Origin of the sequence: Dongia sp. (genome assembly GCF_041918875.1) — a bacterium.
In the GTDB taxonomy this organism is placed as follows: domain Bacteria; phylum Pseudomonadota; class Alphaproteobacteria; order Dongiales; family Dongiaceae; genus Dongia.
This window is the reverse complement of the sequence record NZ_JAYRUV010000012.1, coordinates 111,201-166,801: the sequence shown is the minus strand read 5'-3', so window position 1 is coordinate 166,801 and position 55,601 is coordinate 111,201. Positions and strand designations below refer to the sequence as shown.

The window sequence follows — 55,601 nt, the reverse complement described above, 5'->3', positions numbered from 1 at the left end:
CCCGTCACGGCCGAAACGAACGGCCGGCACGACTGCCCGAGCGATTCCAGATGGGGAGCGAAGAGATCGAGTTGGTGAGAATTTTCAGTCGCAGCCCCCTCTCCCTAACCCTCCCCCACGTTGGGGGGAGGGAATTCCAGCCAGCTTGCACGCAAACGCTGCAGCGAACTCGGTGAGCTCCCTCCCCCCAATGTGGGGGAGGGTCGGGGAGAGGGGGTAAGTGACGGGTAGGGCCGCCGCCGCGCGACAATTATTCGGAAATGAGTCTCCGCAACCGATAAAGCTCCTCCAGCGCCGCGCGGGGGCTGAGTTCGTCGGGGTTGACGGCTTTCAGCCGTTCCTCGACCGCGCTCGATATCAATGCCGGCGCTGGCGGTGCCTGCACCGAGAAGAGCGGCAGATCGTCGGCGAGGCGCGACAGCGCTCCCGCCTGCTCGCCCTTCTCCAGGATGCCGAGCACTTCCTCGGCGCGGCGCAGGGCGGCGGCCGGGAGGCCCGCGAGCTTGGCGACATGGATGCCGTAGGAGCGGTCGGCGGCGCCCGGCCCGATCTCGTGCAGGAACTTCACCTCGCCCTGCCATTCCATGACGCGCATGGTGTGGGGCTTCAGCGCCGAAAGGGTTCCGGAGAGATGCGTCAGCTCATGATAGTGCGTGGCAAAGAGCGCGCGGCAGCCATTCACCTCGTGAATATGCTCCAGGCACGCCCAGGCGATGGAAAGACCGTCGAAGGTCGCTGTCCCCCGGCCGATCTCGTCAAGGATCACCAGCGAGCGCGGCGTCGCCCGGTTGAGGATCGCCGCCGTCTCCACCATCTCGACCATGAAGGTCGAGCGCCCGCGCGCCAGATCGTCGGCGGCACCGACACGGCTGAAGAGCCGGTCGACGATGCCGATATGCGCGGCCCGCGCCGGCACGAAACTCCCCATCTGCGCCAGGATGGCGATGAGCGCGTTCTGCCTGAGAAACGTCGATTTGCCGGCCATGTTGGGGCCGGTCACCAGCCACAGCCGGCGTTCGGGCGAAAGATCGCAATCGTTGGCGACGAAGCTGCCGCCTTGCGCGCGCAGCAGGGCCGCCTCCACCACCGGATGCCGCCCGGCGCTGATGACGAACTCGGCGCCCTCATCGATCTCGGGCCGCACCCAATCGCCCTCGCGGGCGAGTTCCGCGAGTGCCGCGCCGACATCGATCAGCGCCAGCGCGGCGGCGGCCTTGGCGATCGGCTCCTGCCGGCCGACGGCCTCGGCCACCAGATCGTCGAACAGGCGCTGCTCAAGTGCGATGGCGCGGTCGCCGGCATGGACGATCTTGCTTTCGAGTTCGGCCAGTTCCCCGGTCGAAAAGCGCATCGCGTTGGCCATGCTCTGGCGGTGGATGTAGCGCGCATCGCCTTTCAGTTTGTCGGCATGAACGGGCGTCACCTCGATGTAATAGCCGATGACATTGTTGTGCCGGATCTTGAGTGCTGGAATACCGGTCTCGTTTTTGAGCTGCGCTTCCAGCTCCAGAATGAGGGTGCGCGAATCCTCGCGCAGGGACCGGTACGTGTCGAGCTCGGCATGATAACCCTTGGCGATGAAGCCGCCGTCGCGGGTCAGCAGCGGCAGATCTTCCGCCAGCGCCCGCGCCAGCCGATCGACCAGATCCGCATGATGGCCGAGATCGGCATTGGCGCCCTGCAGCATCGCCGGCACGGGCGCCAGATTCTTGGCGGCAATGAGGGTGCGGAAATCCGCCGTGGCCTTGAGGCCGTCGCGGATGGCGGCAAGGTCGCGTGGGCCTCCTCGCCCTGCGGTAAGGCGCGAGAGCGCGCGTTCGAGATCGGGCACCCGCCGCAGCGCCTCGCGCAATTGCTCGCGCAAGGCATCCTCGCCGACCAGATATTGAACCACATCGAGCCGCGCCTGGATCGCCGCCACATCGGTCAAGGGCGCCGACAGCCAATCGCCGAGCAACCGCCCGCCGGCACCGGTGAGGCTGCGGTCGATGACGGCCAGCAGCGATCCCTGCCTTTCGCCGGTGAGGGTGCGGATGAGTTCGAGATTGCGCCTGGTCGCGGCGTCGATCTCCATCAGCGCGCCGTCGATCACCTGGCGGGGTGCCGACAAACGCGGGATCTTGCCCTGCTGGGTCAGTTCCACATAGTCGAGCACCGCGCCGGCCGCCGCCACTTCGGCGCGGGTGAAGCTGCCGAAGGCATCGAGCGTCGCCGTGCCGAGGAAGTCGGTCAGGCGCTTCCTGGCATTGTCGCTGTCGAATCGCGCGCTGGGGAGCGGCGACAGGCGGCGTTTATAGTCGGCAAGGAACTCAAAGAGATCGGGGCGGGCCAGCAGCCGGTCGGCGATCAGAATCTCGGTGGGATCGAGCCGCGCCATGGCGGCCGCGAGATCCCGCTCCGAGACCTTCTGCACGAAGAAGCTGCCGGTCGAAATATCGACCCAGGCAAGGCCCAGTTCGCCGCCGGCTTCGGTCACCGCGGCCAGAAAATTGTGCCGCCGCGCGTCAAGGAGCGAATCCTCGGTGAGCGTGCCCGGCGTCACGATGCGCGCCACCGCGCGCTTCACCACCGATTTCGATCCGCGCTTCTTGGCTTCCGCCGGATCCTCGATCTGCTCGCAGACCGCCACCTTGAAGCCCTGGCGGACCAGCTTCGACAGATAGGCCTCATGCGCATGGACCGGCACCCCGCACATCGGGATATCCTCGCCCGCATGGCGCCCGCGCTTGGTCAGCGCGATGTCGAGGGCGGCCGCGGCCTTCACCGCATCCTCGAAGAACATCTCGTAGAAATCGCCCATGCGGTAGAACAGCAGCGCATCGCTATGCTCGCGCTTGGCCGCCAGATACTGCGCCATCATCGGCGTCGCATCCGCCGACTCGCGCGCCCATTGCGGGGTCTCATTGGAGGGCTGATTGTCCATGGCGGTGAGGCTTAGCACCGGGGATGGGGATTCGCTAGGGTGGCTAGCGGACCCCCCTCACCCCAACCCCTCTCCCGCGAGGGGAGAGGGGCTTTTGCCCTGCGGATTCAATGATATTTTCCGTTCACGTTCGGTCTTGCCGGCAGATCTCATCCCATCTCCCCTCGCGGGAGAGGGTCGGGGTGAGGGGGTGCGACTGATAGCTGCTTCAGGTTGCCTTCCGCCGCACGCGGTCGGCGAGGATCACCAGCAGAATGCCCGGGATGAACACCACCGTGGCGATCGCCGGATAAAGCGGCGAGGAGCCGGTGGCGATGCCGGAGAAGACGAAGGTCGGCAAGGTCCGCGTCGAGCCGGCGAGGCTGTAGGTGAGATAGAAATTGCCCCAGCTCAGAAGGAAGGCGAAGATGCCGGCGGAGAAGATGCCGGGCCAGAGCAGCGGCAGTGTCACATAGCGATAGACCTCGAAGGTGCCGGCGCCGCAATCGCGCGCCGCGTCTTCGAGGGTGCTGTCGAAATTGAACACCTGCACCGCCACGATCACCATGGCGAAGGGCGTTATATAGACGATGTGGCCGATGATCGCCGTGACGATGCCGGTATTGAAGTTGAACGTGCGGCCCAGCACCGAGAACCAGAGCAGCAGCACGATGCCGAGCAGCAATTGCGGGAAGGCCAGCGGTGCGGCACTGAGCCCTGTAAACGGGATGCGCCAGCGGAAGCGATAGCGCACGGCGACGATGGCGGCGGCCGAGCCGATCACGGTTGCAAAGAGCGTCGCCACCACGGCGATCACGGTCGAATTATAGAGCGCGTCGCGCGCACCCGAATTGCGGAACAGCTCGCCATACCATTTCAACGAGACGCCCTCGAACGGCAGGGTCGGATAGCGCCCTTCCTGGAAGGAGAAGGCGATGAGCGTGAAGATCGGCAGATAGAAGAAGACGAGCACCGCCGCCACGGAGCCGTAGAGCAGAACATTGGCAAGTCGCGCCTCGGCGCGCGCATTCATCCAGGGTGTCGGTGTCGGATATGCCATGGCCTAGACCGGCCCCATATGACGTTTGAGGGAATAGACCCGGTTGAACAGCAGCACCGCGAAGACCGCGACCGTCATCAGCACCAGCGTGAGTGCCGCCCCCAGCGGCCAGTTGACGCGCGTCTCGAAGGTCTGGCGGATGAGTTCGGCCGACATCGGCGATTTGCCGCCGCCCAGGACCTTGGGTTCCAGGAACACGCCGACCGCAAGCAGGAAGATGAGGACCGAGGCCGCCCAGATGCCGGGCCGCGCCAAGGGCAACGTCACCTCCCAGAAGGCGCGGAACTTGCTCGCACCCGCATCGTAGGCCGCCAGGATCAGCGAGCGGTCGATGGCGTCGATCGAAAGATAGATGGTGAAGATGGCGAAGGAGAGCAGATTATAGACCATGCCCAGCATCGTCGCCCAATCGGTGAAGAGGATATCGACCACCGGCCCTTCGAACCCAAGACCGCTCATGAGGTAGTTGGCGGCGCCGTTCTTGTCGAGGAACAGCACCCAGCCAAAGGTCTTCAGCGTCGCGTCGGTGAGGAAGGCGAAGGTGATCAGCACCTTCACATGATCCTGGAAGGCCCGGAGGCGTGTCGCCAGTGCATAGGCCACCGGAAAGGCGATGAGCAGACACAGCACCACGCAGGCGATCGCCATGAACAGGGTATGGCCGAGGATGGTCCAGTAATGCGGCTTGGTGAATATGTCGGTCCAGGTTTCCAGCGACCAGGTCCAGGTCAGCTGGAAATTCTTGGTGCGCTGGAAAGTGAGCGCCACCGTCATCAGCAGCGGCGCCAGGAAGAAGCCGGTCTGCAGCAACACGCTGGGCAGCGCCTTCGCCAGCAGCTCCGGGTCGCGCCAGCTGCGTTCGATCTCGCCGCTCATCAGGCGCCCCGCTCGCGGAAGAGGTAGATGTCGCGCTTGGGAAAGCCCAGACGCAATTTGTCGCCGATCTCCGCCGGCTGTTGCGAGGCGCCCGGCAGTTCGAAGATCAGCGGCGATCCATCGGCCATGCTGGAGCGGAACTGCACCGTGCCGCCCTTGCAGAAGATTTCCGTGATGGTGACTTCGACCGAGAAGTCGGCCGCTTCGCGCGCCACCAGGGGGGTGAGCAATTCGGGGCGCACCATCAGCAATGCTGGTCCGCTGCCCAACCCTTGCGCCACATAATTCGCCGGCACGCGCGGATCGGCCGCCTGCAGGCCGGGCGCCTGGATGATCGCGCCGCCGGAATCGTTCGCTGTGACATCGACCGGGATGAGGTTGGTATCGCCGATGAAGCCCGCCACGAAACTGTCCGCCGGGCGGTAATAGATGTCGTTGGGCCCACCCATCTGCAGGATCTCGCCCGACCGCATGACGCAGATGCGGTCGGCCAGCATGATCGCTTCCTCAAGGTCATGCGTCACATGGACGAAGGTGACGCCGACACTGCGGTGGAGGCGCTTCAGTTCCGCCTGCAGCACCTTCTTCAGCTTCACGTCGAGCGCCGACAAGGGTTCGTCGAGAAGGAGGAGCTTGGGTTCGGAGATCATCGAGCGCGCCAGGGCCACGCGCTGCTGCTCGCCGCCCGAAAGCTGGCGCGGGAATCGCGTGAGGTATTCGCGCTTCAACTGCATCAGCTCGATCATCGCCTCGACGCGTTTGGCGATGACGCCTGGATCGACTTTGCGCAGCTTCAAGGGGAAGCCGATATTGTCGGCGACACTCATATGCGGAAACAGCGCCAGCTTCTGGAACACCATGGACGTGGGCCGCGCCGCCGCCGGCACACCCAGCATGGCTTGCCCGTCGATGGCAAGGCTGCCGCTGTCGGGTTCCTCGAAACCGGCGATGTGCTTGAGGAGCGTGGTCTTGCCGCAACCCGACGGCCCCACCAGCGCGATGAACTCGCCTTGTTTGACGCTGAGCGAAACCCCTTTCAACGCCTGATAGGCACCGAAATTCTTCCGAAGGTCGCGGATTTCGAGGATCGTGTCGCCAGCCATGTCCGTGTTTTCTTGTCTTGAATTGTCATGCCCCGCGAAGGCGGGGCATCCACGACTTACTTCCTTCTGCTGCCGACAAACTCGTGGATGGTCCGCCTTCGCGGACCATGACAACAGAGGACACTTAAAGAATAAACGCCCCCGGGCGATCCGCAAGGGACCCGATCCCGGGGGCTACGCCATTTCGGCCGCAGCAGCTTTTACTGCGCCGCCGCCAGCTCCTCCTGCCAGATCGCCAGCATCTCGTCGATCTGCGGGGCGATGCGGTGCATCTGGGAATTGTCCCAGGCGTGCCACATATAGTCGGCCTGCAGGATGCTCTTTTCCTCATCCGTGTAGAGCTCTTCGACCGCCTTGTTGGTCACCACATTGCAGGTCGTGTCGAGGAGCGAGAGCACATGGCCCGCATCCTTGGAGACCACATGCTTCAGCAGCTTCTGCGCCAGTTCCGGCTGGTCGGTTTCCTTGACGATCGCCGTCGCCTCGACCCAGATGATGCCCTGCTTCAACCCGTTCTTGGGGTCGGGGACGGTGGCGATGATGTTCTTGTGGCCCTGCTTCCGGACCGCCGAGGTGAGATAGGAACCGGCACCGATGCAGCCCAGGAGCGAGCCGTCGAGCAGGCCCTTCTGCGCCTGGGTGAGATCGGCCACCAAAGTGCGCGTGTTCTTGAACATGGCGCGCAGGACCTTGCGCACTTCGTCGAGCGCCGCGGCATCGAGCTCCTGATAGGGATCGATGCCGGCATGGAGCGCCATGGGCAGGATCGGCCAATCGCCCCAATCCATGACGCAGATCTTGTCCTTGTTCTTGGCATCGAACACCGGATCGTAGCTTCTCCATTCATCCGGATTGGTGATGTCGGTGTTGATGCACCCACCGACCCAACCCCAGCGCGTGGCGACGCCGATGGTCTTGCCCTCGTTCATCAAGGGCTCGAAGGGCGGCTTGAACTGGTCGTAGAAGGTCGCATAGACGTCGGCGTAATCGTCGGGATTGAGTTCGAGGGCGAGGCCCGCCGGACCCATGCGCGTGACCCAGGGCATGTCGGTCGAGACGATATCCACCTCGCGCGAGGCGCCGGCCTGGAGCTTCGCGAAGCCGCCCGGTGAATCGACGATGAGGTCGAAGGCGATGTCGACATCGTTGGCCGCCTTGAACGGATCGATGATGCGCGGGTCGTTATAGCCTTCCCAGCACATATAGCTCATTTGGCTTGCGGCACGCGCCGAGCGGCCGAAGGTGAGGCCGCTCATCGCGGCGGCACCCGCCGCCGCACCGGCCGATTTCAGCAGCCGCCGACGCGACATGCCGGCATCGTCCAGGCCCATCGCCGCAATTTGATTCTGATAGAATTTCGGTAGATCGCCATACCACGACATCCCAACCTCCCTAAAGGTGAAGTGCGGGCGGCTGGTTTGCGCGCTTGCGTCTCTTGTGCCCCCCGCGAAGCCGCAAGCATCTTGGCCCCTTTCCGCAAGGCTGGCGATATCCCCGGGGAGATAGCGAGGAGCACGGGTTGCGCGCGTGTCCAGGAGGGCTCCTCCCCTCTCCCCTCGCGGGAGAGGGTCAGGGTGAGGGGGTGGTGGATAGGTCGGGCTGGTTGACGGACCCCCTCACCGGCTCGCTTTGCTCGCCACCCTCTCCCGCGAGGGGAGAGGGCTCAACATCGCTGGCGAAAGCTTAGTTAACCCGCACCTCTCCGCATCACCGAGAGTAGCATTAGCATTTAGGAAAAATCTGTAAGTTGCAGAGTAGTTCGGGCGTCGCCGACTAACAGAAGAGCCTCTACCCCACGAAACTCAAGAAAGCCGCGAACAGCTCCGCCTGGGTGGAGAGGCCCAACTTCCGGTAGATGTTTTTGCGATGCACCTTCACCGTGCCGGCGGAGATGTCGAGGAGGTGGGCGACCGAGCCGGTGGAATGGCCCTGCAGGATCAGCGAGACGATCTGGCGTTCGCGTTCCGAGAGTTGCTTGGCGCCGAATTCGGTATAGGCGGCGGTCACTTGCGCGGCATCGCGGGCGCGCGGGCGCACCAGGCTCGCTGGCGCGGCGACGCTCGCCCAATGCCGGGCGGCAAGGCCGGAAATGGCCGGGGCCAGGGCTTCGAGGAGGTCCATGTCGGAACGGCCGAGCGCCGGGCTCGCCTCCCAGCGCGCCAGCGACAGCACACCGGTCGCTTCGCCGAGCGGGAAATAGAAGCCGACCTCTTCGCGGATTCCGGTCAGGGAATAATGGGTGCGGAAATATTCGCTCTGGCGGAAGCGGTCGGGGGCGATATCGCGCAGGCGATAGCAGCCCGCCTGCACCCCCGCCGCCACCTTCTGGAAGAAGGGATCGAGCACATAGGGCGCCGCGCAATAGGCATTGACGACCACTTCCCGCTGCGGCGTCGGCAAAGTGTCGCCCAGGGCCAGCGGCCGGCCGGCGCCGCGATAGGCGAAGACCATCAGGAAGTCGAAATGGATGAGGCGCGTCACCGAGCGCAGCAAAGTGGGCCCGAAACTTTCCTGGTCGAGTTCGGCCAGCATGTCGGCGACACCCCGGTTCCATTGCTCGAGCAACTGGCTGGAGCGCGTCATGGGCAGGCGGCGCGTTGCCACCGGCTGCGAACCTTGCGCATCCGGCGCTATTGCTTTGGAGATATGGGGGCGCGCGATATTCAGGGTCTATACTCCATCGAGCAACAGCAAGTTCCGCCGCGGGGCCTTCAGAATGCCCAGCGCGGCGGAAGCCTGTCAATTGTGCGAAATTTCCGGAGGAAGACATGCAAGGCACCATGAAGGCGGCGATCCAGCGCAAGGCCGGCACGCCGCTGAAGATCGAGAAACTGCCGATCCCGCAGGCGGGGCCCGGCGAGATTCTGATCAAGGTCACGGCCTGCGGTGTCTGCCATTCCGACCTCCATGCCGTCGACGGCGACTGGAATCCGGGCCCCAACTTGCCGCTCATTCCCGGCCATGAAGTGGCGGGCCATGTGGCCGCCATCGGCGGCGGCGTGAAGGGTTTCCGTCTCGGCGACGCGGTCGGCGTCCCTTGGATGTACAGCGCCTGCGGCCAATGCGAGTTCTGCCAGGCCGGCATGGAGACAATCTGCAAATCGGGCGAGGCCAGCGGCTACACCAAGCCCGGCGGCTATGCCGAGTTCATGGTGGCCGATGCGAAGTTCGTGGCCAAGCTGCCCAAGAGCGCCAACCTCTATGAGATCGCACCGATCCTCTGCGCCGGTGTCACCACCTATCGCGGCCTGAAGCGCACCAGGACGCGGCCGGGCCAGTGGATGACGGTGTTCGGCATCGGCGGCCTGGGGCACATCGCCGTGCAATATGCCGTCGCCATGGGCATGCGCGTGGTCGCGGTCGATGTCGACGATGTGAAGCTGAAGCTCGCCAAACGGCTCGGCGCCGAGATGATCGTCAATGCGAAGAAGGTCGATCCGGTGGCGGAAATTCAGGCCAGGATCGGCGGCAGCCATGGCGCAGTCGTCACGGCGGTCGCACCGCAGGCCTTCGAACAGGCGATCGGCGTGCTGCGCCCGGCCGGCACGGTCGCCTATATCGGCCTGCCCGGCGGCAAGTCCGACCAGATCCGCGCCTCGATCGCGCAGATCACCAATTGGGAACTGACCGTCACGGGTTCCAACGTGGGAACGCGCCTCGATCTCAACGAAGCGGTGGCGTTTGCCTTGAACGGGCTGGTGAAGGCCAAGATCCAGAAGGCGAAGCTCACGGAGATCAACAGGATCTTCAACGACATGCGCAAAGGCAAGATCGTCGGCCGCATGGTGCTGGACATCGCGTAAGGGCACCGCACTCCGTCATGGCCGGGCTTGGCCCGGCCATCCACGAGTTTGTTGGCATTGAAGAAAGCAACTCGTGGATCCCCCGGCCAAGCCGGGGGATGACAATTGAGGGGCGGCGGTTCCGCACCCCAAGCGATCCTGCCAGCGCTCACATCTTTGTTCTTCTCTCTGTTCCTCTTTAATTCGCTGCCGTTTCGTGCCAGCCTGCAGCGCATATGACGAAGGAAATCGCTGGGAGAGACAGTCGGATCATGAGCACGAAGAAGCCGTCGATCACCGAGGAAGATGCGCTGCAATTCCACATCAATGGCCGTCCGGGCAAGATCGAGATCATTGCCTCGAAGCCGCTGACGACGCAGCGCGACCTCAGCCTCGCCTACTCCCCCGGCGTCGCCTACCCTTGCCTCCACATCGCCAAGGATCCCAACACGGCCTACGATTACACGGCCAAGGGCAATCTGGTGGCGGTCATCTCCAACGGCACGGCGGTGCTCGGTCTTGGCGACCTGGGTGCCTTGGCATCGAAGCCGGTGATGGAGGGGAAGGCCGTCCTCTTCAAGCGCTTCGCCGACATCGATTCCATCGACCTCGAGGTCGATACCAAGGACGTGACCGAGTTCGTCAACTCGGTCCGCTATCTCGGCCCCTCCTTCGGCGGCATCAATCTCGAGGATATCAAGGCGCCGGAATGCTTCATCATCGAGCAGCAACTGCGCGAGCTGATGGACATCCCCGTCTTCCATGACGACCAGCACGGCACGGCGATCATCGCAGCAGCCGGCCTCCTCAACGCACTCCACCTCACCGGGCGCGACCTCAAGAACACCCGGATCGTCGTCAACGGGGCCGGTGCCGCCTCGATCGCCTGCGTCGAGTTGGTGAAGGCCATGGGCCTGCCGCACGACAATGCGATCCTCTGCGACACCAAGGGCGTCATCTTCCAGGGCCGCACCGAGGGCATGAACCAGTGGAAATCGGCCCATGCGGTGAAGACCGACCGGCGTAGCCTCGAAGAAGCGATGAAGGGCGCCGACGTGTTCCTGGGCCTTTCGGTGAAGGGCGCCGTGACGCCCGCCATGGTGAAGTCCATGGCCGACAAGCCGATCATCTTCGCCATGGCCAATCCCGACCCCGAGGTGACGCCGGAGGAAGTGCATGCCGTGCGCTCCGACGCCATCGTCGCCACCGGGCGCAGCGATTATGTGAACCAGGTCAACAACGTTCTGGGCTTTCCCTATATCTTCCGCGGCGCCCTCGACGTGCGCGCCTCGACCATAAACGAGCATATGAAGATCGCGGCGGCGCGCGCCATCGCGGAACTGGCGCGCCAGGACGTGCCGGACGAGGTCGATGCCGCCTATTCCGGCAGGCGCCTGCGCTTCGGCCCCGAATATATCATCCCCGTGCCGTTCGACCCCAGGCTCATCACCCATGTGCCGCCGGCGGTGGCCAAGGCCGCGATGGAAAGCGGCGTCGCGCGCAAACCCATCATCGACATGGATGCCTATATCGCATCGCTTGCCGGCAGGCTCGACCCGGCGGCGGGCTCGCTGCAGCTCATTTTCGAGCGCGTGCGCCACAATCCCAAGCGCGTCGTGTTCGCCGAAGGCGAGGAGGAGAAAGTCATCCGCGCCGCCATCGCCTTCCGCTCGTCCGGCTATGGCACGCCGGTGCTGGTCGGGAGGCCCGAACGCATCGCCGAGGTCATCAAGAATCAGAGCCTGCATGATGCCGAGGGGCTGGAGGTGGTGACCGCCGCCAACACGCCGCATCGCCAGCATTACCACGACATGCTCTATGAACGCCTGCAGCGCAAGGGCATCTTAAGCCGCGACGTGCAGCGCATGGTCAACCAGGACCGCAACGTCTTTGCCGCCTGCATGGTGGCGGCGGGCCATGCCGATGCGATGGTGACGGGTGTGACCAGGAGCTTCAATGTCTGCCTCGACGACACCTTGCGCGTGATCGACCCGCGCCCCGGCCAGACGCTGATGGGCCTCACCATCCTGGTGGCGGGCGGGCGCACCGTGCTGCTGGCGGACACCAACGTGCATGAACTGCCCAGCGCCGAGCAGCTCGCCGATTTCGCCGTGCAGACGGCGGCCATCGCGCGGCAACTGGGCCATGAGCCGCGCATAGCCCTCCTCTCCTTCTCCAATTTCGGCAACCCGCCGCGCGAGAAGGCCGTGCGCATCCGCGAGGCGGTGCTGGTCCTGGACCAGCGCCGGGTCGATTTCGAATATGAAGGCGAGATGCAGGCGAACGTCGCCTTGAACTATAGCCTGATGAAGGAGCTCTATCCCTTCACCAGACTGTCTGGCCCCGCCAACATCCTCATCATGCCGGCGCTGCATTCCGCGAATATCGCCGCCAAGCTGATGCAGGAACTGGGCGGCACCTCCTTCGGCCCGGTCCTCGTGGGCCTGTCGAAGCCAGTGCAGATCGTGCAGACAGGTGCCACGGTGAACGAACTGGTAACGGCGGCGGCCTTCGCCTCGCTGGCAACGACACCCTTGAGCACGCTGCATCGATAAGGCGCCCGATGCTGTTTGATCGCCTCCATCCGGGCACCCTGTATCTAGGAGCCCTATATCTGTGCGTTGCGACGGTCACAGCGTCTGCACAATCGGCACCGGCTTCTCTGGACCTTATCCGGGAGGCCATGACAAAGCATGATTACTCACGTGCAGCGCGTGAGTTCCTGCCAATCGTGCTTGCCGAGAAGCAGCCAGCCAGTGCGCACGCCCTGGCCTGTATCGAGCGGATCGAAAGCGAAGCCGGTGCTTCGGCGCTATCGGCCTGCCAGATCTATGCACAGGAAATGCCGCGTGACAGGCAGGCGATCATGCTGCTGGGGCTTGCCAAGCTGCGAGAAGGAGATATCGACGGCGCCCGCGAGGAAACGCGATCTCTGCTCGATCTGAAAAATCTCTATCCACCAGCCCTCATGTTCGCCCTGGCTGACCCAGACCTCGAAGCCAAGGGCACCTTTCCGCCCACTTCGAATAATGAGAGCGTGGCGATCACCGCAGTGCTGCCGCCATTCAGATCGGGCGATTTCGCGCATGCTGCCGAGATTCTGCAGAAGGCATATGATGAGAGCCCGCTAGATGGCGACGTTGCGCTTCTATTGTTCGTGGCGCAGAAGCGCGCGAACATCAATGAGACGATCGATCTCGCGGATGGTGACGCAACATACAATATGTTGGTTGACGCGTTGACGGGAAAGAGAACGCCCACGGATTCGCTACGCACATTCCGAGAGAAATGGTGGGAGCAAGATTGGCAGTACCCCCGGAATCGTTTCTATTTGGGCGAGGCCGCCTTGTTCCAAGGAGACAAGGAAGGGGCCATCCGTTTCTTCAGGAAGGCCGTGGCGGCCAAAAAACTCGGGCAGGTCGAATCTGAACTAGCGGCGGCCGAGCTGGTACACCTCGAGGCCGAATAGCTCCACTCATTGGCTGGACCCATGACGCTGGGTCGCATCGCGATTCACCTTCCGGTCCGCCAAATTCCTGACTGGGCGAACACCGTTAGCGGAGATGCACGCCATCTATCTCTACAGTGGCCTCGGCTACACGGAAGTCGGCATCATTCCGCGCTATGCCCGCAATGGCGCAGGCGTGCTGGAGGATTGCGCGCTGTTCTACAAGGAGCTCTGAGATAGCCTTTCCGGTCGCGCGCACCACGGGAGCGGGAGTCAAGGGAGGTGGGTTTCCCCACCTCCCAAGCTTGTCTATTTCGCGACGTTGACGAAGGGCACGGACGACCCCGGCACCATGGTCGAGGGCAGCTTGCCATCCCAGCGCTCAGCGGCGATGAGCGCTATGAGGTCCGGGTTGGCACGTAGCGGCTCGGCGCGTGCCTTGATCGCCGCCGCCTCGGCTTCACCACGTACCCTGATTGCCGAGGCCTCGGCTTCACCACGCGCTTTTGTGGCATAAGCTTCGGCATCGGCGGTGGCACGCGTCGCCTGGGCCTTGGCTTCTGCCTCGGCCACTTGGCGCTGTGCATTCACCTTGGCATGTTCCAACTCCTGGCGCGCACGTTTCACGTCTGCTTCCGCTTTTGCGGCGGCTTCCGCAGCATCCTCATAGCCGTCTGAGAAGTCGATGTTCTCAATCTGCAGACTTTCGACGATCAGGCCGCGACCGGCCATGTCCGCCGAAATGAGTGCGAGGATGGCACCGCTCACCTTCTCACGTGCGCCGATCACCTCGGCGGCGGCGTACTGGCCGAAGACTTCCTTCAAGCGCTTCTGTACGACGGGCAGCAGCAGCTTCGAGCCATATCCGGTACCGACGGTCGAATACATATCGAGCACGCGGTCGGGCGCTAGCCGCACATTGACCGAGGCGACGACGTCGGCCTGCTGGATGTCGCGGCTATAGGCCTGGATGTTGTCGAACTGAACTTTCTCCGTCTGCACAGACATATCGACGACACCGTCGATCAGCGGCACCTTGAAACCGAGTCCAGGCGACGCTTCACCGACAACGGCACCGTTGCGCACGATGACACCACGATAACCTTCCGGCACTGTGTACCAGGAACCCATCACGGCCACGAAAAGGGCAAGCGCCAGCACGCACATGGCGCCGATACCGGCAACACGTGAGAGATACATGTTCATTGTCTCCAGGAGTTAAGCGATGGATCTTGACCTGATCCGGTCGGCACGGATTGCTCTCCACGCCGTCCGTCTAACATTGTCGGGCATTCGTTAAAATTCAACCGGCGCAACGAGAATTTCTCCGAATGCGCGCGATTCACAAGTGGCGACAAGCACTTACTACACAGTTTTCTCTGCGACGGCAGCGGCCGCCAGCGCGGGCGATTTCATGGAGAGAGGCCGTCCGGCCTACAGCACACTCTGCGGCTGGCCGGTCAGGCGTTCGGCGAGGTGGCGTCTTGCTTGCAGGCAGGCTTGCACGGTGGGGCCGAGGCCCAGCGCGATGAGGATGGTGCCGAGGCCGACCGTGCCGCCCAGCAGATAGCCGACGATGAGGGCCGCCGCTTCGACGATGGTGCGCGAGAGGCGGATGGAGAATTCGAACTTCCTGTTGAGGCCGACCATCACGCCGTCGCGGGGACCCGTGCCGAGGCGCGCCGGCAGATAGAGGGCGCTGCCCACCGCCATCAGCAGGATGCCGCCCAGCATGAAGGCCCAGCGCAGCACGATATTCTCGGGCGCATCGATGACGGTGAGGAAGAATTCGGCCGAGGGGCCGATGACGAGCGCGTTCAGCACCGTGCCGACATGGGGTTTCATCTTCAACGGAATCCAGAGCAGCAGCACGCCGACACTGGTGACGAGGCCGGCCCAGCCGATGCCGATGCCCAGATGATTGCCGAGCCCCTGGTGAAAGACGTCCCAGGGCGAAAGCCCCAGATCGGCGCGCACCTGCAGCGCCACGGCCAGGCCCCAGACGACGAAGCCGATCAGCAGCGGTATCAGCCGTTTCAAGAGAAAGTCGGACATGAAGTGCGGGGCCCCTGACGCAAGTTTCGGTCTGCTTTAGGGGAGGTCGGCCGGCTTGGCAACAGCGGCACGGCGCATGTCGGCCATGCGCCGGCAATGTCCGGATACAATCGCCGATGCCGGAAGCGTCAGCCGATGCGGGGCAGGTGCGAGTCCGTTTCCGGCCGCTGCAGGTCACCGAGATGGCGGATCATTTCATCCAGGCGCTCGATCACGCGGTAGGTGGCACTGACCAGGCGCTGGGCGGCGGGATCGTCGCCGACCCCCTTGAACGGCCCGGCTTCGGCGAGGATCGGCTGCAGATCGTCGAGCAGCTGCTGGCGCAGCCGGCCGGCGGTCGCCGCCATGCCGGCGAAATCCAGCAGCACGCCGGCATCGAGCTGCTGCGAGCCGCCGCTCGCCCGCAGCCGCGCCAGCGAGGCATTGCTGGCTTCGATGAAGTTCGCCGTCTGGGCGAGCTTCGCCTCGGTGAAGAAGCGCAAGCGGTCGGTCAGCATCGTTCAGGCCGATCTGCGCACGGTGGCGATGAATTCGCCGACCTGGGTGCGCAGGATTTCCGACTGCTTGCCGAGATCGGCAGCGGCACTGAGCACCTGCGAGGCCGCATGGCCGGTTTCGCCCGCCGCCGTGGTGACGCCGGCGATGTTGGTCGAGACCTCGCTCGTCCCCTGGCTCGCCTGCAGCACGTTCCGCGATATCTCCTGTGTCGCCGCACCCTGTTCCTCGACCGCCGCGGCAATGGTGCCGGAGATGCTGCTCATCTCGTCGATGATGCGGGCGATCGACTGGATGGCGCTGACCGATTGTTCGGTCGCCTGCTGGATGGAGCCGATCTTGGCGCTGATATCGTCGGTGGCTTTCGCCGTCTGCGTGGCAAGGTTCTTGACCTCGGACGCCACCACGGCGAAACCCTTGCCGGCATCGCCCGCGCGGGCCGCCTCGATCGTGGCGTTCAGGGCAAGGAGATTGGTCTGGCTGGCGATCTCGCTGATCAGTTTCACGACATCGCCGATCGCTTCGGCCTCGGTCGAGAGGCTGTTGACGACTTCGTTGGTGCGCGTGGTCTCATCCACCGCCTTCCTGGCGACGGCGGCCGACTGCGCCACCTGGCGGCCGATCTCGGTGATCGAGGAGGTGAGTTCCTCGGTCGCGGCGGCCACGGTCTGCACGTTGGTGGTCGCCTGTTCGGCGGCGGCGGCGACCGCGGTCGATTGCCGGTTGGTCTGTTCGGCCGTGGCCGACATGCCTTGCGCCGATTTCTCGAGCTCCGTTGCCGAAGACGAAACGGTGTCGACGATGCCGGCGACCGACGCCTCGAATTCGTCGGCCATCCTGTTCATGGCGCGCTGCTGATCCTCGGCGGCCTTGCGCTTCATGGCTTCCTGCTCGGCCGCCAGATCGCGCGCCTTCACCATGTTCTCCTTGAAGACCTGGGTCGTCGCCGCGATCTCGCCGATCTCGTCCTTGCGCTCGGTGCCGAAGACTTCCGTTTCGAGATTGCCGTCGGCAAGGCGCTTCAGGCAATCGACCATCGCCCGGATGGGGCGCACGATGCCCTTCTGCGATATCAGCATGCCGAGACCCAGGCCGATCAGGGCGCCCAGCACCGCGCCGACGATCATGGCCTGGCTCGCCGTTTCATAGAGCGCGTCCGCCTCGCCGGTCACGCGGTCCGCCTTTTCGCTCACCGCCTGGGTGAAGGTGCTGGCGGCCTCCTCGGCCGCACTCGCCTTCAGGCGGCTTTGCATGACCTGGGAGAGCATCTGCCGCTGGCTGTCGGTCATCTCGGCGGCGCGGTTGCGGCCGGCGAGGGCGATGGTCGCATCGAGTGTCGCCAGGTATTCGTCGGTGCTGGAGCGGAAGGCCGCCAGTGCCGCCGCGATCTGCGGTTCGATAACGCTGGCCTCGGCCGTGCCGAGCCGCTCCAGCAATTCCTTGCGCTGCGCCTCGATGAAGGCCACGGCCTCGTCATAGCCATCCGTATCGACGGCGAGGCGGAATTCGCCGCGATTGAGCGCCAGGATGTTCTGGCGCATGCGGGCGCTGAGCAGGGTCTGCTGGCCGGTATGCTCGATCGCCACGGTCGCCTGGTTGAGGAGGCGCATCGACATGATGCCGCCCGTGGCGATGCCGCCCGCGACCAGGCCCAGAAACAGAATGACGGCCAGAACCTTGGTCCCGATCCGGAAGTTGCCCAAATTCATCTTGTTCACCATTTCTGAAAGGCGTGCCGGCGGTAGCCGGGCACGGCGAGAGCAGGGTTCGGCAACCGCCGGCGGGCGGCGTCGGCCGGATCTGGCCAAGCGCCCCTAACCCCGTGAAGAGATTCAGGTTTTGCCAATGGCAGGCGGTTGCACCCATGATAGGATGGAGACGGTGCCGGACCGGCCCACTACCGCCGGTACATGCAATCCGGCGGAGATGGGGCCATAGCGGGGAAGTCCAGGCACTGAAACGGCGTCCGCGTCGATCTGAGCAGGGCTCGGGATCGCCCACTTATGTTCCAGAAATGGATTAGACCGGTCCACTTTCTGGTGAAGCGCCGACATGCTCACCCCGCGCGCCAGCCTGGGAGACTCACGGAATTGCATATTATAAACAAGTACATTCGCCCCATTACCCAGCGTTGCATGATACCCCCATCCCCAGTTCGCCCCAAAATCGATATACCTACTGTTCCAGAAATGGATGTCCATTTCAAGACAAGATTCTTATGTTTGCGCAAACGCTGGGAATCTTGTCTGACATTCCGGTCGGGGACCGGCCGCCTGTGACCCGGCATCGGAACATGGAGAGTTTCGCGGAAAGGCTGCGCATGGCGGTCGGCCAGTCCGGAGGTGCCACGCATGTGGCACAGGTCAGCGGCATTCCGCTCACCACGCTCAACAATTACCTCGCCGGCCGGTCCGAGCCGAAACGGCCCGCCTTGGCGATTCTCGCCCGGGTGCTGCGGCGCGATCTCGGCTGGCTGGTGAGCGGAGCGGGGTGGGGAGATGCCGATATCCGGCCCGATGCCGGCGCGGCCGATGCCGACCTGCTCGACCAGGTGACGGAAGCGATGCTCCAACTATATGCGGAGCTGGGACGCCGGCCGGCAAGGTCGGGCCTGGGCCGCCGCTGCGCCCAGATTCACAACGCCATCGCCGCTACCGCGCGCGACATGGGCGAGCGGCGGCGCATGCTGGAACTGGCGCTGGCGCTGCAGCGGCAGGAACTGGCGTCGGGCACGGAAACATCGCGAGAAAAAAGGACCGAAGAATGAGCCCGCGGCCTCACCCGGTTTCGAGTTCGCTGTCCCAGTAAAGAAAATCCCGCCAACTCTGGTGGAGATAGTTTGGCGGGAAGGCTCGGCCGTTTTCCTGAAGCTCGAACGTCGTCGGCTGGATGGGCCGCCTTTTGGGAAACATGCCGACCTGATGCGGCAGCTTGCTTCCCTTCCTGAGATTGCAGGCCTGGCAGGCGGCAACGACATTCTGCCACGATGTACGCCCGCCACGCGCGCGCGGCACCACATGGTCGAAAGTGAGATCGTGCGCCGCCGAATGCCGGCCGCAATACTGGCAGCGGAACCGGTCGCGCAGGAAGACATTGAAGCGCGTGAAGGCCGGGCGCCGCTCCTGCGGGACATATTCCTTGAGCGAAATGACCGAGGGCAGGCGCATGGCGAGGCTGGGACTGTGCACCATCTCGTCATATTCGCTGAGGATGTTGACGCGCTCGAGGAACACGGCCTTGACCGCCTCCTGCCATGGCCAAAGAGACAGCGGGAAGTAGCTCAACGGCCGGAAGTCGGCGTTGAGGACCAGGGCCGGACATGCCTCAGGCGAGGCCATCATCGCGCCATCTCCCGCATTCCAAAAAGGAACCGCGGCGGTCCGCCGGTGTGCGGAAATCCGCGATCCAACGCTTAACAGATAGCCGGGCTGAGCCGAAAACTCAAGATGTAGCGGTCACCCGGGTGTGATCTTTCACGATGTTGTCATTCCTCATGCTCCGATGGCGCAAGAGAGACTGGAACGGCCCCCTCTCGCCGACGGGCCTCCCCCCTGAAGGTGGGAGGGCTATCGCATGTATCCAAATTCGTCATGCCCGGACCCACTCTTGAATCAAGATTGGCCGGGCATCGGGTTTGACTGGGCTCTGCCCCTCAGTTGCAGGCTGATCCCCGGATCAAGCCCGGGGATGACGACCTGAAATAGCTTCACATGCGATAGCCCTGCCTGAAGGTGGGAAGGACAATCTTCGCTTCAGTGATGATGCCCGTGGTCGTGATGCCCGTGGTCGTGATGCCCGTGGTCGTGATGTCGGCACATCAGTTGATGCAGCATCGAGGCGCCGAGTTCGAGGCCGCGCTGGTCGATCGAATGCGGCAGGCCCGGCCGGCCTTCGGCATGCACCGGGATGCCTTGCGCGCGCAAGGCTTGCTCGGCCTCGCCCATCGCCGCGAAAGGCAGAACCTCGTCGGCCATGCCGTGGACCAGCAGGACCGGCGGCTTCGACCTGATCTCGGCCGGCAGCAGTTCCGGCGCCACCAGCATGCCGGAATAGCCGACGATGCCGGCGATCGGGCTGGCGCGGCGCAATCCCACATGAAGCGCCATCATCGTGCCCTGGCTGAAGCCGACCAGGGCCAGATCCGCTTCGGTGAGGCCGCGTGCCGCCAGCGCCGCGTCGAGATAGGCATCCAGGATCGGCGCCGCTTGCCTCGTTCCCTGAAGCCGCGTTTCGGCATTGCGCTCCTCGAGGCCGAACCATTGATAGCCGCCGAACGGATTGACCTCACAAGGGAAGGGCGCGTTGGGCGAGAGGAACTCCGCCTCCGGCAGCGCCGGCCCCAGATAGGGAGCAAGGCCGATCAGGTCTTCGCCGTTCGAGCCGTAGCCGTGCAGGAACACCACCAATCGTTCCGGCTTGCCGCCGGCCAGCGGCGGATGCGAGGGACCGTCGAGCTTGATCATCTGGGCGACACTTTCCTGAGACGGATGCGGGCGCCCTCAATATCAGGCGGGCAGGCCCCTGCAAAGCCCGCCTTGCCGTATCAGACCCGCCCCGCCCCTTGGCCGGCGGCCCGGTCCGCCGCCGCTTCGCCAAGCAGCCAGTCGCGCAGGGTGGCGATTTCGCGCCGCCCTGCCGCATGTTCCGGGCAGACAAAATAATAGCCGAGATCGCTCCGGACCCGGACCGGAAAGGGCGCCACCAGTTTTCCGGCGGCGATCAGATCCTGCACCGCCGTGGTGTTGGCGAGATAGACTCCCTGCCCGTCCAGCGCGGCTTCGAGCACGACCAGCCCGTCGTTGAAATGCAGCCCGCCTTTGCTGTCGACGCCCGTGGCGCCGGCCGCGTCCAGCCAGTCCTGCCAGTTCGGCCATTTGCCCTGGCGCGAGGACCAGTCGTTGTGCAGCAAGGTGTGATGCCTGAGGTCGGCGGGCCGCTTCAGCGTATGCGAACCTTGCAGCAGTTTAGGGCTGCAGACGGGGAACAGCTCCTCGGCCAGCAGGAAATGCACGTCGAGCCCGGGAAACCGGCCGATGCCGAAGCGGATCGCGGCATCGATCCGGTCGCGGCCGAAATCGGCATAGGCGCGATTGGCATCGAGCAGCAGGTCGACGCTGCCGGACAGGGCCCGGTAGCGCGGCAGCCGCGCGATGAGCCAGCTTGCCGCGAGCGTCGGGTCGATGCTGAGGCGGATCTGCGGGCGCGCCTGGTGATCGCGGATCCGCCTGACGGCCTCGGCCATCAGGCGGAACCCGGCGCTCAATGTCTCGCTGCCCGCCTGTGCCGGCGCGGTCAGTTCCAGCGCGTTGCCGCGCCTGCGGATGAGCTGCAGGCCGAGATCGGCTTCCAGCGCCTTCACCTGCTGGCTGACCGCCGCCGGGGTGACATGCAGTTCGGCCGCCGCCGCGCGCACGCTGCCCAGCCGCGCCACGGCCTCGAAGGCGCGCAAGGCAGGCAGCATCGGCATTCTCTCGGCCATCGCTCCTCCATTCGCTCCAAGCGATTAAGACTGACTTAATCCAGAATGTGCAGCTTCTAAGCTGACTTCGATGCGTTTCCAGACAATATAACCATTATTCGCTGCTCATGGAAACAACACTGAGCAAGCTGGACTTAACGGAAGGATGGAGGTGCCATCATGCAAAGCGATTGGGATTCCCTCTTCTTCACCTATCGGCCGCATGCCGACCAGCGGCCGCATGACGACCACCTGCTGCGGGATGTGGGCCTGGTCCGCAACGCCTATGGCGACATCGCCTGGGCCGAGGACCCGACCCGGCTGGTCCCCGATCTGCAAAGGCGGAGTATCTGGCGGCGCATCCTGGCGATGGCGGGCAAGGCGATGGGCGGGTTCGCGCGGCGCTACAAGGACCGCCGCAGATTCGCCTCGGGCAAGGCATCGGCGATGAGGTGATATTTCACATTGGCGTTGGATGCCGTGCGATAGAAGGTGAGGAGCTGGTCCCAGGGATCGGCCACCTTCTGGAAGCCGGTGATGAAGACCACCAGTGTCGAGACCTCGACCTCGCCCTCGATGACCAGCCAGCCGCCGACCGACAGCACGATGAGCGGAGCCAGCGCATCGAGGAAATTGCCGAAGAAGGTGAGGAAGAATTTCACCCGGTAAATGCCGAGCCGGGTACGGAAGGCGCCCTGGACCAGGCGATGGAAACGGCGCCGGAAACGCGGCCTGCCCTTGCGGTCGATTTCCGACCCGACGATCGTGTCGCCCATCTTGCGCAGCAGGCGGGCGTGAATATTGCCCCAGCGGTTGATGCGCCGCTGTCCCAGCGGCACGACGAAGAATTGCGGCATGTAAAGAACGGCGGCGAAGATGGCGATCCGCGGTTCGACCCAGATCAAATAACCCAGGGCCGACAGCGCCGTCCCCGCCTGCATCAAGGGAAACGAGATGCTGTCGCCGACGAAGCCGGCCAGATCCTCGGTCTCGGCGGCGATCATGGAAACGACGGCGCCCTTCTTGACGGCGGCATGCGCCCCGTTCCTTTGCGTGCCGTCGAAGATCAGATGCCGCAGCAGCCGCGCCACATCCTCGACCAGCCAGCCGCGAAACACGTTGAGCGCGTATTTGAGCGCGCCCTGCACCAGCAGCACGCCCAGATAGACGGCGGCCAGCAACAACAGATACGCGACCTCGCGGTTATGGATGGCATCGTCGACGATGCGCCGCTGCAATTCCAGGGGGACGGCCGTCAGCAGCGCCACGATGACGGTCAGGAGACAGAGCAGGACCTGCTTGCGGCCGCTGACGCGCCAAATGAAGACGAAGAGCGATTGCGGCATGTTCTGGCGCACCCTGTAATTCACTCGGGCAATATCGGCCGGGCAATATCGTTCGGGTCCCGATTCGGCACGAAAACAGTTTAGCGCCGCCTTTCCTTTCCGGAGTAGGGTTTTACGCCGCACCCTGGGGAAGACCCCTCGCGGGAACCAATGGACGAGCCGGTGGTTGGGGCGGCGGGATCGGGCGGCGTATATACTGGGCATAGTGGGCCGGGGAGAAGTTGGATCGTGACAGTCGCGCAAGGGCTGACGCTGGATCAAGGATTGGCCTTTGCCATCGTCGCCGGCATGATGGCGCTCTTCATCTGGGGCCGGCCGCGCTATGACATCACGGCCTGCCTGGCCCTTCTCGCCGCCCTCGCCGCGGGCGTGGTGAAGCCGGAAGAAGCCTTCAAGGGGTTCAGCAACGATATCGTCGTCATCGTCGCCAGCGCGCTGGTCGTTTCCAGCGCCATCGCCCAGACCGGCATTCTGGAAGCCGGGCTGAAACGGATTCTTCCCAGCGGCCATTCCTTCCAACTGCAATTGTTCGTGCTGGTGGCGACGGTCACCATTCTCTCGGCCTTCGTCAAGAATATCGGGGCCCTGGCCATCATGATCCCGGTGGCCTTCCAGATGGCGCGCCGGTCCGGCGTCTCGCCATCCAGCTTCATGATGCCGATGTCGTTCGGCGCCCTCCTGGGCGGCCTGATGACGCAGATCGGCACCTCGCCCAACATCATCGTTTCGGAGGTGCGCGCCCAGCTCGGCGGCGCGCCCTTCTCGATGTTCGATTTCACGCCGGCCGGCATCGTCCTTGCCGCGGCCGGCCTGGCATTCCTGATGGTGGGGCACCGCCTGCTGCCCGTCCGCGAACGCGCCAGCGCGTCGCTCGACGAGGCCGTCGCCATAAAGGATTACGTGACCGAAGCCGAAATCGTCGGCACTTCGCCCATGGTCGGCAGGACCATCGCCAACCTGCAGGACCTCGCCGACGGCCAGGCCAAGGTGACGGCGTTGCTGGAGCCCGACGATACGCGCATCGTGCCGCTGCCCGATGCGATCCTCAAGATCGGCCAGACGGTCATCCTGGAGGGCGATCAGGAAGCGCTGGAGCGGATCGTGTCGCGCGGCAGGCTGCGCCTGGAATCGGGCCATCGCGTGCCGGAAGCGGTGGAGCCGCAGGCCGAGATCCGCAGCATCGAGGCCGTGATCGGCATCGGTTCGCCGCTCATCGGCCTTTCGGCGCAAGGCTCCCAGCTGTTCCAGAGCCACGGCCTCAACCTGCTTGCCGTGAGCCGCACCGGCCATCGCCTCACCGAGCGGCTGGGCACGATCGAACTCGAAATGGGCGACGTCATCGTCCTGCAGGGCAATTTCGCGCAATTGCCGGAACGGCTGCGCGCCCTCAACTGCCTGCCGCTGGCCGAGCGCGAACTGTTCCTGGGGCGGTCGCGTGCCGCGTGGGTGCCGGTCCTCATCCTGGTCGCCGCCATGGGCCTGACCGCTTTCGGCATCGTTCCGGTCGCGGTCGCCTTCTTCGCCGCCGCCGTGGCGATGGTGCTGACGCGCGCCATCGCGCTCCGCCAGGTCTATCAGATCGTCGATTGGCCGATCGTGCTGATGCTGGCGGCCCTCATCCCCGTGAGCGAAGCCCTGCACACGACCGGCGCCACCGACCTGGTTGCCGGCTGGCTGTCGCAGGTGGCGATCGGCCTGCCGCCCTTTGCCGCGCTGGGGCTGATCCTCACCGCCGCGATGATGGTGACGCCGTTCCTCAACAATGCCGCCACGGTCCTCATCATGGCGCCGATCGCCGCCAGCTTCTCCACCTCGCTGGGCTATAAGCCGGATGCCTTCCTGATGGCGGTGGCGATCGGCGCCGGATGCGACTTCCTGACGCCCATCGGCCACCAATGCAACACGCTGGTGATGGGGCCCGGCGGCTATCGCTTCAGCGACTATCCGCGCCTCGGCGGGCCGCTTTCGCTCATCGTCATTCTCGTGGCGGTGCCGACGCTGCTGTTCTTCTGGCCGATCGGCTGATGCCCGCGATGCCGCAATTGCGTTTTGCCGCAATTACGTTTTGTAGGGCGAATTCCAACCTGATAATGTCGCCCGCCGTGGCCGCCTTCGCCGCGCCCAACCTTGCATGACATTTCCAGGAGACGCGTATCATGATCCAAGCCCAGAACTTCATCGCCGGCGCCTGGAGCATTGCCAGCAACCAGTCGAAAGACATCAATCCCTCGAACACCGACGACGTGGTGGGCGAGTTCGCCCATGGGTCGGCCGCCGACGCGCAAAATGCGATCGCCGCCGCCAAGGCCGCTTTCCCCGCCTGGTCGCGCTCGACCGTGCAGCAGCGCCACGACATCCTGAAGAAGATCGGCGACGAGATCATGGCGCGCAAGGACGAGATCGGCCGCCTGCTCTCACGCGAGGAAGGCAAGACCCTGGCGGAAGGGATCGGCGAGACGGCCCGCGCCGGCCAGATCTTCCTGTTCTTCGCCGGCGAATGCCTGCGCCAGGCCGGCGAGAAGCTGGGCTCGGTGCGCCCCGGCATCGATGTCGAGATCACGCGCGAGCCGTTGGGCGTCATCGGCCTCATCACGCCATGGAATTTCCCCATCGCCATTCCGGCCTGGAAGATCGCCCCGGCGCTGGCCTACGGCAATTGCGTGGTCTTCAAGCCGGCCGATCTGGTGCCGGCCAGCGCCCATGCCTTGTCCGAGATCATCGCGCGCGCCGGTCTGCCGGCCGGCGTCTTCAACCTGGTGATGGGGCGCGGCTCGGTCGTCGGCGAGGCGATGCTGCAGCATAAGGATATCAATGCCATCTCCTTCACCGGCTCGGTCGGCACGGGCCGGAAGATCGCCGCCACCTGCGTCTCCACCGATCCGATGAAGAAGATCCAGCTGGAAATGGGCGGCAAGAACCCGCTGGTGGTGCTCGACGATGCCGACCTCAAGGTCGCGGTCGAATGCGCGGTCAACGGCGCCTTCTTCTCCACCGGCCAGCGCTGCACCGCCTCCTCGCGCTTCATCGTGACCGAGGGCATCCATGACAGGTTCGTGGCCGCCATGACCGAGCGCATGAAGGGCCTGGTGGTCGACGACGCGCTGAAGGAGGGGACCCATATCGGCCCCGTGGTCGACCAGTCGCAGCTCGACCAGGATCTCGATTACATCAATATCGGGCAGAAGGAAGGCGCCAGGCTGGTGGCGGGCGGCGAATTGCTCAACCGATCGACCCCCGGCTTCTATCTGGCGCCGGCCCTCTTCACCGAGGTCGATAACGGGATGCGCATCGCGCGCGAGGAGATCTTCGGCCCCGTGGCGACCGTGACGCGCGTCAAGGATTACGATACCGCGCTGGCCACCGCCAACGACACGCAGTTCGGCCTCTCGGCCGGCATCTGCACCTCGTCGCTGAAACATGCCGGCCACTTCAAGCGCAATGCCGAGGCCGGCATGGTGATGGTCAACCTGCCGACCGCGGGCGTCGATTACCATGTGCCCTTCGGCGGCCGGAAGGGCTCCAGCTACGGCCCGCGCGAACAGGGCCGCCATGCCGCCGAATTCTACACGACGGTGAAGACCGCCTACACGTTCGACGGCAATTGATTCCCCCGGCTCGCCCGCGCCGCGTCCACGCGGCGCGGACGAGCCCGTTCCATATCCAATTTATACGAAAGTATGGCTGCCCTAGGCCGATGCAGATTGGTGCGCCGTGGGTGGGTTTGTTAACCAGGATCGGGCTTCGTTGCAGAGGAACCGATTTGTCATGCATCCGCTCCGCCATCCTTGCATGGCACTTGCCTGCGGGCAGCTGCACCGGCGCGCCATCGGCTAGCCTGCCCTATGTTCAGCCGCTGGCAGCGCCTGGGGGACCTTTGGCTGGCGATCGCCATTGCCGTGCTGGTGCCGGCGGCAATCTTCGGCGGCGTCCGCACGCTGGATGCGATATCGACGCTGCTGCTCGACGAGCGCAGCGCCACCTGGGACGCCGTCGAAGCGCATGAGGCGTTTCACCTGACGCGCCTGGCGGCGGTGCACTTCCAGCTGTCGCCGGACGCCGCCGCCCTCGACGATCTGAAGCGGCAGTTCGACATCTTCAGGAGCCGCGTTCCCACCCTCGCCAACGCCGATGCCGGCGCAGGCGCCGGCCACCGAACCGTTCCGCGGATCGCCGCCAACAGCAAGCTGTCCGCCGACACCCTGCCCCGGCTGGAACAGGAACTGGCCCTGGCCGAAATCGGCGCGGCGGCATCGGTGAAGCCCTTTGCCCAAACGCTGGAAACGCTGGAGGACCCGCTTCACGAGATGGTGCGCCTGCTGCGGAGCCAGGATGACATGCGCGACCGGGCACGCGAATTGTCGCGCGGCGCGTGGGTCGCCGGCGGATTCCTCCTCCTCGCCATTCTTGCCGGCGCCGCCCTTATCGCCGGCAATATCCGCAAGACGCGCCGCCTGCGCCAGCTCTACGAGCGGGAGCGTGCCGCCCAGCTGGAACGCGCGAGCCAGCCGAGCGCCAGCGTCCCCGGCGGCGTCGCCCACGATTTCAACAACATCCTTGCCGCCATTTCAGGCTTTGCGGCGCTTCTCGAATTCGACCTCGACGACAAGCCCAGGCAGCGCCACATGCTGCATCAGATCGGCACCGCCGCCGACCGCGGCAAGGAGCTGGTGCAGAGCATCTGCGGCGATGCGGCGATCACGGCCGGTGCCGCCGTCACCGAACCGGCGGCGGCGGATGCCCCGGCACTTCCCGCCGGCGCCCTGCGCATTCTCCTTGTCGATGACGATCCGCTGGCGCGCGAAGCGCTGGAACTGACGCTGCAGAAGCTGGATTGCGAGACGGCAGTCTGCGAAAGCGGCGCGGAAGCGCTGGCCCTGCTGCATGACGAGCCGGACCTGTTCGATCTGATCGTCACCGACTATCTGATGCCGAACATGACCGGGCTGGAAATGGCGGCGGCCTTGCGCGCTCGCGGTTTCGGCAAACCGATCATACTCGCCAGCAGCCGGCCGCAGGATATTCCGGCATGCGAGCGGGACCGGCTGGAGGTCGACGGGCTGATTTCCAAGCCCTTCACCGAACGCGCGCTCGGCGAAACGATCGGCCGCGTCGCCCGGCTGCCGGTGCGCGGACCCAAGCCCGCGGAAGGCCGGATCGGGCGGAGCGGATCCTAATCCGCGCCGGTTTCGCTTTCGCCGATGCCGGCACGCACGGCCGCCATCGCGAGCTGCGTCCGGTTGGCGACGCCGAATTTGCGGCAGAGTGCCGCCACATGGACCTTGATCGTCACTTCGCTGAGGCCCAGGCGATGGGCGATTTCCTTGTTCGCGGCCCCCTTGACCAGATGGCGCAGCACGTCGACCTGCCGCGCGCTGAGGTCCGGGGCCGCGGCATTCGCAGCAGCCTGGCCGCGAGATGCGATGCTGGCATGGCCGAGATCGCCGCTCCACGGCACATAGGTCTGGCCGGAGAGGGCGAGCTTCAGCGCCATCATCAGCGCCGGCCCCGTCATCGTCTTGGGAAAGACGCCGATCGCGCCGGCCTCGATCAGCGGTTCGACCTCCGTGCTGGTGAGATATCCGGAGATGATGCCGACGGGCAGGTCGGCATGGTTGTCGGCCAGATCCTGCACCGATCGCGCTCCCGCCATGCCGGGCATGTTGTAGTCGAGCAGCAGCAGCGCGAAGTCGCGATCGGCCTCCAGCAGCTTGAGGACCGCATTGAAGTCCGGCGCCTGGACAACGCTCAGCCGATCGTCGAGGCGCTCCAGCATCTGCGCCAGCGCTTCGCGCACCATCGCATGATCGTCGGCCAGCAGGACGCGCCACGAAGCGCCGGCAAATGGCGCACGCCGCCTGTGCTTTGCTTCGACCGGGCTCATGTCCGCCGCAGACTCGCTTCCGTTTTGATACGAAAGAGTTCCTAAACATCCTTCGCCGCTAGGCATTTAGCACGGTAAAATCAGGGAAAAGCAAGCGCAGCGTCGCCGACTATCGCCGTCATGGCGGCATGGTGGCCGCCGCGCCGCTCCGTGCCGCGACCCGTTTGATCCAGCCCGCCGCCTCGCGGAGCGGCAATTCGGCGCGCACATCGTCGACGAGCGTCCGGAGATTGACGCGGGCCTTTTCCGCCTCGCGCGCGCCGACCACGGCCAGGATCGGGATGCCGCGCGCACGCCAGCCGACGATCTTGTCGGCCAAGGTCTCGTTGCCGGCATCGATGGCGACGCGGAATCCGTCGGCCTCCAGCTGGATCGCCGCTTCCTCGGCATAGCCGAAGAACCGGTCGGAGACGGCCGCCACCAGCACCTGCTCGGGCGCCAGCCACAGCGGCAGCCGGCCCTGCCAATGTTCCAGCAGCATGCCGATGAACCGTTCCATGCTGCCCAGTACCGCATGGCGGATCACGACCGGCACGGCCCCGGCGCCGTCTTCGTCGCTATAATGCGTGCCCGGTCTTTCGGGCAGGACGAAATCGAGCTGGATCGTGCCGCACCGCCAGCGCCGCCGCAGCCGGTCCTGCAGGATGAATTCCAGCTTCGGCCCACAGGGCGCGCCTTCGCCGGGCTGCAGGGCATAATCGAGGCCGGCCACGCGCGCGGCGCCCTGCAGCACCCGTTCCGCCGCGTCCCAGATCTCCTCGCTGCCAGCGCGCTCCTTGGGCCGCGTCGAAAGGCCGACGGCGAAGTCGGCGAAACCGAAATCGCGGTAGACCGCGCGCAGGAGCTGCGAAAAGCGCTTCACCTCCGCCGCCACCTGGTCCATGCGGCAGAGCAGATGGGCGTCGTCCCGCCCGACGGTGCAGGCCGGGTTCCGCGGCGCCTCGAAGCCGGCGGCCTTCATGCGGCGGCGGATGCAATCCTCGATCTGGCGACGGAGCATCCGGCCCTTGGGGTGCCAGGAGACCGCGCCCGGCTGTTCTTCCTCGAAATGGAACAGGTCGAGCCTCTGGCCGATGCTGCGATGATCGAACGCGTCCATGTCAGTCTCCGTGCGTCTCTCGTGGGGTGAAGACGGACGGTGGCTTCGCAAAAGAAAAAGCCCCGTCCGGAACCGGCGGGGCCTTGGGTGGCAGTCACATCGCGCGCACTTAACGCGAATTAACACCCCTCGCCCGCCGAGCGGCGGTCCAGGTCATGGTAACTCGTTGTGCGTGCATGCTTGCCATGCGGGGAGACTAAGGGGCCGGCGGGCGGCGTGTCAAGCCGCGGCACCTCGATATGCCGCCTCGATGGTGGAAAGATCCAGCTTGATCATGCCCCAGACGGCCTGCAGCACGCGATTGCGTTTGGCTTCGTCGGGATCGTTCAGCATCTCCTCCAGCGCGGCCGGCACCACCTGCCAGGAGAGACCCCATTTATCCTTCACCCAGCCGCAGGCCTGTTCCTTGCCGCCGTTCCCGAGGATCGCGTCCCAGATGCGGTCGATTTCCTGCTGATCCTCGCAGCGCACCCAAAGCGAGACCGCCTCGCTGAGCTTGAAGGTCGGCCCGCCATTCAGGGCCCGGTATTCCTGGCCGCCCAGGGTGAAGAGGATGCCGTAGAGATTTTTGGCGCGGTCGAAATGCATGACGGCGTGAATCTTCGAGTCCGGAATGAGCGACGTATAGAATTTCACCGCCGCCTCGGCATCGTCTTCAAACCACAGATGCGTGGTGACTTTCTGTGCAGTGGCCATGATCGCCTCCCCTCACATCGACTTCGCCAGGGCTTCGAGCTGGGTTGCGACGATGCCCCAGCCTTCGTGGAAGCCCATCTTCTCATGCTCCGCGCGCGCGTCGGGCGTCCAATGGCGTGCGACGGCACGATAGCGCGTCTTGCCGCCTTCGTCGGCGAAGGTGACGGTGGCCACCATGAAGGCACGGTCCGAGGGCGTCCAGGCGTCGGTGAAGGCATCGGTGAAGACGATCTTTTCGTTCTTCACCACGTCGAGATAGATGCCCCGGCTGGGGAATTCCTGCCCCTCCGGCCCCTGCATGACGATGAACGACTTGCCGCCGGGGCGGACGTCGAGCTCCGCCTTGGTCACGGTCCAGGGTTTCGGACAGAACCATTGCCCATAGGTGCTGGGATCGGTCCAGATCCGGAACAGCTTTTCGCGCGGCGCGTCGAGCAGGCGGTCGAGAACAAGCTCACGGGTATCGGATTCGGGCCGCATCGGCTGGTCGTTCATGTTTTCCTCCTCACGCTCCTTGTCATCGGGCCTTGTCATCGGGCGATGGCGGCGCCATGGCCGTGCCTTGGGCGAAGATGAACCAACCGGCCGGCCGGCGCGTCAACCGACAAATATCCGCATCGAACGCCATCTTGCCAGGCGGCCCGCAGCCTGGGAAGCTGCGGCACGCCGGTTCAGTCACGGGAAAGCCCATGTCATGACGATCGAGTTCCTTCTCACCTCCCTCATCATCGTCGCTTCGCCCGGGACGGGGGTGATCTACACGCTGGCGGCGGGCCTCGCGCGCGGGCGGCGGGCCAGCGTGGTCGCGGCCCTCGGCTGCACGCTCGGCATCGTGCCGCATCTCGCGGCGGCGATCCTGGGGCTGGCGGCGCTCCTGCATGCGAGCGCGCTCGCCTTCGAGACGGTGAAATATCTGGGCGTCGCCTATCTGCTCTACATGGCCTGGATGACATGGCGCGAGCGCGGCGCGCTCAGCCTCGCGCGCGAGGTGAACGCCCGCTCCGCCCTGCAGGTGACGACCGAGGCGGTGCTCATCAACATCCTCAATCCGAAGCTCTCGATCTTCTTCCTCGCCTTCCTGCCGCAATTCATCGATGCGCGCGAGACTCGGCCGCTGGCCAGCATGCTGGAACTGAGCGCCGTCTTCATGGCGATGACTTTCGCCATCTTCGCCCTCTATGGCATGGCCGCCGCCGCGATGCGCGACCATGTGCTGAGCCGCCCGCGCATCCTCACCTGGCTGCGCCGCTCCTTCGCCGCCGCCTTCGTGGCGCTCGGCGCGAAACTCGCTCTCGCGGAGAAGTGAGCGGCAACACCCGTCGCCTCCGCCCCTGAAGGTGCAGGGCTATCGCATGTATCCAAATTCGTCATGCCCGGGCTCAGCGTTGGTCCCTTCTGGCCGGGCATCCACGCCATCAGCTGCAACAGTGGATCCCCGGGGTCTTCGCCCGGGGATGACGAACTATAAAATGCCACATGCGATTGCCCTGCCTGAAGATGGGAGGCCGGGAGGGCTGGACCCCTACAGCAAATGCTGCCCGCCGGTGAGGAAGATTTCCGTCCCCGTCACATAGGCGAAGTCCGGTCCGCAGAGTTGGAACACCACGCCGGCCACTTCGGCCGGGGTGCCCATGCGGCCCATCGGGATTCTTGGGATGAGGGCTTCGTATTCGGGGCCGATCATGGCGGTTTCGATTTCGCCGGGCGCCACGGCATTGACACGGACACCCAGCGGCGCGAATTCGCCGGCCATTTCGCGGGTGAGGCCGGAGAGGGCGGCCTTGGAGGTCGAGTAGGCGGCACCGGCGAAGGGGTGGATGGAATGGCCGGCGATCGAGGTGATGTTGACGATTGAGCCTTTGCCGCGCGCCAAGGGTGTCGCGAAGCCCTTGGCCAACTGCAAGGGCGCAAAGAGGTTGAGTTCGTAGACCTCGCGCCAGGCGGAAACGTCGCCGTTCAATGTGCCCAGCCGTTCCTTGAACGAGGTCTTGGGCGAAATCGCCGCATTGTTGATGAGGGCGTGGACGGGTGCGCCGTCCAGGACTTTCAGCGCCTCTTCCACGAAACGCGGCGCGTCGCCGGGTTCGGCGAGATCGACCGTGATGTGATGCGTCCAGTTGGGATCGCGCTTGCACTCATCCGGCACCGCCTCGCGCGAGCAGGTGATGATGCGCCAGCCCTCATGACTGAAGCGCTGCACGGTGGCATGGCCGATGCCGCGGCTGGCCCCGGTGAGGATCACGGTCTTTCTGGTCTCGCTCGTCATCTCGTCCTGGTCCTTAGTCGGTCTTTCATCGGTCGCTCCCCCTCTGCCCCACCCTCGCTTCACTCCGCCCGCTTCGCATCCGCTTCCAGCAGCGCCGCGCGGCCTGGCCGGGTCTGGTCCATTCTTGCGCGCAGATCCTGCCGGCGTTCGACCACCGAATGCGGATCCTGGTGGATGATGACCTCGGCGCCGGGAAAGGCTTCGTGAAGGGCGGCTTCGACGGCATCCGATATGCGGTGCGCGTCGATGAGCGAGATATCGTCATGAAGCTCCAGATGGAACTGGATGAAAAGATCCTGCCCCGCCTTCCTTGTCCTGAGGTCGTGGAGGCTGACCGCCTCCGGATGCCTGCCCACGATATCGATGATGCGCAGGCGGTCGGGTTCGTCCATCTCGCGGTCCATCAGCATGTCGTAGCTCCGCCGCCCGATCCGCACGGCCGTATAGGCGATGTAGAGGGCAACGATGAGACCGAACAGCGGATCGGTCCACCACAGGCCGAACCGGGCCGAGATGAGCAAGGCGGCGATGACGCTGAAATTGACCAGGAAGTCGCTGCCGTAATGCGCCGAATCCGCGGCGATGGCGATCGAACCGGTGCGCTTCACCACATGGCGCTGCAGCAGGATGAGCGCGCCCGTCACGGCGATCGACAAGGCCATGACGGCGATGCCGACGGCGGGGCGCGCGACGGGCTTGGGATACATGAAATGGTCGTAGACTTCCATCAGCAGCAGCAGCGAGGAGCCGAGGATGAAGGCCACCTGCACGAGGCCCGCCAGCGGTTCCGCCTTGCCATGGCCGAAGCGGTGCTCGGCATCGGCTGGCTGCAGCGCATGGCGCACGGCCAACAGGTTGACGAGCGAGGCCGCGATGTCGAGCGCCGAGTCGAAGAGGGTCGAGAGCAGGCTGACCGACCCGGTCGCGAGATAGGCATAGAATTTCATGCCGATCATGACGAGCGCCGCGGCCACCGCGGCACGCGAGGCGAGCTTCATCAACCTGGCGGCTTCCGCGCGGGTGATGGTGGATGTCATGGGCGGCACCCGTCACCCGCACCCCCCTCCCGACCTCCCCCCTGACGGTGGGAGGAGATGAGAGCGAGGTGAAGAGCCCTCCCACCTTCAGGGGGGAGGGTTGGGAGGGGGGCCGCGTTCGGTCTCGCTTTCGCCATCACGGGAAAAGCTTCTCCGTCACCCACGCGGCACCCCATGCCGTGCCCGGTGCCGGCCTGTAGATCAGCCGGTCGTGGAGGCGGAAGGGGCGGTCTTCCCAGAACTCGATATAGACCGGCTTGATGCGCAGGCCCGACCAATGCGGCGGGCGCGGGATGGTGCCGATGGGATGTTTGGCGGTGAAGAGCGCCACGCGCTTTTCGAGGTCGAACCGGTTCCGCATCGGGCGCGACTGGATCGAGGCCCAGGCGCCGAGCTGGCTGGAGCGCGGGCGCGAATGATAATAGGTGTCGGCCTCCACGTCGCTCACCACCTCCACCTCGCCCTCGACGCGGATCTGGCGGCGCAGGCTTTTCCAGTGCAGCACGATGGCGGCCTTCCTGGTGGCGAGAATCTGGCGGCCCTTCTTGCTTTCGAAATTGGTGTAGAAGACGAAGCCCCGTTCGTCGAAATCCTTCAGCAGCACCATGCGCACGGAGGGCATGCCATCCTCGCCGACGGTCGCCAGCGCCATGCCGTTGGGATCGTTGGGCTCGGACTGTTCCGCTTCCTTCATCCAGGCGGCGAATTTATGGAACGGCTCGCCCCAGGGATGGCGCGCGCTCGGATCCAATGCGCCTTCGCTTGCCGTGTCGATTGATGTTTCTGGCATGATCCTGTTATCCATCACGTTCCCTTGATGACTTTCTATAGCATTGAATTCGGAAGCGGTTGACGCCATTTTCATTTGGTTTCCGGTGCCGGGCAGCGCGCCTTTTTGACACAGGTTCTAAGATGACGACGCATCTCGACATGTCTCCCTACATTGCCAAGGCCGTCTCCCTTCTGATGGCGGCGGGCCTCACCTTGCCGCTCGCGGCCTGCTCGGCCAATTCCTATGGCGGGTCCAAGCAGAATACCGGCACGGTGCTGGGCGCCATCGGCGGCGCCGCGGCCGGTGCCGCCATCGGCGGCGACGACGATTGGTGGTGGGCGGCGGGCCTGGGCGCCTTGGCCGGCGGTGTCGTCGGCAACCAGGTCGGCGCCTATCTCGACGCCCGAGACCAGCAGCGTTCCTACCAGAACGCCAATTATGCCCTCAATAACGTACCGGACGGCCAGACCGCCAAATGGTCGAACCCCGAGAACCAGACCAGCGGCTATACCAAGCCGGTCGAGACCAGCAAGAACGCGCAAGGCCAGACCTGCCGCGAGTTCCAGACCGGCGTCACCGCGCAGGGGCAAAGCTCGACCGGCACCGGCACGGCCTGCCGCCAAGCCGATGGCACTTGGAAAATCATCCGCTAACCCCTATTTTTCCGCCATGACACTGATTTCTCGCGGCGGAAAATTCCATGCCGGATCCCTATAAGACGTTGGGCGTGGGCCGCCTTGCCACGGCCGATGAGCTGAAGAAGGCCTATCGCAAGCTGGCCAAGAAGCTGCATCCCGATGTCAATCCCGGCGACAAGAAAATCGAGGCGCAGTTCAAGGAAGTTTCCGCCGCCTACGACATGCTCTCGGACCCCGAGAAGCGGCGCAGATACGATCGCGGCGAGATCGACGACAATGGCAATCCGCGCGCGGCCGGCGGTTTCACCGCCGGAGCGCCCTGGGGGAATGCCCGCGCCGGCGGCAATGGCGGGCGGGCGCGCTCGGCCAAGGATTTCGGCCTCGACGAAGAAGACAATGACGAGATCTTCAAGGATTTCTTCGGGTTCGGCCGCGGCCGCACCGGGCTCAAGATGCGCGGCGCCGACGTCACCTACCGGCTGGAGGTCGACTTCCTGGACGCGGTTCTCGGCGGCAAGAAGCGTTTGGGGCTGGCCGATGGCAAGACGCTCGACGTGGCGCTGCCCGCCGGCACCGAGGATGGGGCGCAACTCCGCTTGAAAGGCCAGGGCATGCCCGGCCAGGGTGGCGCCCCCAATGGCGATGCCTTCGTCGAAATCGCCGTCAGGGCGCATCCTTATTTCGAGCGCGACGGGTTCGACGTGCTTCTCGAATGCCCGATCAGCCTGCAGGAAGCGGTGCTGGGCGGCACGATCGAAGTGCCGACCGTCGACGGCCGCGTCGCCCTCAAGGTGCCGGTCGGCAGCAATACCGGCACGCAATTGCGCTTGAAGGGCAAGGGCATCCTCAATCCCAAATCGAAACAGCGCGGCGATCAGTATGTGCGCTTCGTCGTCACCTTGCCAAAGCAGATCGATGCCGATCTGGAACGCGCCATCCGCGATTGGGCCAAGGCGCATCCCTACGACGCCAGGGGCAAGTTCACTTCCTGAAACCGACACACTTCTCGAAACCGACACGGGCGATGCGAGGCGGAGCCTTGCCCGCCCATCGGCAGGGAAGCCCCCGCGTCCCGGCCGAGGCAACTGCCCAATTCATCGGCTGCCTAATTCATCGGCGCTGGGCGCTGAGTTGCTGTGCATTTTGTTATGCAATCGTAAGAGAAGGGCCGCATTGCGGTAACCTCTTTTCCCGCGCCATCACATACGCATGTGAATGTGTAAAGACTGAAAGAAATTCACTGGCGCAGTGAGATGTTTGTGAGGTATCGGAGAAATAGCCGGGAACCAGAACGCTCCGGCACGCTTGTTGATTGGCGTGAACCCGATCGCCTCCGAAATTCGTCCATGGGACGAGAGGCGAGAAAAGAGGCAACAGGGCGTAAAGACGGTGGGACATGAAGGCAGTGGGTAGGCGCGACCGGGAAGGCCCGGCATGCGTGTATGGGACGAACCGTCAGGGGCGATAGGGAGATACCATGACCAATATTGCTACGGTCGGCATCTGGGTCGCTTCTTTGCTTTTCCTGGGTGGTGGATTGCTGGCGCTTGGCGTCTTTGCCTTGTGATCGGGGCAAACGGCGAATAGGCGTTCCCGCAACGGCGTTTGGTGCCGCCTGCCATTGGCGGCACGCGCCGGCTTGGCCATGGCGCGGACAGGGTCGATGCCTTCATCGCCGCCTTCCGCGCCGAACAGCAGGCGTATGGCAGCGCGGAGCCCGACAAGACGAGTCAGCGCATGACGAAGGATTGAGCGTCATCAAGGAACGAGAGTGAACGCGGCCCCCCTCCCGCCGACGCATGTCGGCATTCGCCGACGGGCCTACCCCCTGAAGGTGCAGGGCTATCGCATGTGGCGTTTTTTGGTCGTCATCCCCGGGCTTGACCCGGGGATTTGCCTGCAACTGAAGGACAGAGCCCAGTCAATCCTGATACCCGGGTCAAGCCCGGGCATGACGAACTTGGGTACATGCGATAGCCACGCCTGAAGGTGGGAGGGGGTGCCGGATCCGGTTTACGCCAGCTTGCCAGCGAGCGCCTTCCTGATGAGGCCGGCGGATTCCTTGCGGCCGTAGAGGGCGAAGAACGAGCCCATGCGCGGGCCGGTTTCCTGGCCCAGCAGCGTTTCGTAGAGCGCCTTGAACCAGGCGCGGAGTTCCGGGAAGGGATGTCTCTTGCCGATCTCGAAGACGATGTTCTGCAGATCCTCGGCGCTGGCGCCTTCGGGTGCTGCCTCAAGGGCCGCCAGCAATTCGGTCAGCGCCGTCCGCTCCATCTCATCGGGCGCGCGGTACTTCTTATGCGGCTTCACATGGTCGCGGTAATAGTTGATGGCGTAGCCGACCATCTTGTCGAGAAACGGCGCGCTCGCCGGATTGGCCTGCGGCAGATAGCGGCTGACGAAACCCCACAGCGTGTCCTTGGTCTCGGCATTGGCAACCGAGGCGAGGTTCAAGAGGATGCCGAACGAGAGCGCGTTGCGCGGAATACCGTTGCCGGCGGCCGGCGGCTTGCCGTTATGGATGTGCCAGGCCGGATTCTCCAGGCGCTGCGCCGGCGCTTCTCCTTCGAACTTCTCGACGAAGGTCAGGTAATCGTCGACGGCACGCGGAATGACGTCGAAATAGAGGCGCTTGGCCGCGCGCGGCTTCTGGTACATGAAGAGGGCGAGACTCTCCGGCGGGGCATATTCCAGCCATTCCTCGACCGAAAGGCCATTGCCCTTCGACTTTGAAATCTTCTGGCCCTTATCGTCGAGGAACAGTTCGTAATTGAAGCCTTCCGGCGGTGGTGAGCCCAATTCGCGGCAGATCTTGCCCGCCAGCTGCACCGACGGGATGAGGTCCTTGCCCGACATTTCGTAATCGACATTCATGACGTGCCAGCGCATCGCCCAATCGGGCTTCCATTGCAGCTTGCAGCGGCCGCCGGTCACGAGCGTCTCGACCTTCGATCCGTCCTCGTCCTGATAGACGATGGTGCCGGCCGCCGCATCGGTCTCCAGCACCGGCACCTGCAGCACGCGGCCGGTCTTCTGGCACACGGGCAGGAAGGGCGAATAGCTGGCGGCGCGCTCCTCGCGCAAGGACGGCAGCATGATCTCCTGCACCTGTTCGTAATGCTTGAGGATATCGAGCAGGCCCTGGTCAAAACGGCCCGACATGTACCAGTCGGTCGAGGATTGGAATTCGTATTCGAAACCGAAACCGTCGAGGAAGCCGCGCAGCATCGCATTGTTGTGATGGCCGAAACTCTCATGGGTCCCGAAAGGGTCCGGCACCAGCGTCAGCCGCTTGCCCAGATGCTGGGCCAGCATCTCCTGGTTGGGAACGTTGGTGGGGACTTTCCGCAACCCGTCCATATCGTCGGAAAAGGCGAAGAGACGGGTGGGAATATCGGACAGGCGCTGGAACGCCTGGCGCACCATCGTGGTCCGCACGACCTCGCCGAAGGTGCCGATATGCGGCAGGCCGGAGGGGCCGTAACCGGTCTCGAACAGCACATAGCCCTTTTTAGGCGCCGCCGCTTTGTAGCGTTCGACCAGCTTCCTGGCTTCCTCGAACGGCCAGGCGCGCGCGGCTGGGGCATAGGTACGGTCGTCGGTCATCTAGGTCTCTCGGGAAAAAAGGGCAAAAGCCGCCGGAGACTAGGGACTAAGCCGCCCTCCCGCAAGCGCGAAACGGGCGGATTTCCGCGGATCAGGGTTGCGCGAAGCCGATGATCGCTTCGACCGGCAGATGGTCGGAGCCCACGTCCGGGCCAGGATGCAGAGTGGCGAGGCGGGTCTGGCCGCGGGCCATGATGTGGTCGATGGGCAGGCGGACGGGCGCCGGTCCCCAGGCCGGCCAGGAGGGGGCGAGGAAACCCTGATTGTCGAGCCCGGTCGCCTGCCGCAGATCCTGTTGCACGCGGCTCCAGGGTGCACCGTTGAAATCGCCCATGAGGACCAGATTGGGGCCCAGCTTCTGCAGGGCATGGGCGAGGTTGCGGGCCTGTTCAGCCTGGACGGTCTCCTCTCCGTCGCCAAGATCGGTCCGCACCACCGGCCAGCTGAGATGCGTCACGGCGAAGGTGAGCGGCGTCCCGTTGCCAGGTGCCGCGATCTGGCCCCAGGCGATCACCGGCAGCGTCTTATTGATATGGCCAGAGAAGCTCTTCACGAAGGGGTATTTGGACAGCAGCATTTCCTCGCAGCGTGGATTCCGGTCCTGGCAGTCGATGCTGTAGGGATAGAGCGCGCGCAAGGGCGCCAGTTCGGCCTTCCAGCGCGGCGTCACCTCGACCAAGCCGATCATGTCGGCGCCGCTGCGGCTCAGATAGTCGCGCACGGCGGCGTATGACTGGCCCTTGTGCCAGACATTGAGCGAGACGATCTTCATCTGCGCACCTTCTCCAGCCAGGGCCGATCTGGGACCGGTGAGGAAGGACGGCCAGTAGGGATGGATGGTCCATAATTCGATACAGGCGATGCCGAGGAGGAGGCCGAACCAGCGCCAGCGTTTCAGCGCCAGGGCGAGGAGACTCAGGACCGTCGCCGCCATCAGCACCTGCAGCGCGAAATGCTCGGTCAAGCCGGCCAGCGGCCAATAGGGGTGGAGCAGCGGCAGAAAGGTCACGATCACCAGAATGATCCCGCCCAGCCCCAGCCCGGCATGCAGGCCGCGCAGGAACGCCCCGCGCCGCCGCTTGTTTCCCGTCAAAACATCCCCGGTGGATAGGGTTTCGCTCAATCTGTCCCTCGAACTGAAGTTCCGGCTGTCAATGGTGCTGGCTCCTTATGCCGGCCGGGCGTGGCGAGAATATGGCAGGGTGGGTACAAAGCCGGGGCAATCCATGGCATGTTGCGGTTTTCACGATACGGCGTTGCGGGCGGATTCATGCGGGCGTGGCGATGGCGGATTATGGCAGGGTTGGTTCTTGCGGCCGGCGGAGTGGCTGTCCCGGCCGGTGCCGCCGAGATCGACGATGATGTCATCCTGGGCGCCCTGGTGGCGGAATTCCATATCGGCGTCGCCGGCTCTCTCCTGCCCGATGCCAGCGCCGTCAGCGACGCGGCCCTGTCGGAAGACGCCATTGCCGGTGCCGCCCAGCTTATTCAATTGACCGGCATCGCCGAACAGCCGGCCGATGCGGGCGAGACCGACCTCGGCAAGGCACTGGATGCCTTCCTTGCTTTCGCGGCCACCCTGGACAAGGCCAAGAAGGCGCCGCTTGCGCCCAAGCTGGCGCGCGCGCTCGCCTGTCAGCTGATCGGCGCCGACCCGGTGGCGCATGCCGCGTTGGGCTCGATCCTGGAGATCGATGCCGCGGCGGCGGCCAGATGCACCGAGGCAGCGCATAAATCGGCGGCCGAGTGGAACAAGCGTTTCGCCCCCTATCGCCGCGGCCCCGGCCTCACCCCGCCCGCGGGGGCGGGACCGCTCTATGTCGAGATCGCGCCGGTGATCGACGAGGCCAATGAAGCGATCGCCGAGGCGCTGCGCCGGAACGGCCTCTATGACAGTCTGGCCGAGCGCCTCAACGCCGAGCTGGCATTGCCTTATGGCCGCTTGCTGCTGGTGACCGAATGCGGCGGCCCCAATTCCTTCTTCAACCCCGACCGCCGCGAAATCGTGCTGTGCGACGAGCGCATCGCCGCCTGGATCGCGGCGCAGGGGTGAGAGGTGAGGGCGTAAAGAAACTGGCGCTTGCCACGATGAGCTCATCTCCCTCTTCCCTCGCGGGAGAGGGAGTGGTTGGAGCCGACTCGTTCCTCGCCCCCCTCACCGCTCGCTTGCGCTCGCCGCCTCTCCCGCGAGAGGAGAGGCTAATTTAAGCTGACCCCTTCTAAGCCCGCTTCGCGAGATACGCATCGCACAGTTCCACCAGCCGCTCCCGCCCGAAGCTTGGGTCGTGGCCGGCGTGGACGACGCGCACGGGCAGGTCGCGCAGGCGCTTCATGGTGCGCACATAGGCGGGAATATCCGAATCGTCGAGCTCGTCGAGCAACGGCCCGTCATAGAGCGCGTCGCCGGAAAAGAGCGTGCCGCTCGCGGCTTCCCAGAGGCCCATCGAGCCCGGCGAATGGCCCGGCAGATGCAGCACCTCGAAGCGGCGGCCGCCGATATCGACCATGTCGCCATCCTCGACGATCTCGGTGACGCGCGCCGGGTTGATCTTGTAGCTGCGGAGGTCATAGCCAGCATGCGGTAGCGCGGTGATGAGGTCGCCGTCGATTGCGTAGCCGGCGACGCGGATCTTGATCACATCCTCCTGCGTAAAATCGGAATAGAGCAGCGTGCCGCGCTCGGTGGGGGTTGCCAGATTGGCAGCCTCCGCCTTGTGCACCAGGCAATGATCGAATTCGCAATGGCTGCCGATATGGTCGGCATGGGTATGCGTCGCCACCGCCGTCACCGGTTTGGTGAGGAGGTGCTTGGCGGCTTCGGTGAGGCTGGCGATGCCCATGCCGGTATCGACCATCAGGTCGCGCGTCGTGCCCCGCACATGCCAGATATTGCAGCGCATGAGCGGGATGACATGCGGCTCCCACAGCAGGGTGATGTCGTCATCGATGCGGCGGATCTCGAACCAGCGGTCGGCGATGGGGATCATGCGTCAGAGACCCTTGAAGACGGGCGCGCGCTTGCCGAGAAAGGCGGCAAGTCCTTCCTGGAAATCCTCCGTATCGGCCGCCTCCGCCTGCAATTCGGCTTCCAGGGCCAATTGCTGTTCCAGGCTGTGATGGCCGCCGGCATGGAATGCCTTCTTCATCAGAGCCAGTGCCCTGGTGGGAGCGGCGGCCAGGCGCGCCGAGAGCGTCTCCACCGCCTTGTTGAAATCGGCATCGGGCACGCTGCGCCAGATGAGGCCGAGGTCGGCCGCTTCCCTGGCGCTGAGCTTCTCGCCCAGCATGGCAAGGCCCATGGCGCGCGCCGGCCCCAGCAGCCGCTGCAGCTGATAGGTTCCGCCGGCATCGGGAATGAGGCCGATCCGCGCGAAGGCGAGGTCGAAGGCGGCACTCTCGGTGGCAAGCGTGATATCGGCGGCGAGTGCCAGGCTCATGCCGGCGCCGGCGGCGATGCCGTTGACCGCGGCGATGACGGGAAGATTCAGGCTGCGAATCTGGCGGACGACCGGATTGTAATAGCGCTCGACCGTGTCGCGGCAGGCGCGCCCGTCCTCGACGGCGCCCTTGTCGGTCAGGTCCTGGCCGGCACAAAAGCCGCGCCCCGCCCCGGTGACGATGAGCACGCGCGCTTCCGGATCGGCGGCGATATCCGCCAGCGCGTCCGACAGCGCGCCAAGCAGGCTGCGCGTCAAGGCATTGAGACGCTGCGGGCGGTTGAGGGTCAGGCGGCGGATGGCGCCGTCTTCGGCGACGAGGATTTCGGCTTCGCTCATGATGGCATGATCACTCTTCAGAAGGGCAATGGGTCGCACGGCCAGGATGATGCCATATTGCGTGCGTCATGCGATAGTTCCCGCCTCGGCCCAACAAGGGATGACTGATCGATGAACAGATTTCTGGCGGCGGCGGGCTTTCATGGGGCGCTCGCCGTGGCTTTCGGCGCCTGGGCCGCTCATGGCGCTGCGCAAATCCTCGAACCCCAGGCGGTCGACTGGGTCAGGACGGGCGCTTCCTACCAGCTGTGGCACGCCTTGGCGCTGCTGGGGGTCGCGGCGCTGGCGGGACGACAGGCTGTGCGCCTTGTCACAATCTCCGGCCTCGCCTTTTTCGTCGGGGCTTTGCTATTTTCGGGAAGCCTTTATCTCTTGGCCTGGGCCAGCGCCGCCGATGCGGCAGGACCGGGTTGGCTGGTCTACTTGACGCCGACCGGCGGCGGCCTGCTCATTCTGGGCTGGATCTTGCTGCTGGCGGCCGGATTGCAGAAAGGATCGCCTTGATGTTCCGTTCCATGCTCGCGGCCGGCTTCCTCGGCCTGAGCGCGGCAACCGCCGCGGCGCAGGATGTGCAGGCGAGCTTCGATTGCGCCAAGGCCAGCGCGCCGATCGAGCATGCAATCTGTTCCGACGCCATACTCGCCAAGATCGATGCGGACATGGCCGCCATCTATGCCGAGGCCCTGGCGCAAGCCGCCGATCCGGAAGCCTTGCGCGCCGAGCAGCGCGCCTGGGCGAATGAACGCGCCGCCGCCTGTGCCATCCTGCCCGGCGCCGATGACGATTTGCCGGATATGACCGGTGCGCAGCTCGATTGCCTGCTCGAACTCTACACGGACCGCGTCAGCGTTCTTGGCTCCGTGGCGCCCGCGCAGGGCCGGGCACCCGATCCGGCGCCGTTCCTCAACGGCATGTGGCAATTGGCTGAATTGATCGAGGCGCGGGACCCGGCCCTCAAGGGTGCGGCACAGCGGGGCCGCATCGTCCGGCTCGACCGCCACGGCCTCGCCACACTCAGCGGTGCCGGCTGTGCCGGTCCCACGCTGCAATCCCTCAGCACGGCCCGCGCCCGGCCGCTCGACGCCGACGAGCGGGCTCTTTTCGACAGGATCGATGCCGCCGCCAAGGACGGCAAGGACGGTGTCGCCGGTTTCTGCCTGGGCCGGCTGTTCGCCCTCTATCTGCCGGCCGAGGACGGCTCGCTGCTGGTGGCCGACGCGAGCGCGCTCTATCGCCTGCAGCGCCTTTCCGCCAAGCCATGACGACCCACCCATGACGACGGGTCTCTACACGCATCCGGCCTGCCTCGAGCATGACACCGGCCATGGCCATCCGGAGCGTGTGCAGCGCCTTGTCGCCATCCTGCGTTTGCTCGACGACCCGATCTATGCGGCACTCGACCGGCGCGAAGCACCCCAGGCGACGCGCGATCAATTGGCCCGCGTCCATACCGCGCACTATATCGACGAAGTCTTCGCCGCCATCCCCAATATCGGCTATGGCGAACTCGACGGCGATACCGTGCTGTCGCCCGGCTCCGGCGAGGCGGCCTTGCGCGCGGCCGGTGCCGTCGCGGATGCCGTCGGCGCCGTCATCGGCGGCGAGCTGAAGAATGCCTTCTGCGCGGTGCGCCCGCCCGGACACCATGCCGAGCGCGACCTAGCGATGGGTTTCTGCATCTTCAACAATATCGCCGTGGGAGCCGCAGAAGCGCTGACCGTCCATGGCCTGGAACGCGTCGCCATCTTCGATTTCGATGTCCATCACGGCAACGGCACGCAGCATATCTTCGCCGCCGATCCACGCGTGCTCTATGCCTCGACCCACCAGATGCCGCTTTATCCCGGCACGGGCGCCAGGCACGAAAAGGGTGTCGGCAACATCGTCAACGCGCCGCTGCCGCCCTATGCCGGTTCCGAGGAATTCCGCGATGCCTGCGAGACGATCATCCTGCCGGCGATCGAGAAGTTCCGCCCGCAATTGCTGATGGTCTCCGCAGGCTTCGATGCGCACCGCGCCGACCCGCTGGCGAGCCTGGAGTTTGAAACCGAGGATTACGCCTGGATCACCGACCAGCTGGTGGCGCTGGCCGCCGGCCTTTGCCAGGGCCGCATCGTCTCGACCCTCGAAGGCGGTTACGATCTCAATGCATTGGCGGAATCGGCCACCGCGCATGTCTATGCGCTGCAAAGGGCTTAGGGAAAGCGAAACGAGACCTTTTGCGCGACGGAAGCGTCATATTATTTCGGCGGGGCCGCCAACTGAGCGAGACAGGGCAAGCTGCGGTGACTTAATAATTCATTGTCATGGCCCGCGAAGGCGGGCCATCCACGACTTTCTTTCATTTCCGGCGCACAAACTCGTGGATGCCCCGCCTTCGCGGGGCAGGATAAGAAGGAAGAGCGTGAGGTGGCAATGATTTACGCCTTCGCGGCGTCGGCGGCGAGCTGGTTGCGGCGGCGTTCCATGCGCTTTTCGCGCATGTGGCGGTAGGCGTTGATGACCTTGAGGCTCCAGCGGTAGCCGAGCCAACCACATAGCAGCGCCCAGGGGATGAAGCCCACCCACATGGCGACCGCCCAATCGAGGAAGAGGAGGCGCGAGATCATCTTGATCTGGTCCCAGAGGCCAAGCTGCTCGTTCACCAGGTCGCGCGAGAGACTGACGAAGCGGTCGAAGCCGGAAAGATCGTCCCAATTGCCCATCATCACCTGGCCGGTGACATAGAAACCGTAGAACATCGGCGCGGTCGTCAGCGGGTTGCTGATGAACGTCCAGAGTGCGGCAATGACGACGTTGAAGCCCCAGTTGAAGCGCCGAGCGATGAGCCAGATGGCCAGCACCACGGTCGACTGGCCGATGATCGGCATCAGGCCGCAGACGACGCCGACCAGGACCGAGCGCGCCGAATATTCGGCCGGGTGCCGCGCGCGCAGCATTGGCGTTACCAGGCGATAGCGGACATAGCGGCTGGCCCGGCGCACCAATCCGGCGGGTTTCGGGCGACCCGGCATGGCGGCGGCTGTGTCGGTATTGATCCTGTTGCTCATCGAAACTGTTCTGGCATCCCTGTTAAGTCCATTTGGCAAGATCGAGCCATAAATTGCAACGCTGCTGCGGCCCGATCCGACCAAGGTCTGGGGTAGCGATTCGCCGGGTCTCTTTTGCCAACTATCTGAAACATCACGTTTCCCGCCTATTGTCGGGGGCGAAGCCCGTCAGTAGAATGCGCCCCATCGGCGCTTCGCGCGGCCGCCTTGCGACAGGAGGCCGCGTCGGCGCCATTTTGATTGATAAAGGTAAGCGCAGCAGATCACGGCGCCTTTATGGCACGGGGTCTATGACGAATCTCTTACCGAGGCACCGGGGAAACGCCATATGGCTGAGAACAAATCCGAGACCGCGAAGCTTGAGCCCATCGCCGGCATGAGCTTCGAGGAGGCGCTGGCCGAACTCCAGGAACTGGTGAAGCGCCTGGAGCGGGGCGACAACAAGCTCGACGAGGCGATCGGCGCCTATGAACGGGGTGCCGCGCTGAAGCAGCATTGCGAGATGAAGCTCAAGGAAGCGCAGCTCAAGGTCGAGAAGATCGTCCTTGGCGCCGATGGCAAGCCGCGGGCCATGCCCGCGGATATCGACTGAAAAGACAGAACGAGATCATGCATCCTGAGGTCACCGTGTCCATCGAGACTGCCCTGAACGACGCCGCCATTTCCGTAAACCGGAAGCTCAACGAGCTCATCAAGCCGGTCGACGGTGCCGAGGCGCGCGTGATCGAGGCGATGCGCTATGCCACCATGGTGGGCGGCAAGCGCATCCGCCCCTATCTGCTGATGAACAGCGCCGCGATCTTCGACGTCCATTTCGACTATGCGCTGCGCGCCGCCGCCGCCATCGAGATGCTGCATTGCTACAGCCTGGTGCATGACGACCTGCCGGCCATGGACAATAGCGACCTGCGGCGCGGCAAGCCGACCTGCCACAAGCAGTTCGACGAGGCGACGGCGATCCTGGCCGGCGACGGCCTGCTCACCATGGCCTTCGAAGTGCTGTCGCATCCCGACACGCATCCCGACGGCGACGTGCGCGCCCAGCTTTGCCATGCGCTGGCCGTTTCGGGCGGCGCGAACGGCATGGTCGGCGGGCAGATGATCGACCTCTGGGCCGAGAACCAGGAACTCGACATCGGCGCCATCACGCGCCTGCAGCGCATGAAGACCGGCGACATCATCGCCTTCTCCTGCGAAGCCGGCGCCATCCTGGGCCATGCGTCGAAGGAACAGCGCCACGCCCTCGTCGGCTACGCGCACGATCTGGGCCTTGCCTTCCAGATCGTGGACGACCTTCTGGATGCCGAAGGCGACGCGGCCCAGACGGGCAAGCCCACCGGGGCGGATGCCGCCGCCGGCAAGGCCACCTTCGTCTCGATCCTGGGGCTGGAGCGCGCGCGCCAGCAGGCGCGGCTGCTGGGCGACCAGGCCAACGCCCATCTCGACGGTTTCGGCCGGAAGGCCGATCCCCTGCGCTGGATGACGGACTTCGTCATCAACCGGAAGAGCTGACGGAACAGGAATAGCGCGATGACACCCCTTTCCGCCGGCTCCCGGAAGGGCGCGGCGGAAAGCCGATTGCCCCTCCACCAGGACATTTTCGCTACCATCGGTTTGGCGGCGCCGATCGCCATTGCGCTGTTGGTTGAAATGGCCATGGGTGTTGCCGAATATACGATGGCCGGGCGCCTAGGTGCTGCGGCCTTTGCCGCCGGCGGTTTCGGCGCCCAGATCCTCTTCGTGCCCAAGATCCTCGCCATGGGCGCTCTCTATTCCGTCGCTTCCCTGGGTTCGCATGCGCATGGCGCGGACAAGCCCGACGAGCTGCTGCGCATCCTGCGCCAGGGCCTGCGGCTGGCCACCATGCTCTCGATCCCGGTCATGCTGTTCATGCTGGGTGTCGGTCCGGTGCTGCGCATCGTTGCGGCGCGCGACCCAGACTTCGTCCTCGACATTGCGGCCATCGAGCAATTGCTCTGGTGGGCGCTTCCTTCCGTGCCGGCCTTTCTCTGGTTCCATACGCTCCGGAACTTCGTCACCATCCTGGGCCGGCCGGTCGCCGTCACCATCATCGGCCTCATCATCCTGCCGATCTTCATCGTTATTCTTTACCTGCTGATGTTCGGCGCCTTGGGCTGGGGCGGCATGGGCGTGCCGGCGATCGGCCTTGCCACCACGATCATCTGCTGGATTCAGTTCGTCCTCGGCGCTCTTTATGTGCACCGCTTCCGGCCCTTCTCGTCCTATCCGATCTTCCGGCATCTGGGCCAGGCCGACGGCAAGCTGCTGAAGGAGATGCTGGTGGTGGGTGCGCCCATCGCCGGCGCGTATCTTTTCGAATCCGGCATGTTCTTCGGCTCGACCGCCGCGATGGCCGGCTTCGGCACCGATCCGCTGGCGGCGCACAACATCGTGCTCAACGTCACCAGCGTCACCTTCATGATTCCCTATGCCATGGGCCAGGCCGGCACGGTGCGGGTCGGATATGCCCTAGGCGCGGGGCGCCCCGCCGATGCGCGCCAGGCCGGCCTGGTCGCCATCTCGCTCGCCTTGCTGTGGATGCTGTTCGGGGCGCTTACCATGTGGCTGGCGCCGGTCTGGATCAGCGCCTTCTATCTGGATCTCGCCGATGCCGGCAACGCCGCGGCCTTTTCCGTCGCCATGACGCTCTTTCCCATCGCCGCCATCTTCCAGTTTTTTGACGGGCTGCAGGTCTCGGCGCTCGGTGCCTTGCGCGGCTACAAGGACACCAGGGTGCCGATGCTGATCGCCTTCGTCGGCTATTGGGTGCTGGGCATCGGCGGCGGCATTACCTTGGCCTATCTGCTCGATGTGCGCGGGCCCGGCGTCTGGTGGGGGCTCGCCATCGGCCTTGCCGCATCTGGCACCATGCTGCTGCTGCGCTTCCTCTATCTGTCGCGCCGCCACCTCGTGTTAGATTGAACCCATGGCCAAGGAACGCGTCGACAAGCTGCTCGTGGACCGGGGGCTGGTGGAAAGCCGCGCCAAGGCGCAGGCATTGATCCTGGCCGGCCTCGTCTACAGCGACACAAAGCGCATCGCCAAGGCCGGCGATCAGTTACCGCTGGATGCGCCGCTCAATGTGAAGGGTCAGGACCATCCCTGGGTCAGCCGCGGCGGCCTCAAGCTTGCCAAGGGAATCGAGGCCTTCGGCCTTCCGGTCGCGGGCCGGATCGCCGCCGATATCGGCGCCTCGACCGGCGGCTTCACCGACGTGCTGCTGCATCATGGCGCCGCCAAGGTCTATGCCGTCGATGTCGGCCACGGCCAGCTGGCCTGGAAACTGCGCCAGGACAGCCGCGTCGTGGTGCTGGAAAAGACCAATGCGCGCCATCTCACGGCTGCGCAGATTTCCGACCCGCTCGATATCGTGGTGTGCGACGCCAGCTTCATCGGCCTCGAAACCGTGCTGCCGGCGGCGCTGGCGTTGACCAAGCCGGACGCCTGGTGCGTGGCGCTCATCAAGCCGCAATTCGAAGTGGGCCCGGACCGGGTGGGCAAGGGCGGCGTGGTGCGCGATGCCGCCTTGCACGAAGAGGTCTGCGCCCGCATCGAGGCCTGGTTCGCCGGCCGGCCGGGCTGGCAGGTGCTGCGCATCGTCGAAAGCCCGATCCTGGGGCCGGAAGGCAACAAGGAATTCCTGATCGCGGCGCGCAAGGGAGACGGCAATGACTGAGCCGCTGCAATCCGGCACCTCCGATACCGTCGATCTTGCGATCGACTCCCTCGGCGCGCAGGGGGACGGCATCGGCCGCTATGAAGGCGCGCAGGTCTTCGTGCCCTATACGCTGCCCGGCGACCGGGTCCGCGTGCGGCTGCAGGTGAAGGGCAACAATGCGTTCACCGGCCGGTTGATCGATGTGCTGGCACCCGCCGCCAATCGCGTCGTGCCGCCATGCCCGGTCTTCACGCAATGCGGCGGCTGCGCCATGCAGCATATGGCGCTGGCTGATTACGGCGCCTGGAAGAAGGCGCAGGTCGCGGCGACCCTTGCCACGCGCGGCCTTGCCTTGCCGGCTGAAACGCATTTCGTCGGCACCGCGCCGGGCGGCCGCCGCCGCGCCGTCTTCGCGGCGCATAAGGACAAGGACCAGGTCGTCCTCGGCTTCCACGCCGCCATGAGCCACGAGATCGTGCCGCTCGATGATTGCCTGCTGCTGACGCCGGCTTTGCGCGCGAGCCTGCCGCATCTGCGCAGCCTTGCCGCCGTGGCTCTTCACAACAAGCAGAAGGCCGACATCCAGGTGACCGAGACGCTGACCGGTCTCGACGTGCTGGTGCAATCGGCCGACAATCTGGCCGAGGCGCGCCGCCAGTCGCTCATCAGCGTGGCGCGCGAGGCCGATTTCGCGCGCGTCTCCTGGGCGCACGGCAAGGCGCAGCCGGAACCGATCGTCATGGCGCGTGTCCCACAGATGCGCTTTGCAGATATCACGGTCGACCTGCCCATCGGCGCCTTCCTGCAGCCGAGCGTCGAGGGCGAGGCGGCCTTGGTCGCCGCCGTGCTTGCCGGCGTCGGCAAGGCCAAACGCATCGCCGATCTCTACGGTGGCTGCGGCACCTTCAGTTTTCCCATGGCAAGGAAGGCACGAATCCTCAGCGTCGACAGCGCCAAGCCGGCGGTCGCTGCCCTCATCGCCGCCGTCAACCGCGCCCAGCTCTCGGGCCGCGTCGAGGGACTGGCGCGCGATCTCGATCAATCGCCGCTGCCGCCGGGCGATCTCAAGCCTTTCGATGCCGTGGTCTTCGACCCGCCGCGTGCCGGCGCCGAGATGCAGACGCGCATGCTGGCCAAGAGCATCGTCAAGCGCGTCGTGGCCGTCTCCTGCAATCCGGCAAGCTTCGCGCGCGACGCACGCCTGCTGCTCGATGCCGGCTTCGAGTTCAAGGAGCTGACACTCCTCGACCAGTTCCTCTGGTCCGCCCATGCCGAACTGGTCGCGGTCTTTACCCGCAAATAGCCGCGCGCGAAGCAAGGCTCAGGCGATCTCCATGCGCGCAAAGGCAGTCAGCACGAAGCCGATCTCGGGCGCCGCGACCTTGGCAAAGGGCAAGGCCAGGATTTCGAGCGGCACATATTCATAGCCCGTGCCGAAAGGTGCCCCGCTGAAATAGCAGGGGGCGGACGATCGGATGGGCGCGTCGTAGACGGCAAACCAGCGTTCGGTAAAAGGCGCCCCCAATTCGCCAAGATGCATGCGCGTGAGGTTCGCCGCATTGAAATAGAGCGCCAGTTCGCGGCCGACATAGCGGAACAGGATATCGTAGGGCCGCGCGGCATTGGGCTCGTCCGCGATCTCGCCCAGGATCAGCCAGGGCAGCAGATCGGGAAAATCCATCGGGTCGAACAGGCTGCGCGACGGCAATCCGCCCTTGCACGTCCACATGTGCCAGGCGCGTTCCAGCGCCTGCAGCGAAATCGATTCGATTCCGCTCTTTGCCTGCCAATGCATCTGCTGCTGCATGCGCGGGATTTCCCCAGACTGCGCCCAATCGGCGAGCATGGTAGGAATAATTAGCTAACAGAAGATGAAGGAAACTGAGGTATCAAACCTCATTCGTCCAAGTCAGAGCCCGATCTGGCCACGATGGCGCAGCAGATGATCCGCCAGCACGATGGCCATCATCGCCTCGCCCACGGGAACCGCGCGGATGCCGACGCAAGGGTCGTGGCGGCCGGTGGTGACGACATCGACATCCTCGCCGCGCGTGGTGACGCCTTTCCTCGGCGTGTTGATGGAGGAGGTGGGCTTCACCGCAAAGCGCACGACCACATCCTGGCCCGTCGAAATGCCACCCAGTATGCCACCGGCCTTGTTGGAGAGGAACGCGACCTTGCCGTCCTGCATGCGCATCTCGTCGGCATTCTCCTCGCCGCTCAAGCTCGCGGAATCGAAGCCGGCGCCGATCTCGACGCCCTTCACGGCGTTGATGCCCATCATCGCGCCGGCCAGATCCGCATCGAGCTTGCCATAAAGCGGCGCACCCAGCCCCACCGGCACGTTCTTCGCCACCACTTCGACGACTGCGCCGACCGACGAGCCGGATTTGCGCACGCCGTCCAGATATTCCTCCCACACCATTGCCGTGGCGGCGTCGGGCGACCAGAACGGGTTCTTCTCGACCTCCGCCCAGTCCCAGGCCCTGCGGTCGATCTTGTGATGACCGATCTGCACCAGCGCGCCCTTGATTTCGACCGGCCGCGGCAGGACATGATCCAGCACCTTGCGCGCCACGGCGCCGGCAGCGACCCGCGCCGCCGTCTCGCGCGCCGAGGATCGGCCGCCGCCGCGATAGTCGCGGATGCCCTGATACTTCGCCCAATAGGTATAGTCGGCATGGCCGGGGCGGAACTGCTCGGCGATCCTGCCGTAATCCTTGCTGCGCTGATCCTCGTTGCGGATCATCAGCGAGATGGGCGTGCCGGTGGTCTTGCCCTCGAACAGGCCGGAGAGAATCTCGACCGCGTCAGGCTCGCGCCTTTGCGTCACGAAGCGCGACTGGCCGGGCTTCCTGCGGTCCAGCCAATGCTGGATTTCCGAGGGCTCCAGCGCGATTCCCGGCGGCACGCCGTCGACCACGCAGCCCAAGGCCGGGCCATGACTTTCACCCCAGGTGGTAAAGCGGAAGAGATGCCCGAAGGTGTTGTGCGACATCGATCAGGATTCGGTCTTCGAGAAATTGCGCAGCATCTCGGTGAGGTCGACCGCCGATTCCGGGCGCAGCATGCCGACGACATTGTAGCCGCTGTCGACATGATGCAGCTCGCCGGTGACACCGCGCGACAGGTCCGAGACGAAATAGAGCCCGGCGCCGCCGACATCCTCGATGGTGACGTTCCTGACCAGCGGCGCGTTGAGTTCGTTCCAGCGCAGGATCTGGCGGAAATCGCCGATGCCGGAAGCAGCCAGCGTCTTGATCGGCCCGGCCGAGATCGCATTGACGCGAATGCCCAGTTCGCCGAGATCGGCCGCCAGATAGCGCACCGAACATTCCAGCGCGGCCTTCGCCACGCCCATCACATTGTAATGCGGCATCACGCGCTCGGCGCCGAGATAGGTCAGCGTCACCAGCGAACCGCCGTTCGGCATCAGATCCTTGGCGCGGTCGGCCACCGCCGTGAAGCTGAAACAGGAAATGTCCATCGTGCGCGCGAAATTGCCGCGCGTGGTCGAAACATACTTGCCCTTCAGCTCTTCCTTGTCGGAAAAGGCAATGGCATGGACGACGAAATCGAGGCTGCCCCAGCGCTGTTTCAGCGTGGCAAAGGTGGCATCGATACTGGCATCGTCGGTGACATCGCAGGGCACCACAATGTCGGCGCCGATCGACGTGGCGAGCGGCTTCACCCGGCGCTCCAGCGCTTCGCCCTGATAGGTGAAGGCGAGTTCGCCACCTTGCGCGGCGACGGCCTTGGCAATCCCCCAGGCGATGGAGCGGTCATTGGCAACGCCCATCACCAGGCCGCGCCTTCCTTTCATCAGGCCGCCCGCCATCAATCCCTTCGCATCGCTCATTTATTGACCCCAATTACTTGATTAACAAAGGTTATGGCCGGCATCCTACACCATAGCGCGCATGGGTCAATTCGCGCGGCGACATGGCGGAAGCGCGAAAATAGGGGGCGCTCACACATCGTCGGTGCCGTCCGCCGGCAGTTCCGGGCGGTCGCATTCACCCATTCAGGCGCAAAAATCCGCGCGCCTCAGCGCCGTCCCCCAGGCTGGTTATCCACAGCTTGACGAGTCTCGGACCCTGCGTCATGTGTATCCGCAGCCAACGGATTGTCCGTCGTCTTCGCGACGGTGTTCACCCGCCAGCCACATCGTCAATGACGGCCCCAAGGGGCGCCGTCTTATGGCTGAGCAGGCATGAGCGTCGCTTTCATCGATGGACTAGGAGCGTTCGGCACGCGGCCGGCATTGATCGCCGCGGATGGCGGCATTCTCACATATGCGGATCTTGCCGCGCTGATCGCGGCACGCCGGCATGAAATGGGCGGGGCACGCCGCCTGATCTTCTGGGACGCGGCGCCGGACGTTGCCGGTATCGCGACCTATCTCGCGGCGCTGGCCGGCGGCCATCCGATCGTGCCGCTGCCGCCCGCCTGCGGCGCGGAAGGCAACGCGGCGCGGCGGCGCCTTCTCGATCTCTATCGCCCGGATCTTGTCGTCACGGCCGATGGCGACCGCTGGCATTGCCGACCGGAAACGCCCGATCCGGCTCCCTTTCATCCGGATCTCGCTCTGCTGCTCTCCACCTCGGGCAGCACCGGCTCACCCAAGCTCGTGCGCCTCGGTGCATCCGGGATCGACTGCAATGCCGTGGCAATCGGCAGCTATCTGGGTCTGGGGCCGGACGACTGCACGGCCTTGGTCTTGCCGCTATCCTATTCCTATGGCCTTTCCGTTCTTCATGCGCATCTCGCCGCCGGGGCCGGAATCTATCTCGGCCATCGATCGATCCTCGATCCGGGCTTCCTCGACGCGCTGGCGCGGCATGGCTGCACCAATCTCTCCGGAGTCCCTTATAGTTTCGAACTGCTGGAGCAGATCGACTTTCGCACTTTCCGGCTTCCGCGGCTGCGTTTCCTGACCGTCGCCGGCGGCCGTCTTTCGCCCGACATGGTGGTTCGATATGCGCAGCACATGAAGCGCGCGAGCGGGCGGTTCTTCGTCATGTACGGTCAGACCGAAGCCACGGCACGCATGGCCTACCTGCCTCCGGATGCAGCGGCATTGCATCCGGATTGCATCGGCATCGCTCTTCCGGGCGGCGAACTGTCCCTGCGCGACGAAGACGGTCGGCATATCGAAGGTGCCGGCCGTGTCGGCGAGCTGATCTATCGCGGCCCGAATGTGATGATGGGCTATGCCGATGACCGCGCCGATCTCGCCCGCGGCCGCGATATCCCTGCCCTGGCGACAGGCGATCTTGCCGAGCGCAACGATGCCGGATTCTACCGTCTGGTCGGCAGGCGCCAGCGTTTCTCCAAGATCGCCGGCCTGCGAATCGGCCACGATGCGGTCGAGCTGGCCCTGATGGCGCGGGGCGTGACGGCAGCGGTCACCGGAGACGACCGCCGCCTTCTTGTCGGCCTGGACGCAGCCGCGCAACTGGATCCCGTGCGCACTTCCGTCGCCCGGCTGACCGGCCTGCCGCCGAAACTGATCGATGTACGCCAGTTGCCCGACCTGCCGCGCGGCGCCAATGGCAAGACGGACTATGCGCGCCTGCGTGACTTCTTCGCCGAGACGGCGCCGGCCGCCCGGATTGTTCCGGGCCACGCCGGCGCGGTGATGTCGGCCTTCGCCGACGTTTTCGCGCCGCGCACGCTGCGCGGCAGCGACAGCTTCGCGCGGGTCGGCGGCGACTCCCTCTCCTATGTAGAGATGACCCTGGCCCTCAAGCCGCTGATCGATCCGCTGCCGCGGGACTGGGAACAGCTTTCGATCGACCGGCTGTCGGCCCTCGCGGCCGCCAGATCGCCCGGCTGGGAGCGGCGCGCCTTCACCGGCCTCGATAGCGACCTTTTTCTACGCGCCATCGCCATTCTTGCCGTCGTTCTGCATCACGCGACGCGCTGGGACATCGCCGGCGGCGCCGCGATACTGCTGATGCTGCTGGGGTACAATCTGGCGCGGCACCAGGGCGCGCGGCTGTTGCGGGGCGATGTCCTCGCCACCCTGCGGGCATGCCTGCGGCCGATCCTGCTTTACTATGCGCTGCTGCTGATATACGGCGCCTTTGCCGGCGGGCTGGCCTGGCAAAATCTTCTTCTGGTCGGCAATCTGGGCCTCGATGGCTATTCGACAGTTGGCACGCCGCTTGTGACCTTCTGGTTTGTCGAGGTCTATGCTCAGTTCCTGGTGTTCACGGCGCTTCTCTTCGCTTTCCCGCGCGTGCGCGCCGCGGTGCGCGCCAATCCCTTCGCCAGCGGCCTGATCGGACTCGGTGCGGCGGTGGCATTGCGGCCGACGGTCGATCTATTCCTGGATTTCGGCGAGATGCGCTATTTCTTCACACCGCGGATCGTTCATGTCGCCTTGCTCGGCTGGTGCATCTACTTTGCCGATACAGGAATCCGCAGAGCCATCATGGCTGGCATCGTCCTGCTGCTTCTGATCGGGCTGCCGCTGTTCGAGGGCACCGCGGGCTCGCCGGTCGTCTGGATACGAGCCGGCCTGCTGGCCCCGGCCTGCTTGCTGCTGCTCTCCGGCGCCACGCCGCTGCT

At 64.9% G+C, this 55,601-nt stretch carries 51 protein-coding genes (1 of these 51 only partly in view); 22 read left to right on the top strand and 29 right to left on the bottom strand.

Annotation, left to right across the window (positions count from 1 at the left end; all coding sequences use genetic code 11):
* Positions 1-250: 250 nt before the first annotated feature.
* From mutS to ACE3TY_RS14345, 6 genes are all read right to left on the bottom strand, one after another.
* The gene (mutS, locus tag ACE3TY_RS14370) at positions 251-2,923 is read right to left on the bottom strand and encodes a DNA mismatch repair protein MutS (protein ID WP_374654096.1); all 2,673 of its coding nucleotides are present in this window, start codon (positions 2,921-2,923) and stop codon (positions 251-253) included.
* 208 nt (positions 2,924-3,131) lie between these two features.
* Entirely contained in the window at positions 3,132-3,962 is an 831-nt protein-coding gene (locus tag ACE3TY_RS14365) for an ABC transporter permease (protein WP_374654094.1), read from the bottom strand.
* A 3-nt stretch (positions 3,963-3,965) separates the two neighbouring features.
* Positions 3,966-4,838 carry an ABC transporter permease gene (locus tag ACE3TY_RS14360; protein ID WP_374654092.1) on the bottom strand — a complete coding sequence of 291 codons (873 nt, stop codon included), beginning with the start codon at positions 4,836-4,838 and terminating at the stop codon, positions 3,966-3,968.
* Positions 4,838-5,941, bottom strand: coding sequence for an ABC transporter ATP-binding protein (locus ACE3TY_RS14355; RefSeq protein WP_374654090.1), 1,104 nt, complete (start codon positions 5,939-5,941; stop codon positions 4,838-4,840). Before ACE3TY_RS14355 ends, ACE3TY_RS14360 begins: the two co-directional genes overlap by 1 nt.
* 200 nt (positions 5,942-6,141) lie before the next feature.
* Entirely contained in the window at positions 6,142-7,323 is a 1,182-nt protein-coding gene (locus tag ACE3TY_RS14350; RefSeq protein ID WP_374654088.1) for a PotD/PotF family extracellular solute-binding protein, read from the bottom strand.
* Between the two features lie 406 nt (positions 7,324-7,729).
* Positions 7,730-8,545, bottom strand: coding sequence for a LuxR C-terminal-related transcriptional regulator (locus ACE3TY_RS14345; protein WP_374654086.1), 816 nt, complete (start codon positions 8,543-8,545; stop codon positions 7,730-7,732).
* A gap of 164 nt (positions 8,546-8,709) precedes the next feature.
* Here ACE3TY_RS14345 and ACE3TY_RS14340 point away from each other — a divergent pair, with 164 nt between their 5' ends.
* From ACE3TY_RS14340 to ACE3TY_RS14330, 3 genes are all read left to right on the top strand, one after another.
* A complete protein-coding gene (locus ACE3TY_RS14340; RefSeq protein ID WP_374654084.1) occupies positions 8,710-9,744 on the top strand; it encodes a zinc-dependent alcohol dehydrogenase in 1,035 nt (344 codons plus the stop codon).
* Positions 9,745-9,995: 251 nt separating this feature from the next.
* Complete coding sequence (locus ACE3TY_RS14335; protein ID WP_374654082.1) at positions 9,996-12,278, top strand: NADP-dependent malic enzyme; 2,283 nt, start codon at positions 9,996-9,998, stop codon at positions 12,276-12,278.
* Positions 12,279-12,406: 128 nt separating this feature from the next.
* Positions 12,407-13,192 (top strand): hypothetical protein, encoded by a 786-nt coding sequence (locus ACE3TY_RS14330; protein WP_374654080.1) that lies wholly within the window; start codon positions 12,407-12,409, stop codon positions 13,190-13,192.
* Between the two features lie 288 nt (positions 13,193-13,480).
* On the opposite strand, the gene ACE3TY_RS14325 is transcribed toward ACE3TY_RS14330, so the two are convergent.
* The 4 genes from ACE3TY_RS14325 to ACE3TY_RS14310 form a co-directional block, all read right to left on the bottom strand.
* A complete protein-coding gene (locus tag ACE3TY_RS14325; RefSeq protein WP_374654078.1) occupies positions 13,481-14,371 on the bottom strand; it encodes a prohibitin family protein in 891 nt (296 codons plus the stop codon).
* Between the two features lie 234 nt (positions 14,372-14,605).
* Positions 14,606-15,226, bottom strand: coding sequence for a YitT family protein (locus ACE3TY_RS14320; protein ID WP_374654076.1), 621 nt, complete (start codon positions 15,224-15,226; stop codon positions 14,606-14,608).
* A gap of 128 nt (positions 15,227-15,354) precedes the next feature.
* Positions 15,355-15,723 carry a hypothetical protein gene (locus ACE3TY_RS14315; protein ID WP_374654074.1) on the bottom strand — a complete coding sequence of 123 codons (369 nt, stop codon included), beginning with the start codon at positions 15,721-15,723 and terminating at the stop codon, positions 15,355-15,357.
* Between the two features lie 3 nt (positions 15,724-15,726).
* Positions 15,727-17,430 carry a methyl-accepting chemotaxis protein gene (locus ACE3TY_RS14310; RefSeq protein ID WP_374654072.1) on the bottom strand — a complete coding sequence of 568 codons (1,704 nt, stop codon included), beginning with the start codon at positions 17,428-17,430 and terminating at the stop codon, positions 15,727-15,729.
* Between the two features lie 584 nt (positions 17,431-18,014).
* Between ACE3TY_RS14310 and ACE3TY_RS14305 the strand changes: the two genes are divergently transcribed.
* A complete protein-coding gene (locus ACE3TY_RS14305) occupies positions 18,015-18,488 on the top strand; it encodes a helix-turn-helix domain-containing protein (protein ID WP_374654070.1) in 474 nt (157 codons plus the stop codon).
* Between the two features lie 10 nt (positions 18,489-18,498).
* On the opposite strand, the gene ACE3TY_RS14300 is transcribed toward ACE3TY_RS14305, so the two are convergent.
* From ACE3TY_RS14300 to gcvA, 3 genes are all read right to left on the bottom strand, one after another.
* Entirely contained in the window at positions 18,499-19,062 is a 564-nt protein-coding gene (locus tag ACE3TY_RS14300) for an HNH endonuclease (RefSeq protein ID WP_374654068.1), read from the bottom strand.
* Between the two features lie 411 nt (positions 19,063-19,473).
* Positions 19,474-20,184: an alpha/beta hydrolase gene (locus tag ACE3TY_RS14295; protein WP_374654066.1), complete on the bottom strand. Its 711-nt coding sequence runs from the start codon at positions 20,182-20,184 to the stop codon at positions 19,474-19,476.
* 80 nt (positions 20,185-20,264) lie between these two features.
* Positions 20,265-21,200: a transcriptional regulator GcvA gene (gene gcvA / locus ACE3TY_RS14290; RefSeq protein WP_374654064.1), complete on the bottom strand. Its 936-nt coding sequence runs from the start codon at positions 21,198-21,200 to the stop codon at positions 20,265-20,267.
* A 159-nt stretch (positions 21,201-21,359) separates the two neighbouring features.
* Between gcvA and ACE3TY_RS14285 the strand changes: the two genes are divergently transcribed.
* The gene (locus ACE3TY_RS14285; protein WP_374654062.1) at positions 21,360-21,635 is read left to right on the top strand and encodes a hypothetical protein; all 276 of its coding nucleotides are present in this window, start codon (positions 21,360-21,362) and stop codon (positions 21,633-21,635) included.
* Here the strand turns inward: ACE3TY_RS14285 and ACE3TY_RS14280 are convergent.
* A complete protein-coding gene (locus ACE3TY_RS14280) occupies positions 21,584-22,525 on the bottom strand; it encodes an ABC transporter transmembrane domain-containing protein (RefSeq protein WP_374654060.1) in 942 nt (313 codons plus the stop codon). The genes ACE3TY_RS14285 and ACE3TY_RS14280 overlap by 52 nt on opposite strands.
* A 228-nt stretch (positions 22,526-22,753) precedes the next feature.
* Between ACE3TY_RS14280 and ACE3TY_RS14275 the strand changes: the two genes are divergently transcribed.
* The 3 genes from ACE3TY_RS14275 to ACE3TY_RS14265 all read left to right on the top strand — a co-directional run bounded on the left by ACE3TY_RS14275 (position 22,754) and on the right by ACE3TY_RS14265 (position 27,699).
* Entirely contained in the window at positions 22,754-24,550 is a 1,797-nt protein-coding gene (locus tag ACE3TY_RS14275) for an SLC13 family permease (protein ID WP_374654058.1), read from the top strand.
* Positions 24,551-24,681: 131 nt separating this feature from the next.
* A complete protein-coding gene (locus ACE3TY_RS14270; protein ID WP_374654056.1) occupies positions 24,682-26,130 on the top strand; it encodes an aldehyde dehydrogenase family protein in 1,449 nt (482 codons plus the stop codon).
* A gap of 237 nt (positions 26,131-26,367) precedes the next feature.
* A complete protein-coding gene (locus tag ACE3TY_RS14265) occupies positions 26,368-27,699 on the top strand; it encodes a response regulator (protein WP_374654054.1) in 1,332 nt (443 codons plus the stop codon).
* Here ACE3TY_RS14265 and ACE3TY_RS14260 read toward each other — a convergent pair.
* The 4 genes from ACE3TY_RS14260 to ACE3TY_RS14245 all read right to left on the bottom strand — a co-directional run bounded on the left by ACE3TY_RS14260 (position 27,696) and on the right by ACE3TY_RS14245 (position 30,696).
* Positions 27,696-28,406, bottom strand: coding sequence for a response regulator transcription factor (locus tag ACE3TY_RS14260; protein ID WP_374654053.1), 711 nt, complete (start codon positions 28,404-28,406; stop codon positions 27,696-27,698). The genes ACE3TY_RS14265 and ACE3TY_RS14260 overlap by 4 nt on opposite strands.
* A 118-nt stretch (positions 28,407-28,524) precedes the next feature.
* Positions 28,525-29,505, bottom strand: a complete 981-nt coding sequence (locus ACE3TY_RS14255) for a His/Gly/Thr/Pro-type tRNA ligase C-terminal domain-containing protein (protein WP_374654052.1) — start codon at positions 29,503-29,505, stop codon at positions 28,525-28,527.
* 219 nt (positions 29,506-29,724) lie between these two features.
* Positions 29,725-30,201, bottom strand: coding sequence for a VOC family protein (locus tag ACE3TY_RS14250; protein WP_374654051.1), 477 nt, complete (start codon positions 30,199-30,201; stop codon positions 29,725-29,727).
* Positions 30,202-30,213: 12 nt separating this feature from the next.
* On the bottom strand, positions 30,214-30,696 hold the full coding sequence (locus ACE3TY_RS14245; protein WP_374654050.1) for an SRPBCC family protein: 483 nt from the start codon (positions 30,694-30,696) through the stop codon (positions 30,214-30,216).
* Positions 30,697-30,895: 199 nt separating this feature from the next.
* On the opposite strand from ACE3TY_RS14245, the gene ACE3TY_RS14240 reads away from it, so the two are divergent.
* Positions 30,896-31,507 (top strand): LysE family translocator, encoded by a 612-nt coding sequence (locus ACE3TY_RS14240; RefSeq protein ID WP_374654048.1) that lies wholly within the window; start codon positions 30,896-30,898, stop codon positions 31,505-31,507.
* A 216-nt stretch (positions 31,508-31,723) separates the two neighbouring features.
* Here the strand turns inward: ACE3TY_RS14240 and ACE3TY_RS14235 are convergent, their stop codons facing one another.
* From ACE3TY_RS14235 to pdxH, 3 genes are all read right to left on the bottom strand, one after another.
* A complete protein-coding gene (locus tag ACE3TY_RS14235) occupies positions 31,724-32,467 on the bottom strand; it encodes an SDR family NAD(P)-dependent oxidoreductase (RefSeq protein WP_374654046.1) in 744 nt (247 codons plus the stop codon).
* A 59-nt stretch (positions 32,468-32,526) separates the two neighbouring features.
* On the bottom strand, positions 32,527-33,504 hold the full coding sequence (locus ACE3TY_RS14230) for a cation diffusion facilitator family transporter (RefSeq protein WP_374654044.1): 978 nt from the start codon (positions 33,502-33,504) through the stop codon (positions 32,527-32,529).
* Positions 33,505-33,640: 136 nt separating this feature from the next.
* Entirely contained in the window at positions 33,641-34,294 is a 654-nt protein-coding gene (pdxH, locus tag ACE3TY_RS14225; protein WP_374654042.1) for a pyridoxamine 5'-phosphate oxidase, read from the bottom strand.
* 122 nt (positions 34,295-34,416) lie between these two features.
* On the opposite strand from pdxH, the gene ACE3TY_RS14220 reads away from it, so the two are divergent.
* The 3 genes from ACE3TY_RS14220 to ACE3TY_RS14210 all read left to right on the top strand — a co-directional run bounded on the left by ACE3TY_RS14220 (position 34,417) and on the right by ACE3TY_RS14210 (position 36,666).
* The gene (locus ACE3TY_RS14220) at positions 34,417-34,929 is read left to right on the top strand and encodes an RT0821/Lpp0805 family surface protein (protein WP_374654040.1); all 513 of its coding nucleotides are present in this window, start codon (positions 34,417-34,419) and stop codon (positions 34,927-34,929) included.
* A 47-nt stretch (positions 34,930-34,976) separates the two neighbouring features.
* Complete coding sequence (locus tag ACE3TY_RS14215) at positions 34,977-35,906, top strand: DnaJ C-terminal domain-containing protein (RefSeq protein WP_374654038.1); 930 nt, start codon at positions 34,977-34,979, stop codon at positions 35,904-35,906.
* A 616-nt stretch (positions 35,907-36,522) separates the two neighbouring features.
* Positions 36,523-36,666, top strand: a complete 144-nt coding sequence (locus ACE3TY_RS14210; RefSeq protein ID WP_374654036.1) for a hypothetical protein — start codon at positions 36,523-36,525, stop codon at positions 36,664-36,666.
* A gap of 261 nt (positions 36,667-36,927) precedes the next feature.
* On the opposite strand, the gene ACE3TY_RS14205 is transcribed toward ACE3TY_RS14210, so the two are convergent.
* Positions 36,928-38,520 (bottom strand): lysine--tRNA ligase, encoded by a 1,593-nt coding sequence (locus tag ACE3TY_RS14205; RefSeq protein WP_374654034.1) that lies wholly within the window; start codon positions 38,518-38,520, stop codon positions 36,928-36,930.
* Positions 38,521-38,611: 91 nt separating this feature from the next.
* The gene (locus ACE3TY_RS14200) at positions 38,612-39,613 is read right to left on the bottom strand and encodes an endonuclease/exonuclease/phosphatase family protein (protein ID WP_374654032.1); all 1,002 of its coding nucleotides are present in this window, start codon (positions 39,611-39,613) and stop codon (positions 38,612-38,614) included.
* A 201-nt stretch (positions 39,614-39,814) separates the two neighbouring features.
* Here ACE3TY_RS14200 and ACE3TY_RS14195 point away from each other — a divergent pair, with 201 nt between their 5' ends.
* Positions 39,815-40,573, top strand: a complete 759-nt coding sequence (locus tag ACE3TY_RS14195; protein WP_374654030.1) for a DUF4344 domain-containing metallopeptidase — start codon at positions 39,815-39,817, stop codon at positions 40,571-40,573.
* A gap of 166 nt (positions 40,574-40,739) precedes the next feature.
* Here ACE3TY_RS14195 and ACE3TY_RS14190 read toward each other — a convergent pair whose 3' ends face one another.
* Positions 40,740-41,507: an MBL fold metallo-hydrolase gene (locus ACE3TY_RS14190; RefSeq protein ID WP_374654028.1), complete on the bottom strand. Its 768-nt coding sequence runs from the start codon at positions 41,505-41,507 to the stop codon at positions 40,740-40,742.
* A 3-nt stretch (positions 41,508-41,510) separates the two neighbouring features.
* Positions 41,511-42,296 carry an enoyl-CoA hydratase-related protein gene (locus tag ACE3TY_RS14185; protein WP_374654026.1) on the bottom strand — a complete coding sequence of 262 codons (786 nt, stop codon included), beginning with the start codon at positions 42,294-42,296 and terminating at the stop codon, positions 41,511-41,513.
* A 111-nt stretch (positions 42,297-42,407) separates the two neighbouring features.
* Between ACE3TY_RS14185 and ACE3TY_RS14180 the strand changes: the two genes are divergently transcribed.
* Genes ACE3TY_RS14180 through ACE3TY_RS14170 form a run of 3 tightly spaced genes read left to right on the top strand, consistent with a single transcriptional unit; the run spans position 42,408 to position 44,495 of the window.
* Positions 42,408-42,800, top strand: a complete 393-nt coding sequence (locus ACE3TY_RS14180; protein WP_374654024.1) for a DUF423 domain-containing protein — start codon at positions 42,408-42,410, stop codon at positions 42,798-42,800.
* Positions 42,800-43,558, top strand: a complete 759-nt coding sequence (locus ACE3TY_RS14175; protein WP_374654022.1) for a lysozyme inhibitor LprI family protein — start codon at positions 42,800-42,802, stop codon at positions 43,556-43,558. The genes ACE3TY_RS14180 and ACE3TY_RS14175 overlap by 1 nt, the downstream gene beginning before the upstream one ends.
* A gap of 10 nt (positions 43,559-43,568) precedes the next feature.
* Positions 43,569-44,495, top strand: a complete 927-nt coding sequence (locus tag ACE3TY_RS14170) for a histone deacetylase family protein (protein ID WP_374654020.1) — start codon at positions 43,569-43,571, stop codon at positions 44,493-44,495.
* 221 nt (positions 44,496-44,716) lie between these two features.
* Here the strand turns inward: ACE3TY_RS14170 and ACE3TY_RS14165 are convergent, their stop codons facing one another.
* A complete protein-coding gene (locus ACE3TY_RS14165) occupies positions 44,717-45,346 on the bottom strand; it encodes a DUF2062 domain-containing protein (protein ID WP_374654018.1) in 630 nt (209 codons plus the stop codon).
* A gap of 328 nt (positions 45,347-45,674) precedes the next feature.
* Between ACE3TY_RS14165 and ACE3TY_RS14160 the strand changes: the two genes are divergently transcribed.
* The 5 genes from ACE3TY_RS14160 to ACE3TY_RS14140 are packed head-to-tail and all read left to right on the top strand — an operon-like array spanning position 45,675 to position 50,328.
* Positions 45,675-45,938, top strand: coding sequence for an exodeoxyribonuclease VII small subunit (locus tag ACE3TY_RS14160; protein ID WP_374654016.1), 264 nt, complete (start codon positions 45,675-45,677; stop codon positions 45,936-45,938).
* Positions 45,939-45,955: 17 nt separating this feature from the next.
* Positions 45,956-46,858, top strand: a complete 903-nt coding sequence (locus ACE3TY_RS14155; RefSeq protein ID WP_374654014.1) for a polyprenyl synthetase family protein — start codon at positions 45,956-45,958, stop codon at positions 46,856-46,858.
* Between the two features lie 18 nt (positions 46,859-46,876).
* Complete coding sequence (locus tag ACE3TY_RS14150; RefSeq protein WP_374654012.1) at positions 46,877-48,289, top strand: MATE family efflux transporter; 1,413 nt, start codon at positions 46,877-46,879, stop codon at positions 48,287-48,289.
* Between the two features lie 4 nt (positions 48,290-48,293).
* Positions 48,294-49,043, top strand: a complete 750-nt coding sequence (locus tag ACE3TY_RS14145) for a TlyA family RNA methyltransferase (RefSeq protein WP_374654010.1) — start codon at positions 48,294-48,296, stop codon at positions 49,041-49,043.
* Positions 49,036-50,328 carry a class I SAM-dependent RNA methyltransferase gene (locus tag ACE3TY_RS14140; RefSeq protein WP_374654008.1) on the top strand — a complete coding sequence of 431 codons (1,293 nt, stop codon included), beginning with the start codon at positions 49,036-49,038 and terminating at the stop codon, positions 50,326-50,328. Before ACE3TY_RS14145 ends, ACE3TY_RS14140 begins: the two co-directional genes overlap by 8 nt.
* Positions 50,329-50,346: 18 nt before the next feature.
* On the opposite strand, the gene ACE3TY_RS14135 is transcribed toward ACE3TY_RS14140, so the two are convergent.
* From ACE3TY_RS14135 to fabI, 3 genes are all read right to left on the bottom strand, one after another.
* Complete coding sequence (locus tag ACE3TY_RS14135) at positions 50,347-50,832, bottom strand: hypothetical protein (RefSeq protein WP_374654006.1); 486 nt, start codon at positions 50,830-50,832, stop codon at positions 50,347-50,349.
* A 102-nt stretch (positions 50,833-50,934) separates the two neighbouring features.
* On the bottom strand, positions 50,935-52,023 hold the full coding sequence (gene aroC, locus ACE3TY_RS14130; protein WP_374654004.1) for a chorismate synthase: 1,089 nt from the start codon (positions 52,021-52,023) through the stop codon (positions 50,935-50,937).
* Between the two features lie 3 nt (positions 52,024-52,026).
* Positions 52,027-52,884, bottom strand: coding sequence for an enoyl-ACP reductase FabI (fabI, locus tag ACE3TY_RS14125; protein WP_374654002.1), 858 nt, complete (start codon positions 52,882-52,884; stop codon positions 52,027-52,029).
* 354 nt (positions 52,885-53,238) lie between these two features.
* Between fabI and ACE3TY_RS14120 the strand changes: the two genes are divergently transcribed.
* Positions 53,239-55,601: the 5' portion of an AMP-binding protein gene (locus ACE3TY_RS14120; RefSeq protein WP_374654000.1), read on the top strand. 304 nt of this gene lie beyond the right edge of the window; 2,363 of the gene's 2,667 nt are visible here — the first part of the coding sequence; it begins with the start codon at positions 53,239-53,241; the stop codon falls past the right edge of the window.

What these genes read in the sequence shown, in the direction of transcription:
- mutS (WP_374654096.1), bottom strand. Translation starts at nt 2,923, where the DNA reads ATGGACAATCAGCCCTCCAATGAGACCCCGCAATGGGCGCGCGAGTCG.
- ACE3TY_RS14365 (WP_374654094.1), bottom strand. Translation starts at nt 3,962, where the DNA reads ATGGCATATCCGACACCGACACCCTGGATGAATGCGCGCGCCGAGGCG.
- ACE3TY_RS14360 (WP_374654092.1), bottom strand. Translation starts at nt 4,838, where the DNA reads ATGAGCGGCGAGATCGAACGCAGCTGGCGCGACCCGGAGCTGCTGGCG.
- ACE3TY_RS14355 (WP_374654090.1), bottom strand. Translation starts at nt 5,941, where the DNA reads ATGGCTGGCGACACGATCCTCGAAATCCGCGACCTTCGGAAGAATTTC.
- ACE3TY_RS14350 (WP_374654088.1), bottom strand. Translation starts at nt 7,323, where the DNA reads ATGTCGTGGTATGGCGATCTACCGAAATTCTATCAGAATCAAATTGCG.
- ACE3TY_RS14340 (WP_374654084.1), top strand. Translation starts at nt 8,710, where the DNA reads ATGCAAGGCACCATGAAGGCGGCGATCCAGCGCAAGGCCGGCACGCCG.
- ACE3TY_RS14335 (WP_374654082.1), top strand. Translation starts at nt 9,996, where the DNA reads ATGAGCACGAAGAAGCCGTCGATCACCGAGGAAGATGCGCTGCAATTC.
- ACE3TY_RS14330 (WP_374654080.1), top strand. Translation starts at nt 12,407, where the DNA reads ATGACAAAGCATGATTACTCACGTGCAGCGCGTGAGTTCCTGCCAATC.
- ACE3TY_RS14325 (WP_374654078.1), bottom strand. Translation starts at nt 14,371, where the DNA reads ATGTATCTCTCACGTGTTGCCGGTATCGGCGCCATGTGCGTGCTGGCG.
- ACE3TY_RS14320 (WP_374654076.1), bottom strand. Translation starts at nt 15,226, where the DNA reads ATGTCCGACTTTCTCTTGAAACGGCTGATACCGCTGCTGATCGGCTTC.
- ACE3TY_RS14315 (WP_374654074.1), bottom strand. Translation starts at nt 15,723, where the DNA reads ATGCTGACCGACCGCTTGCGCTTCTTCACCGAGGCGAAGCTCGCCCAG.
- ACE3TY_RS14310 (WP_374654072.1), bottom strand. Translation starts at nt 17,430, where the DNA reads ATGAATTTGGGCAACTTCCGGATCGGGACCAAGGTTCTGGCCGTCATT.
- ACE3TY_RS14305 (WP_374654070.1), top strand. Translation starts at nt 18,015, where the DNA reads ATGGAGAGTTTCGCGGAAAGGCTGCGCATGGCGGTCGGCCAGTCCGGA.
- ACE3TY_RS14300 (WP_374654068.1), bottom strand. Translation starts at nt 19,062, where the DNA reads ATGATGGCCTCGCCTGAGGCATGTCCGGCCCTGGTCCTCAACGCCGAC.
- ACE3TY_RS14295 (WP_374654066.1), bottom strand. Translation starts at nt 20,184, where the DNA reads ATGATCAAGCTCGACGGTCCCTCGCATCCGCCGCTGGCCGGCGGCAAG.
- gcvA (WP_374654064.1), bottom strand. Translation starts at nt 21,200, where the DNA reads ATGGCCGAGAGAATGCCGATGCTGCCTGCCTTGCGCGCCTTCGAGGCC.
- ACE3TY_RS14285 (WP_374654062.1), top strand. Translation starts at nt 21,360, where the DNA reads ATGCAAAGCGATTGGGATTCCCTCTTCTTCACCTATCGGCCGCATGCC.
- ACE3TY_RS14280 (WP_374654060.1), bottom strand. Translation starts at nt 22,525, where the DNA reads ATGCCGCAATCGCTCTTCGTCTTCATTTGGCGCGTCAGCGGCCGCAAG.
- ACE3TY_RS14270 (WP_374654056.1), top strand. Translation starts at nt 24,682, where the DNA reads ATGATCCAAGCCCAGAACTTCATCGCCGGCGCCTGGAGCATTGCCAGC.
- ACE3TY_RS14265 (WP_374654054.1), top strand. Translation starts at nt 26,368, where the DNA reads ATGTTCAGCCGCTGGCAGCGCCTGGGGGACCTTTGGCTGGCGATCGCC.
- ACE3TY_RS14260 (WP_374654053.1), bottom strand. Translation starts at nt 28,406, where the DNA reads ATGAGCCCGGTCGAAGCAAAGCACAGGCGGCGTGCGCCATTTGCCGGC.
- ACE3TY_RS14255 (WP_374654052.1), bottom strand. Translation starts at nt 29,505, where the DNA reads ATGGACGCGTTCGATCATCGCAGCATCGGCCAGAGGCTCGACCTGTTC.
- ACE3TY_RS14250 (WP_374654051.1), bottom strand. Translation starts at nt 30,201, where the DNA reads ATGGCCACTGCACAGAAAGTCACCACGCATCTGTGGTTTGAAGACGAT.
- ACE3TY_RS14245 (WP_374654050.1), bottom strand. Translation starts at nt 30,696, where the DNA reads ATGAACGACCAGCCGATGCGGCCCGAATCCGATACCCGTGAGCTTGTT.
- ACE3TY_RS14240 (WP_374654048.1), top strand. Translation starts at nt 30,896, where the DNA reads ATGACGATCGAGTTCCTTCTCACCTCCCTCATCATCGTCGCTTCGCCC.
- ACE3TY_RS14235 (WP_374654046.1), bottom strand. Translation starts at nt 32,467, where the DNA reads ATGACGAGCGAGACCAGAAAGACCGTGATCCTCACCGGGGCCAGCCGC.
- ACE3TY_RS14230 (WP_374654044.1), bottom strand. Translation starts at nt 33,504, where the DNA reads ATGACATCCACCATCACCCGCGCGGAAGCCGCCAGGTTGATGAAGCTC.
- pdxH (WP_374654042.1), bottom strand. Translation starts at nt 34,294, where the DNA reads ATGCCAGAAACATCAATCGACACGGCAAGCGAAGGCGCATTGGATCCG.
- ACE3TY_RS14220 (WP_374654040.1), top strand. Translation starts at nt 34,417, where the DNA reads ATGACGACGCATCTCGACATGTCTCCCTACATTGCCAAGGCCGTCTCC.
- ACE3TY_RS14215 (WP_374654038.1), top strand. Translation starts at nt 34,977, where the DNA reads ATGCCGGATCCCTATAAGACGTTGGGCGTGGGCCGCCTTGCCACGGCC.
- ACE3TY_RS14205 (WP_374654034.1), bottom strand. Translation starts at nt 38,520, where the DNA reads ATGACCGACGACCGTACCTATGCCCCAGCCGCGCGCGCCTGGCCGTTC.
- ACE3TY_RS14195 (WP_374654030.1), top strand. Translation starts at nt 39,815, where the DNA reads ATGGCAGGGTTGGTTCTTGCGGCCGGCGGAGTGGCTGTCCCGGCCGGT.
- ACE3TY_RS14190 (WP_374654028.1), bottom strand. Translation starts at nt 41,507, where the DNA reads ATGATCCCCATCGCCGACCGCTGGTTCGAGATCCGCCGCATCGATGAC.
- ACE3TY_RS14185 (WP_374654026.1), bottom strand. Translation starts at nt 42,296, where the DNA reads ATGAGCGAAGCCGAAATCCTCGTCGCCGAAGACGGCGCCATCCGCCGC.
- ACE3TY_RS14180 (WP_374654024.1), top strand. Translation starts at nt 42,408, where the DNA reads ATGAACAGATTTCTGGCGGCGGCGGGCTTTCATGGGGCGCTCGCCGTG.
- ACE3TY_RS14175 (WP_374654022.1), top strand. Translation starts at nt 42,800, where the DNA reads ATGTTCCGTTCCATGCTCGCGGCCGGCTTCCTCGGCCTGAGCGCGGCA.
- ACE3TY_RS14170 (WP_374654020.1), top strand. Translation starts at nt 43,569, where the DNA reads ATGACGACGGGTCTCTACACGCATCCGGCCTGCCTCGAGCATGACACC.
- ACE3TY_RS14165 (WP_374654018.1), bottom strand. Translation starts at nt 45,346, where the DNA reads ATGAGCAACAGGATCAATACCGACACAGCCGCCGCCATGCCGGGTCGC.
- ACE3TY_RS14160 (WP_374654016.1), top strand. Translation starts at nt 45,675, where the DNA reads ATGGCTGAGAACAAATCCGAGACCGCGAAGCTTGAGCCCATCGCCGGC.
- ACE3TY_RS14155 (WP_374654014.1), top strand. Translation starts at nt 45,956, where the DNA reads ATGCATCCTGAGGTCACCGTGTCCATCGAGACTGCCCTGAACGACGCC.
- ACE3TY_RS14150 (WP_374654012.1), top strand. Translation starts at nt 46,877, where the DNA reads ATGACACCCCTTTCCGCCGGCTCCCGGAAGGGCGCGGCGGAAAGCCGA.
- ACE3TY_RS14145 (WP_374654010.1), top strand. Translation starts at nt 48,294, where the DNA reads ATGGCCAAGGAACGCGTCGACAAGCTGCTCGTGGACCGGGGGCTGGTG.
- ACE3TY_RS14140 (WP_374654008.1), top strand. Translation starts at nt 49,036, where the DNA reads ATGACTGAGCCGCTGCAATCCGGCACCTCCGATACCGTCGATCTTGCG.
- ACE3TY_RS14135 (WP_374654006.1), bottom strand. Translation starts at nt 50,832, where the DNA reads ATGCAGCAGCAGATGCATTGGCAGGCAAAGAGCGGAATCGAATCGATT.
- aroC (WP_374654004.1), bottom strand. Translation starts at nt 52,023, where the DNA reads ATGTCGCACAACACCTTCGGGCATCTCTTCCGCTTTACCACCTGGGGT.
- fabI (WP_374654002.1), bottom strand. Translation starts at nt 52,884, where the DNA reads ATGAGCGATGCGAAGGGATTGATGGCGGGCGGCCTGATGAAAGGAAGG.